Origin of the sequence: Pimelobacter simplex (genome assembly GCF_900114845.1) — a bacterium.
GTDB lineage: Bacteria > Actinomycetota > Actinomycetes > Propionibacteriales > Nocardioidaceae > Nocardioides > Nocardioides simplex.
The window spans coordinates 953,300-1,010,970 of the sequence record NZ_FOUK01000002.1; the positions used below are offsets into that span (position 1 = coordinate 953,300).

The 57,671-nt window shown below is 71.2% G+C and carries 51 protein-coding genes (2 of these 51 running past the window's edge); 15 read left to right on the forward strand and 36 right to left on the reverse strand.

The window, feature by feature from the left end:
• Window positions 1-91, reverse strand: partial view of a cell division ATP-binding protein FtsE gene (gene ftsE / locus BM223_RS12175; RefSeq protein WP_038677592.1) — the beginning only. Its footprint begins 599 nt before the window's first position; only the first 91 of its 690 coding nucleotides appear in the window; its start codon is at window positions 89-91; the stop codon falls past the left edge of the window.
• Between the two features lie 90 nt (window positions 92-181).
• Here ftsE and BM223_RS28375 point away from each other — a divergent pair, with 90 nt between their 5' ends.
• Complete coding sequence (locus BM223_RS28375; protein ID WP_141267461.1) at window positions 182-826, forward strand: hypothetical protein; 645 nt, start codon at window positions 182-184, stop codon at window positions 824-826.
• 93 nt (window positions 827-919) lie between these two features.
• Entirely contained in the window at window positions 920-2,713 is a 1,794-nt protein-coding gene (locus BM223_RS12185) for a fibronectin type III domain-containing protein (protein WP_052138352.1), read from the forward strand.
• 42 nt (window positions 2,714-2,755) lie between these two features.
• Here BM223_RS12185 and prfB read toward each other — a convergent pair whose 3' ends face one another.
• Window positions 2,756-3,874 (reverse strand): peptide chain release factor 2, encoded by a 1,119-nt coding sequence (prfB, locus tag BM223_RS12190; RefSeq protein ID WP_038677589.1) that lies wholly within the window; start codon window positions 3,872-3,874, stop codon window positions 2,756-2,758.
• Between the two features lie 195 nt (window positions 3,875-4,069).
• On the opposite strand from prfB, the gene BM223_RS30060 reads away from it, so the two are divergent.
• Together BM223_RS30060 and BM223_RS12200 are read left to right on the forward strand one after the other, a co-directional pair.
• Window positions 4,070-7,948, forward strand: coding sequence for a beta strand repeat-containing protein (locus BM223_RS30060; RefSeq protein WP_038677587.1), 3,879 nt, complete (start codon window positions 4,070-4,072; stop codon window positions 7,946-7,948).
• A 14-nt stretch (window positions 7,949-7,962) separates the two neighbouring features.
• The gene (locus tag BM223_RS12200; RefSeq protein ID WP_052138351.1) at window positions 7,963-11,331 is read left to right on the forward strand and encodes an Ig-like domain-containing protein; all 3,369 of its coding nucleotides are present in this window, start codon (window positions 7,963-7,965) and stop codon (window positions 11,329-11,331) included.
• A 92-nt stretch (window positions 11,332-11,423) separates the two neighbouring features.
• Here BM223_RS12200 and BM223_RS12205 read toward each other — a convergent pair whose 3' ends face one another.
• From BM223_RS12205 to BM223_RS12245, 10 genes are all read right to left on the reverse strand, one after another.
• The gene (locus BM223_RS12205; protein WP_052138350.1) at window positions 11,424-14,852 is read right to left on the reverse strand and encodes a lamin tail domain-containing protein; all 3,429 of its coding nucleotides are present in this window, start codon (window positions 14,850-14,852) and stop codon (window positions 11,424-11,426) included.
• Between the two features lie 110 nt (window positions 14,853-14,962).
• A complete protein-coding gene (locus BM223_RS12210; RefSeq protein ID WP_038677585.1) occupies window positions 14,963-18,025 on the reverse strand; it encodes a hypothetical protein in 3,063 nt (1,020 codons plus the stop codon).
• A 132-nt stretch (window positions 18,026-18,157) separates the two neighbouring features.
• Window positions 18,158-18,766, reverse strand: coding sequence for a hypothetical protein (locus BM223_RS12215; protein ID WP_141267460.1), 609 nt, complete (start codon window positions 18,764-18,766; stop codon window positions 18,158-18,160).
• Window positions 18,767-18,774: 8 nt separating this feature from the next.
• Window positions 18,775-19,221, reverse strand: a complete 447-nt coding sequence (locus tag BM223_RS12220) for a hypothetical protein (protein ID WP_038677582.1) — start codon at window positions 19,219-19,221, stop codon at window positions 18,775-18,777.
• The gene (locus BM223_RS12225; protein WP_038677581.1) at window positions 19,218-19,676 is read right to left on the reverse strand and encodes a hypothetical protein; all 459 of its coding nucleotides are present in this window, start codon (window positions 19,674-19,676) and stop codon (window positions 19,218-19,220) included. Before BM223_RS12225 ends, BM223_RS12220 begins: the two co-directional genes overlap by 4 nt.
• Window positions 19,673-20,053 carry a TadE/TadG family type IV pilus assembly protein gene (locus tag BM223_RS12230; protein ID WP_038677579.1) on the reverse strand — a complete coding sequence of 127 codons (381 nt, stop codon included), beginning with the start codon at window positions 20,051-20,053 and terminating at the stop codon, window positions 19,673-19,675. Before BM223_RS12230 ends, BM223_RS12225 begins: the two co-directional genes overlap by 4 nt.
• Window positions 20,050-20,217 (reverse strand): hypothetical protein, encoded by a 168-nt coding sequence (locus tag BM223_RS28975; RefSeq protein WP_038677578.1) that lies wholly within the window; start codon window positions 20,215-20,217, stop codon window positions 20,050-20,052. The genes BM223_RS12230 and BM223_RS28975 overlap by 4 nt, the downstream gene beginning before the upstream one ends.
• An 11-nt stretch (window positions 20,218-20,228) precedes the next feature.
• Window positions 20,229-21,137, reverse strand: a complete 909-nt coding sequence (locus tag BM223_RS12235; RefSeq protein ID WP_038677577.1) for a type II secretion system F family protein — start codon at window positions 21,135-21,137, stop codon at window positions 20,229-20,231.
• Window positions 21,134-21,955 carry a type II secretion system F family protein gene (locus BM223_RS12240; RefSeq protein ID WP_038677575.1) on the reverse strand — a complete coding sequence of 274 codons (822 nt, stop codon included), beginning with the start codon at window positions 21,953-21,955 and terminating at the stop codon, window positions 21,134-21,136. The genes BM223_RS12235 and BM223_RS12240 overlap by 4 nt, the downstream gene beginning before the upstream one ends.
• 4 nt (window positions 21,956-21,959) lie before the next feature.
• On the reverse strand, window positions 21,960-22,544 hold the full coding sequence (locus tag BM223_RS12245) for an ATPase, T2SS/T4P/T4SS family (RefSeq protein WP_235319198.1): 585 nt from the start codon (window positions 22,542-22,544) through the stop codon (window positions 21,960-21,962).
• A gap of 66 nt (window positions 22,545-22,610) precedes the next feature.
• On the opposite strand from BM223_RS12245, the gene BM223_RS12250 reads away from it, so the two are divergent.
• On the forward strand, window positions 22,611-24,251 hold the full coding sequence (locus BM223_RS12250; protein WP_038677574.1) for a DUF262 domain-containing protein: 1,641 nt from the start codon (window positions 22,611-22,613) through the stop codon (window positions 24,249-24,251).
• A gap of 77 nt (window positions 24,252-24,328) precedes the next feature.
• On the opposite strand, the gene BM223_RS30225 is transcribed toward BM223_RS12250, so the two are convergent.
• Window positions 24,329-24,472, reverse strand: coding sequence for a helix-turn-helix domain-containing protein (locus tag BM223_RS30225; RefSeq protein WP_075018604.1), 144 nt, complete (start codon window positions 24,470-24,472; stop codon window positions 24,329-24,331).
• A 23-nt stretch (window positions 24,473-24,495) separates the two neighbouring features.
• Between BM223_RS30225 and BM223_RS12260 the strand changes: the two genes are divergently transcribed.
• The gene (locus tag BM223_RS12260) at window positions 24,496-25,695 is read left to right on the forward strand and encodes a pentapeptide repeat-containing protein (protein WP_141267459.1); all 1,200 of its coding nucleotides are present in this window, start codon (window positions 24,496-24,498) and stop codon (window positions 25,693-25,695) included.
• Window positions 25,696-25,843: 148 nt separating this feature from the next.
• Here the strand turns inward: BM223_RS12260 and BM223_RS12265 are convergent, their stop codons facing one another.
• From BM223_RS12265 to BM223_RS12285, 5 genes are all read right to left on the reverse strand, one after another.
• On the reverse strand, window positions 25,844-26,404 hold the full coding sequence (locus BM223_RS12265; protein WP_038677572.1) for a recombinase family protein: 561 nt from the start codon (window positions 26,402-26,404) through the stop codon (window positions 25,844-25,846).
• A complete protein-coding gene (locus BM223_RS12270; protein WP_038677571.1) occupies window positions 26,401-26,778 on the reverse strand; it encodes a hypothetical protein in 378 nt (125 codons plus the stop codon). Before BM223_RS12270 ends, BM223_RS12265 begins: the two co-directional genes overlap by 4 nt.
• 236 nt (window positions 26,779-27,014) lie before the next feature.
• Window positions 27,015-27,626, reverse strand: coding sequence for a hypothetical protein (locus BM223_RS12275; RefSeq protein WP_038677570.1), 612 nt, complete (start codon window positions 27,624-27,626; stop codon window positions 27,015-27,017).
• Window positions 27,623-28,768 (reverse strand): AAA family ATPase, encoded by a 1,146-nt coding sequence (locus BM223_RS12280; RefSeq protein ID WP_200887090.1) that lies wholly within the window; start codon window positions 28,766-28,768, stop codon window positions 27,623-27,625. Before BM223_RS12280 ends, BM223_RS12275 begins: the two co-directional genes overlap by 4 nt.
• Before the next feature lie 120 nt (window positions 28,769-28,888).
• Window positions 28,889-29,116: a helix-turn-helix domain-containing protein gene (locus tag BM223_RS12285; RefSeq protein ID WP_038677567.1), complete on the reverse strand. Its 228-nt coding sequence runs from the start codon at window positions 29,114-29,116 to the stop codon at window positions 28,889-28,891.
• Between the two features lie 85 nt (window positions 29,117-29,201).
• Here BM223_RS12285 and BM223_RS12290 point away from each other — a divergent pair, with 85 nt between their 5' ends.
• Window positions 29,202-29,666 (forward strand): hypothetical protein, encoded by a 465-nt coding sequence (locus tag BM223_RS12290; RefSeq protein WP_038677566.1) that lies wholly within the window; start codon window positions 29,202-29,204, stop codon window positions 29,664-29,666.
• Window positions 29,667-30,315: 649 nt separating this feature from the next.
• Here BM223_RS12290 and BM223_RS12300 read toward each other — a convergent pair.
• From BM223_RS12300 to BM223_RS12375, 16 genes are all read right to left on the reverse strand, one after another.
• The gene (locus BM223_RS12300; protein WP_038677562.1) at window positions 30,316-30,756 is read right to left on the reverse strand and encodes a hypothetical protein; all 441 of its coding nucleotides are present in this window, start codon (window positions 30,754-30,756) and stop codon (window positions 30,316-30,318) included.
• Entirely contained in the window at window positions 30,753-31,001 is a 249-nt protein-coding gene (locus BM223_RS12305; protein ID WP_038677561.1) for a hypothetical protein, read from the reverse strand. Before BM223_RS12305 ends, BM223_RS12300 begins: the two co-directional genes overlap by 4 nt.
• Complete coding sequence (locus BM223_RS12310) at window positions 30,998-31,441, reverse strand: hypothetical protein (protein ID WP_141267458.1); 444 nt, start codon at window positions 31,439-31,441, stop codon at window positions 30,998-31,000. Before BM223_RS12310 ends, BM223_RS12305 begins: the two co-directional genes overlap by 4 nt.
• A 247-nt stretch (window positions 31,442-31,688) precedes the next feature.
• Complete coding sequence (locus BM223_RS28380) at window positions 31,689-32,261, reverse strand: hypothetical protein (RefSeq protein WP_141267457.1); 573 nt, start codon at window positions 32,259-32,261, stop codon at window positions 31,689-31,691.
• Window positions 32,262-32,482: 221 nt separating this feature from the next.
• Window positions 32,483-32,818 carry a hypothetical protein gene (locus BM223_RS12320; RefSeq protein ID WP_141267456.1) on the reverse strand — a complete coding sequence of 112 codons (336 nt, stop codon included), beginning with the start codon at window positions 32,816-32,818 and terminating at the stop codon, window positions 32,483-32,485.
• A 128-nt stretch (window positions 32,819-32,946) separates the two neighbouring features.
• Window positions 32,947-34,539, reverse strand: a complete 1,593-nt coding sequence (locus BM223_RS12325) for a recombinase family protein (RefSeq protein WP_075018569.1) — start codon at window positions 34,537-34,539, stop codon at window positions 32,947-32,949.
• A gap of 35 nt (window positions 34,540-34,574) precedes the next feature.
• Entirely contained in the window at window positions 34,575-35,333 is a 759-nt protein-coding gene (locus tag BM223_RS12330) for an ATPase, T2SS/T4P/T4SS family (RefSeq protein WP_082003582.1), read from the reverse strand.
• Between the two features lie 101 nt (window positions 35,334-35,434).
• The gene (locus BM223_RS12335) at window positions 35,435-36,472 is read right to left on the reverse strand and encodes a zinc-dependent alcohol dehydrogenase (protein ID WP_141267455.1); all 1,038 of its coding nucleotides are present in this window, start codon (window positions 36,470-36,472) and stop codon (window positions 35,435-35,437) included.
• Complete coding sequence (locus BM223_RS12340; protein ID WP_038677555.1) at window positions 36,469-37,446, reverse strand: alpha/beta fold hydrolase; 978 nt, start codon at window positions 37,444-37,446, stop codon at window positions 36,469-36,471. The genes BM223_RS12335 and BM223_RS12340 overlap by 4 nt, the downstream gene beginning before the upstream one ends.
• Complete coding sequence (locus BM223_RS12345) at window positions 37,443-38,198, reverse strand: DUF1275 family protein (protein WP_038677553.1); 756 nt, start codon at window positions 38,196-38,198, stop codon at window positions 37,443-37,445. The genes BM223_RS12340 and BM223_RS12345 overlap by 4 nt, the downstream gene beginning before the upstream one ends.
• Window positions 38,195-39,139, reverse strand: a complete 945-nt coding sequence (locus BM223_RS12350) for a zinc-binding dehydrogenase (protein WP_218030679.1) — start codon at window positions 39,137-39,139, stop codon at window positions 38,195-38,197. The genes BM223_RS12345 and BM223_RS12350 overlap by 4 nt, the downstream gene beginning before the upstream one ends.
• Window positions 39,132-40,001, reverse strand: a complete 870-nt coding sequence (locus BM223_RS12355; protein ID WP_038677550.1) for a mycofactocin-coupled SDR family oxidoreductase — start codon at window positions 39,999-40,001, stop codon at window positions 39,132-39,134. The genes BM223_RS12350 and BM223_RS12355 overlap by 8 nt, the downstream gene beginning before the upstream one ends.
• Before the next feature lie 33 nt (window positions 40,002-40,034).
• Window positions 40,035-41,105, reverse strand: a complete 1,071-nt coding sequence (locus tag BM223_RS12360; RefSeq protein ID WP_052138348.1) for an alpha/beta hydrolase — start codon at window positions 41,103-41,105, stop codon at window positions 40,035-40,037.
• Between the two features lie 33 nt (window positions 41,106-41,138).
• Window positions 41,139-42,182: an ABC transporter permease gene (locus tag BM223_RS12365; RefSeq protein WP_052138347.1), complete on the reverse strand. Its 1,044-nt coding sequence runs from the start codon at window positions 42,180-42,182 to the stop codon at window positions 41,139-41,141.
• Complete coding sequence (locus BM223_RS12370; protein ID WP_038677549.1) at window positions 42,179-43,726, reverse strand: sugar ABC transporter ATP-binding protein; 1,548 nt, start codon at window positions 43,724-43,726, stop codon at window positions 42,179-42,181. The genes BM223_RS12365 and BM223_RS12370 overlap by 4 nt, the downstream gene beginning before the upstream one ends.
• Window positions 43,727-43,769: 43 nt before the next feature.
• Complete coding sequence (locus tag BM223_RS12375; RefSeq protein WP_038677547.1) at window positions 43,770-44,849, reverse strand: sugar ABC transporter substrate-binding protein; 1,080 nt, start codon at window positions 44,847-44,849, stop codon at window positions 43,770-43,772.
• A gap of 234 nt (window positions 44,850-45,083) precedes the next feature.
• Here BM223_RS12375 and BM223_RS12380 point away from each other — a divergent pair, with 234 nt between their 5' ends.
• Both BM223_RS12380 and BM223_RS12385 read left to right on the forward strand, forming a co-directional pair.
• On the forward strand, window positions 45,084-46,868 hold the full coding sequence (locus BM223_RS12380; protein ID WP_038677545.1) for a gamma-glutamyltransferase family protein: 1,785 nt from the start codon (window positions 45,084-45,086) through the stop codon (window positions 46,866-46,868).
• 83 nt (window positions 46,869-46,951) lie between these two features.
• A complete protein-coding gene (locus tag BM223_RS12385) occupies window positions 46,952-47,626 on the forward strand; it encodes a GntR family transcriptional regulator (RefSeq protein WP_200887089.1) in 675 nt (224 codons plus the stop codon).
• Here BM223_RS12385 and BM223_RS12390 read toward each other — a convergent pair.
• Entirely contained in the window at window positions 47,623-48,519 is an 897-nt protein-coding gene (locus BM223_RS12390) for an alpha/beta fold hydrolase (protein ID WP_158510181.1), read from the reverse strand. The two genes, BM223_RS12385 and BM223_RS12390, sit on opposite strands and share 4 nt — an antisense overlap.
• Complete coding sequence (locus BM223_RS28980) at window positions 48,516-48,908, reverse strand: cupin domain-containing protein (RefSeq protein WP_075018605.1); 393 nt, start codon at window positions 48,906-48,908, stop codon at window positions 48,516-48,518. The genes BM223_RS12390 and BM223_RS28980 overlap by 4 nt, the downstream gene beginning before the upstream one ends.
• Before the next feature lie 92 nt (window positions 48,909-49,000).
• Between BM223_RS28980 and BM223_RS12400 the strand changes: the two genes are divergently transcribed.
• The 6 genes from BM223_RS12400 to BM223_RS12425 form a co-directional block, all read left to right on the forward strand.
• On the forward strand, window positions 49,001-49,867 hold the full coding sequence (locus tag BM223_RS12400) for a dihydrodipicolinate synthase family protein (protein ID WP_075018571.1): 867 nt from the start codon (window positions 49,001-49,003) through the stop codon (window positions 49,865-49,867).
• 158 nt (window positions 49,868-50,025) lie between these two features.
• Window positions 50,026-51,795 (forward strand): flavin-containing monooxygenase, encoded by a 1,770-nt coding sequence (locus tag BM223_RS12405; protein WP_038677544.1) that lies wholly within the window; start codon window positions 50,026-50,028, stop codon window positions 51,793-51,795.
• Window positions 51,796-51,965: 170 nt separating this feature from the next.
• Window positions 51,966-53,111 carry an ABC transporter substrate-binding protein gene (locus tag BM223_RS12410; RefSeq protein WP_038677542.1) on the forward strand — a complete coding sequence of 382 codons (1,146 nt, stop codon included), beginning with the start codon at window positions 51,966-51,968 and terminating at the stop codon, window positions 53,109-53,111.
• Window positions 53,112-53,207: 96 nt separating this feature from the next.
• Window positions 53,208-53,987: an ATP-binding cassette domain-containing protein gene (locus BM223_RS12415; protein ID WP_038677540.1), complete on the forward strand. Its 780-nt coding sequence runs from the start codon at window positions 53,208-53,210 to the stop codon at window positions 53,985-53,987.
• Entirely contained in the window at window positions 53,984-55,201 is a 1,218-nt protein-coding gene (locus tag BM223_RS12420; RefSeq protein ID WP_052138345.1) for a sugar ABC transporter permease, read from the forward strand. The genes BM223_RS12415 and BM223_RS12420 overlap by 4 nt, the downstream gene beginning before the upstream one ends.
• 44 nt (window positions 55,202-55,245) lie before the next feature.
• On the forward strand, window positions 55,246-57,671 hold the 5' portion of the coding sequence (locus tag BM223_RS12425; protein ID WP_075018572.1) for an acetoacetate--CoA ligase. The gene runs 199 nt beyond the window's last position; 2,426 of the gene's 2,625 nt are visible here — the first part of the coding sequence; its start codon is at window positions 55,246-55,248; its stop codon lies beyond the right edge, outside the window.

Below are 57,671 nucleotides of genomic sequence, written 5' to 3' on the forward strand. Positions count from 1 at the left end.
ACTCTCCCTTGTCGATGTCGAGGGTGACCTGGTCGAGCGCCGGCTTCCCGGGTCCGGGGTAGCGCTTGGTGACCTTCTCGAAGCGAATCACTGGCAAGACGGTACGCCACGGACAAGGCGTGCCGGTGGACGCGTGCGCCGGTGCGTCGCCCTCTCAGGTGCGTCCTCTAGGGTGACCTGCGTGCCGACGGTCCTGCGTGCGCTGCTGCTCTCCGCGCTGCTCACGCTCATCCCCGTCGCGATCGGCGTCGCCGTCTCCGACGACACCGCGCCGCCCCCGGCCCGCAAGCCCGCCGCCTACACGGGCACGCCGCTGAGCGAGTTCGACAGCACGAAGGCCGTCGTCCGACGGGCGCCGTTCTGCGAGCTGGTACCCGCCGAGGCGGTCGCGGCCGCCTTGGGCGCCGAGGGCACGGCCACCGGCTACGACAACGGCGAGCAGACCGACGCGATCCCCGGGGGTGACGTCGCTCACGAGTACGGCTGCCGGGCCGCCGCCACCGCCGCCGGGACCCCCGGCGCGGCCGAGGCCTGGGTGTTCGCTCCCCCCGTGACCGCCGACTGGGCCCAGCGCCTGGTCGCCGAGGCCGGCCGCACGAAGGGCTGCGCCCCGCTGCCCGGAGCCCCGGCGTACGGCACCCCGTCGGTGGGCCTGCTGTGCACCACCGGCGACCAGCGCAGCGTCACCTTCCGCGGCCTGTACGGCGACGCGTGGCTCGCGTGCAGCCTGAGCCTGCCCGCGGGTCTCCCCCAGGACCAGCTCGTCGACCGCGCCGGGCGCTGGTGCGTGGCGGTCGCGCAGGCCGCCGCCGTCCCCGTCGGCTGACCTCGCCACGGCGCCTGGGACCCGGTCCCGCAAATCCCGGGACGACGTCCCGGAGCGCTCAGGCGCGCCGCGGGACGACCGAACGGTGTCGTCATGCTGCATCTCGTGCGTGCGGGCGGTCTCGGCGTGGCCGGGCTCGCCCTCGCGGTGGCAGGCCTTGCGATCCCCGCCTCCGCCACCGAGCCGTCCCGGGCCGACGGGGACGACCGGCCGGGCCTGAGCGCGGCCGAGGCCCGGATGCTGGCCACGGACCCCGCGGTCGACGTGGCGCCCGACGGCACCCTCTTCGCGGTCGACGAGTGGACCGCGCCGGCCACGGCCGGCGCCGACGCCCCACCGAGCGCCGCCGACGACGGCACCCGGCTCGCGCGCGGGGAGGCACTGCCCTCGGCCACGCTGGCCGACACCTTCACGCTGCACAGCCGGCCCGGTGCGAACCGCACGATCTACCTCGACTTCAACGGCGGCACGCTGCTGTCGAGCAACTCGTGGCTGCTCAACGGGCTGAGCACGCTCCTCTTCCCGGGCTGGTCGCTCGACGGGTCGGCGTCCTTCTCCGACGCCGAGCGCACCGTCGTCCAGGAGGTCTGGGCCCGGGTCGCCGAGGACTACTCCCCCTTCGACATCGACGTCACCACCCAGGAGCCGCCGGCGGGTGCGCTGTGGCGCAGCTCGTCGAGCGACCCGACGTACGGGACCCGGGTGGCGTTCGCCTCGGGCGGCTCGATCCAGACCCAGCTCTGCGGCGGCGCGTGCGGCGGCATCGCCTGGATCGGCACCTTCGACTCCGTCACCAACGGCGAGACCCGCAGCCCGGCCTGGGTGTTCCCGTCGTCGCTGGGCAACAAGGCCAAGAACATGGCCGAGGCGGCCTCGCACGAGGCCGGGCACACCCTCGGCCTCGGGCACGACGGCACCAGCAGCAGCGGCTACTACGCCGGCAACACCCTGTGGGGCCCGCTCATGGGCAGCCCCTACTCCGCCGGCGTGACCCAGTGGTCGCGCGGGGACTACCCGTCGGCCAACAACCGCGAGGACGACTTCGCGGTGCTCGGCGCGAACGGCGCGAGCCTGCGGCCCGACGAGGCGGGCAGCACGCCGGCCACCGCGCTCCCCCTCGCCGCCCTGCCCGGTGGCAGCGGCGTGATCACCGGCCGCGACGACCGCGACTGGTACGCCGTCACCGACTGCACCGGCACCGTCACCGCGAGCGCCTCCCCCGCACCCGTCGGCCCGAACCTCGACCTCCGCGTCGAGCTGCGCGACAGCGCCGGCACCCTGCTCCACGCCGCCGCACCCGCCACCACCCGGACCTCCGCCGCCGTCACCGGCCTCGGGGCGACCGTCACCGGCACCCTGCGCGGCGGCCCCTACTACGTCGCCGTCTCCGGCGCCGGCTCGCTCTCCGGCGGTGGCAGCGGCTGGAGCAGCGGCGGGTACGACTCCTACGGCAGCGCCGGGACCTACCGCCTCAGCGTCAGCGGGTGCTCCGGCACCCCGGGCAACGGCACCACCGACCCGCCGACCGACCCGCCGCCCCCGGTGAGCTCCGGCAAGCCGCCGTCCGCGGCACCGGCCACCCGTCCGGGGACGCCGCGCGCGGCCGTCGTCCGGCCCGGGACGCGGGGCGGCCGTCTCTCGGTCGGCGTCCGCTGGACGCCGCCCGCCACCGGCGGCGCCGCGATCACCGGCTACGTCGTCAAGGCGTTCAAGCTCACGGCCGGCGGCCGGGTGATCGCGACCCGCAGCACCGCGGTGCTCGCGGCGGGGACGACGTCGGTCCAGCTGCTGCTGCCGAAGGGCCGCTGGGCCGTCCGGGTCAAGGCGCGCAACAAGCTCGGGTGGAGCGGGTTCAGCCCGCGCTCGGCGGCGGCCAGGGCCCGCTGACCCCGCCGTCCCGGCCCGGGTCCCGGAGCCGGGAGCGGAGACCTAGGCGTCCGCCGACTTCTCGGCACCCCGCCGCCAGCGGATGCCCGCCTCGAGGAAGCCGTCGATGTCGCCGTCGAAGACCGCCTGCGGGTTGCCGGTCTCGTAGCCGGTGCGCAGGTCCTTGACGATCTGGTACGGGTTGAGCACGTAGTTGCGCATCTGGTCGCCCCAGCTCGCGGCGACGTCGCCCTTGAGGTCCTTCTTGAGCGCAGCCTCCTCGGCCTTCTTCTTCGCGAGGAGCTTGGCCTTGAGGACGATCATCGCGGCCGCCTTGTTCTGCAGCTGCGACTTCTCGTTCTGGCAGGAGACCACGATGCCGGTGGGGATGTGGGTGAGCCGGACGGCGGAGTCGGTGGTGTTGACCGACTGGCCGCCGGGGCCGCCCGAGCGGAAGACGTCGGTGCGGATGTCGTTCTCGTCGACCTCGATCTCGTCGGTCTGCTCGAGCTGGGGGACGACCTCGACCGCGGCGAACGAGGTCTGCCGGCGGCCCTGGTTGTCGAAGGGGCTGATCCGGACGAGGCGGTGGGTGCCGGCGTCGACGGAGAGGGTGCCGTAGGCGTAGGGCGCGTGGATCGCGAACTCGGCCGACTTGATGCCGGCCTCCTCGGCGTAGGAGATGTCGTAGACCTCGACGGGGTACTTGTTGCGCTCGGCCCAGCGCGTGTACATCCGCATGAGGGTCTCGGCGAAGTCGGCCGCGTCGACGCCGCCGGCGCCGGAGCGGATGGTGACGATGGCCTCGCGCTCGTCGTACTCGCCGGAGAGGAGGGTGCGGACCTCGAGGCCCTCGACGGCCTTCTTGACCTTGGCCAGCTCGGACTCGGCCTCGGCGAGGGTGTCGTCGTCGGCCTCCTCGGCGGCGAGCTCGGCGAGCACCGCGAGGTCGTCGATGCGCTGCTGGAGGCTGCGGAAGCGCTCCACCTGGCCCTGGAGGGCGGAGAGGCGGCCGGTGACCCGGGTCGCGTTGGCCTGGTCGTCCCACAGGTCCGGTGCGGCGACCTGGACGCCGAGGTCCGCGATCTCGCGCTCCATCGCGGGCAGGTCGAGGACCTGCTCGATGGTGTGCATCGTCGACGTCAGCTGCTTGATCTCGGAGTCGTAATCGGGGCCGGCCACAAGGCCCAAGGTTACGGCGCGCAGGCGGCTGGCGGCGAACCGCGGTCGTTCGGGCGAAGAAAACGTGAACCCTTTTCAGAAAACACTGTGCGCGGGGTCACAAACCTGCTTGAATCCGGCCACTCCCTCCGCCACATGGGCTCCCGTGCCCGTTCCTCTCGGGTGGCATCCCCCCGACCTACGGGACGGTGACGCATGCTCCCTGCGCCGATCGACAGCACCCTGCCCACGCCCGGCCGCCATCGCGCGGCCCGGGCCTTCCGACGACGCCTGGCCTGGCTCAGCGTCCTGGCGACCGTGGTCGCCACGATGGTGGCCACCGCCGGCACGGCGCCGGCCGGCGCCGCCCAGGCCCCCGGGGACGACGTCCCGGCCTGGTCGACCGGCTGGTCGTGGACCTACCAGTCGAACTTCCGCTACCTCGCCGACGGGACCGACGTGTCCCTCAACGAGAACGTCACCTACACCGTCGCCGGCGTGGAGACCTTCCAGGGCCAGCCGGCGTACAAGCTCAACATCACCGGCACGATCACCGGCGGCAGCGGCAGCGCCGCGGTCGACGGCGTCGGCAACGCCGAGCTGAGCAACTTCGCCGGCTCGGTCTCGGGCACCAAGTTCGTCCGGCGCTCCGACCTGGCCCTCCTGCAGGAGACCCAGCACCAGAACCTCACCGGCCGGGCCAAGGTCAGCATCATCACCCAGAACATCACCGCGACCATCGACCTGGTGATGACGCCGACGCGCGGCTGGCGCGCGCTGGCCTTCCCGCTCGACGCGGGCCAGTCCTGGAGCAACGACGTGGACGTCGCCTACAACGGCGGGTTCAGCTACAACGCGGGCTCCCTGGCGAGCGGCACGTCGACCTTCGACGGCATCTTCTCCTTCAAGGACCCCTCGTCGGTGACCAACGCGACCAGCGCGGTCCCGATCGGCTCGGTGAGCACCCGCCGGGTCCACGCGCAGAGCGCCGACGGCCAGACCGTCAACACGCACTGGTGGTCGGCGACCCACCGCAACGACGCCCAGGAGCTGCTCCGGCTGCCCCTGGACGGCGGCTCGCTGACCCTCGACCGCAAGCTCTCCGCGGCCTCGACCCCGGCCCCCGGCACCACGCTGACCGGCACGGTCACGCCGTCGCTCTCGTGCGCCGGCGGCGACGTCACCGTCAGCGGCCGGCTGAGCACCGGCGCGGCCGGCGTCCCGGTGAGCATCGCGCTCGACAAGTCCCCGGTCGACCCGGGCGGCGCGGTCACCGCGACCACGACGACCACCGCCGGCGGCAACTACTCCGCGACGATCGCCGCGCCCGCCGAGGCCGACGGCCTGAGCAAGACCGGCGCCCGCGCGAGCTGGGGTGTCGTCGTGACGTCCGCCGGCGCGTCCGCGGCCGGCACCCTCGTCGTCACCCCGCGCAGCTGCAGCACGCTGACCTACACCGGCGACACCTCCGCCGCGCAGGGCAGCACCGCCACCCTCCGCGCGGTCCTCGCCGACCGCACCGGTGGCGACGTCTCCGGGCGCACGGTCACCTTCGCCCTCTCCGGCGGCGCGAGCGCCACCGCGACCACCAACGGCGCCGGGGTGGCCGAGACGACGATCTCGGTCGCCGGTCCCCCGCGGTCCGCCACCGTCACCGCCACGTACGCCGGCGCGCCCGGCCTCGAGCCGGCCAGCACCTCGTCGGCCTTCACGGTCGGCACCATCGCGACCACGACGACCGTCTCCGCCGACCCGGCCGTCGTGCCGCTCGGCGAGCCGGTCCGGTTCACCGCCACCGTCGCGCCCGCGCACGGCGGCACCCCGTCGGGCACGGTGCAGTTCCGGGTCGACGGCGCCGACTTCGGTGCCGCCGTCGCGCTCTCCGGCGGCTCCGCCACCAGCCCCGCGCTGTCGACGCTGACCCTCGGCGACCACACGGTCACCGCGGTCTACAGCGGCAGCACGGACCACACCGGCAGCACCTCCGCCGCGGTCACCTTCCGCGTGCGCGAGCCGCTCAAGGCGACCACGACCACCTCGACCGTCGACCCGTCCACCGCCGTGTACGGCGAGCCGGTCACCCTCGGCGCGACGGTCAGCACCGCCACCGGCACCCCGACCGGTGAGGTCGTCTTCACCGTCGAGGGCCACGAGGTCGGCCGGGCCGGCGTCTCCCCCGACGGCACCGCCGGCACGACGGTCGCCGACCTCCCGGTCGGCAGCAACCCCGTCGTGGCGACCTACCGCGGGGACGACGTCTTCGGCGCCAGCGCCGCGTCGCCGCGCACCGTCACCGTCGGCAAGGCCGCCGTCGACGTCACTCTCGACGCCTCGGACTCCTCGACCGTGACCGGTGAGGCCGTCGGCCTCACCGCGACCGTCGCGGTCCGGGCCCCGGGTGGCGGCGCCCCCGACGGCACCGTCCAGCTGCTCGTCGACGGCAACCCCGTCGGCGCGCCGGTCGACGTCGTCAACGGTGCCGCGGCCTTCCCGCCGCTGACCACGCTGACCGCCGGCACCCACACCCTGCGGGCGGCCTACTCCGGCAGCAGCCGGTACGCCGCGGGCGCCGACCAGCGCACGCAGGACGTCTCCCCCGCCGACACCACGGTCGCGCTCGTGGCGAACCCGTCGCCGTCGGTGCAGGACGAGAACGTCCGGCTCACCGCCAGCGTCGTCGCCGCCGCCCCCGGCTCGGGGGCACCGACCGGCACGGTCACCTTCCTCTCCGGCGGTGACCCGATCGGCTCGGCTCCGCTGGAGGCCTCGGCGTCCGGCAGCACCGCCGTCCTCGATCTGGACGACCTGCCGCCGGGCACCCACCAGCTCGTCGCGACCTACGACGGCGACGCGGACTACCGCGGCGCCGCGTCGGCCCCGACCAGCCACACGGTGATCGCCGGGACCGCCGTCGCGGCCACCGCGACCGAGCTCTCCTCGAGCGCCAACCCGGCCACCTACGGTGACGCGGTCCGCTTCCGGGCCGAGGTCACCACGGCCGACGGCGTGCCGTCCGGCACGGTGCAGTTCTCGCTCGACGGCACCGACCTCGGTGCTCCGGTCGCCGTGGACGGCGACGGTGTCGCGCTCAGCGAGGCGGTCACCTCCGCCGAGCCGGGCGACCACACCGTCATCGCCAGCTTCGTGGGCGCACCGGGCTTCTCCGGCAGCGGCGCGATCCTGACCCAGACGGTCGAGATCGGCAGCGTCGACCTCGACCTGACGTCGTCCGACACCGACGCGGGCGTCGGCGACGACGTCACGTTCACCGTCGCGGTCACCGCGCCGGGCGCGGGGGCCACCCCGACCGGGTCGGTCCAGATCGTCATCGACGGGCGCCCGTCCGGTCCCGCCCTCACCCTCGAGGACGGCACCGCGACCAGCCCGGCGCTGGCGACCCTGACCCCGGGCGAGCACACCGTCACGGCCGTCTACTCCGGCGACCTGCGCTACGGCGCGGCCACCGCGGAGCTCACCCAGCGCGTCCTGCGCCTGGGGACGACGACCGCCCTGGCCCTCGACCGCAGCCAGACCACGTACGGCGACCCGGTCACGGCCACCGCGACCGTCACGGCGTCCGACGACCACCTGGGCGCGCCGACCGGCACGGTCACCTTCACGGTCGACGGGCAGCCGGTCGCGACCGGCACGCTGGTCGCGGGTGCGGGCGGCGTCTCGACGGCGACGGTCACCCTGGCCTCGCCAGGGGCCGGCAACCACACGGTCCGTGCGGTGTTCGCGGGCGGCGCGAAGTTCGAGGGCAGCACGTCCGGCAACAAGCCGGTGGCGGTGGCCAAGCGCGCGACCAGCGTGAGTACCGCCCCCGCCGTCCTGTCGCTGACCCCGCTGGCGGTCCCGCTCGGGGTCCTCCGGGCGACCGTCACCGCGGGCTCGACGCCGCTGGCCGGAGTCCCGGTGGAGTTCAAGGTGGGCGCGAAGGTCGTGTGCACCTCGACCACCAACGAGTCGGGCCTGGCCGTGTGCAGCGCGGCGGCGTACCTGCTCCAGCTCACCCTCAACGGCGGCTACGTCGCGACCTTCCAGGGCGACGCCAACCACCTGTCCTCGACGGCGCGCGGCGCCATCCTCAAGTGAAAGGAAGACCCGCTGTGCGCCGATCCATCGCCGCTCTCGCGGCCTTCGCCCTGACCCTCGGCACGCCCGTCCTGCTCGCCACCTCGGCGTCCGCGGACATCACCGGGCCTGCCGACGGGGCCGTCCTCCGGGGCAATGCGACCTTGTCCAACAGCGGTGCCTCCGACGGCACCGGCTGCCTCAACGCCAGTGGCCCGCAGACCACGCTGCAGCTGATCAACAGCTCCGGCGGGGTCGTGTTCGAGAGCGTCCAGGGAGGCACCGGCGGCAAGAGCGCCGGCATCGACACCCACAACTACCCCAACGGGGCCTACACGGCGCGGGCCGTCGAGCGGAACCGCTCGGGCTTCCTCTACTGCTCCAACAACACCAAGACCACCAACCGGTCGGTGACGATCGACAACATCACCCAGCTCGCCTACTCCGGCGCCACCGAGGGGCCGCAGAACACCTCGGTGACCGTGAAGGCGACGCTGACCGACCCGAACCTCGGCGCCTCGGTGCTGCCGGGCCGGACGGTCACCTTCGCGCTGACCGGCGGCACGTCGGTCAGCGCGACCACCGACGGCAACGGCGTCGCGACCGCGACGCTGCCCGTCTCGGGTCCGCCGCGCAGTGCCGTCGTGTCGGCATCGTTCGCGCAGACCGCCTACTACAAGGGATCGACGGCCACGAGCGCCTTCGGGGTCGGCAAGAACCCGTCGACCACGACGCTCGTGCCGCCGGCCTCGGTGGTGCACGGTGAGGCGGTCTCGTTCACCGCGCAGGTGGCCCGGGTCAACGGCACCAGCGAGCCCACCGGCACCGTGCAGTTCACGGTCGACGGCACCGACCTCGGGGCACCCGTCCCGGTCGGCGCCGGCACCGCGACGTCGCCGCCGACGGACTCGCTGAGCACCGGCTCGCACACCATCGGCGCCTCCTACAGCGGCGACGGCAACCTGATCGGCAGCAGCGCCACCACGCGGGAGCTCACGGTCGGCAAGGCGCCCACCTCGACGGTGCTCACCAGCACCGGCTCCCCCACGGTCAGCGGTGAGGCGGTGACGTTCACCGCCGAGGTCGACGTGGTCGCGCCCGGCGTCGGCCAGCCCGGCGGCGCCGTCCAGTTCAACATCGACGGCGACCCCTACGGCACGGCGATCCCGCTCACCGGCGACACCGCGACGCTGACCGTCAGCAACCTGCGTCCCGGCAACCACGCCGTGCAGGCGACGTACAACGGCAACGGGGACTTCGCGAGCAGCAGCTCGGCCGAGCTCACCCACGGCGTCAACCGGGCCGACACCACGGTCGACCTGACGACGTCCAACGCCGACGCCGTGGCCGGTGAGCCGCTGCGGTTCACCGCCGACGTCGCCGTCGCGGGCCCGGGTGCGGGCGAGCCGACCGGCACCGTGCAGTTCGCCGCGGACGGCGAGCCGATCGGCGCCCCGGTCGCCCTCAACGGCGGGACGGCGGTCTCCCCGCCGGTCGGCCTCGACGCGGGCAACCACGTGATCACCGCGAACTACGAGGGCGACGACCGCTTCGCGGGCGGCTCGGACACGCTGACCCAGAAGGTCGTCGCGGCCACCACCACGACGACGGTCAGCTCCTCGCCGAACCCTTCGGTGGTCGGCCAGCAGGTCACCGTCACCGCCACGGTCACGCCGGACGCTCCCGCGACCGGCGACCCGCAGGGCGCCGTCCAGTTCGAGATCGACGGCCAGCCCGGCCCGTACGTGACCCTCGAGGACGGCACCGCCACGATGAGCACGAGCACGCTCGCCCGCGGCACCCACCAGGTGAAGGCCCGCTACCTCAGCGCGGACCCGAACTTCATCACCAGCGTCTCCTCGACCGCGACCCACACGGTCAACAAGGCCGCGACGAAGACCACCGTCGTCAGCTCGTCCCCGACGGCCGTCTCCGGTCAGCCGGTGACGATCACCGCCACCGTCGGCGTCGTCGCCCCCGGTGCCGGCTCGCCCTCGGGCACGGTGACCTTCACCGACGGCAGCACCGTGCTGGGCACCGTCCCGGTCTCGTCCGCGACCGGCGGCATCGCCTCGGTCACGCTCGACGACCTCGGCGTCGGCCAGCACGCGATCGTCGCGACGTACGACGGCGACGACAGCTTCTCCGGCAGCAACGGCTCGGTGGCGCAGAAGGTGCAGCGGGCGCAGACCTCGACGCTGCTGACCTCGTCGGCCAACCCGACGCCGTCGGGTGGCTCGGTGACCTTCACCGCCACCGTCAGCCCGGTCGCCCCCGGCGCCGGCGCCCCCACGGGCACGGTGCAGCTCAAGGTCAACGGCGCCAACCTCGGCGCTCCGGTGGCGATCGTCGACGGCGTCGCCGTCAGCACCGGGTTCAGCTCGGCGGCTCCCGGCACCTACCGGATCTCCGCGGTCTACAGCGGCGAACCGCGCTTCGTCGGGAGCACCGGCCTGCTCGACCAGGGCAACGGCCAGACCGTCGGCAAGGGCGGCACCGCGCTCGACCTCGTCGCGGACGCCGAGACCGCCGACCAGGGCCAGCCGGTGACGTTCACCGCGACGGTCCAGGTCGTCTCCCCCGCCACCGGCCGGGCCACCGGTCCGGTCCAGTTCTGGGACGGCGACACGCTGCTCGGGGCGGCCAACCTGACCCCGGCCTCCGCCGAGCGGACCAGCACCGCGTCGTACACGACGACGGGGCTGACGCCCGGCGCCCACCAGGTCCGCGCGGTCTACGGCGGCAGCTTCAACTACACCGGCAGCGAGTCGGCGACCGGGGTGAGCGTCGGTGCGGTCGAGACCGTCACCGGGATCACCTCGAGCGCCAACCCGGCGACGTACGGCGGCCGGGTGACGCTCACCGCGATCGTCTCGGACGCCGTCCCGACCCCGGGCAAGCCCACCGGCTCGGTCACCTTCCGCTCCGGCAACGCGGTGCTCGGCACCGCGCCGCTGGCGACGGTCGAGGGCCAGCAGCGGGCCACGCTGCAGGTCGACGGGTTCGCCGCGGGCAGCCACCGGCTGACCGCGACGTACTCCGGTGACCTGAGCCGGGCGGGGAGCGCCTCGCCCGAGCTCGTCCAGGTCGTCGACCGGGCACCGGCCACGATCACCGACATGGCAGTGGTCAACTCGCAGCTCTGGACGGTCCGCACCGTCAAGGCCACGCTGCGCGGCGTCGGAGGGGCCCCGCTCCCGGGGCAGCGGCTGGTGTTCTCGACGACCAGCTCGCTGGCCGGCGGCTACCTGTTCATCTGCGACGCGGTCACCGACAGCACCGGCTCGGCGTCGTGCCGGGTGCCCGGCGGCATCCCGGCCTACGTCAACGCCGAGGGCTTCGACGTGACGTTCGCCGGCAACGCCAGCTACCTGCCGACCACCGACCACGGCGGCGGGCGCTAACCCTCGACGAAGTGCGGGGGTTGCGGGGTCGAGATCGTGATCTCGACCCCGCAACCCCCTAACTTCGGCCCCGCAACCGGGCTACTTCGTGGTCAGCGGCGGCGGACCTTCACGGCGGGTGAGGTGAGGGTGAGCGGGGCGTAGCCGGCGGCGGTGTAGGTCACCTTGACCGTGATCCGGTGCCCGGCCCACTTCCGCTCCAGGCGGAGCTTCGCGGCCTCGGCGCCGGCGATCCGGCGGCCGTCGACGTACCAGGCGTAGCCGGCCTTCGCGGACGGCGTGACCCGGCCGAGCCGGACCGCGACCTTGGTGCCGACCCGCGCCTTGCCGGTGATCCTCGGCCGTCCGGCCGGCGCCAGCGTGCCCACCGCGACGGGCGTGGTGGCGCTCGACGTCGTCGCCGCGTCGAGGAAGCCGTCGGCGGTGACCGTGACCCGCAGGCTGATCCGCCGGCCGGCCAGGGCCGGGGTGAGGAGCAGCTTCGCGGTGGTGGCGCCGGCGATCGGCGTCCCGCCCGCCAGCCACTGGTACGACGTCGTGCCCGGCGCCGGCGTCCAGGTGCCGGCGGTTCCGGTCAGCGTGGCGCCGACCTTCGCCGTCCCCTTCACGACCGGGGCCGCCGTGTTGACGACCGGCGTCGGGGGCGTCGACACCTCGGTGCACGGGAACGTGCCCTCGCGCAGCGAGAAGCCGTCGGTGTCGCCGTCGTCGGACCACAGCACCGCCTTCTGCCCGGCGACGCAGGTCGACTGCGGCGCGAGCGCGAAGCCCTCGTTGTTGAGGTTCGGCATCCCGACCGGGCGCTGGTAGGCCGCGCTGATCGCGAACTTCCCGCTCTGCTGCAGCTTCATCGTGACCGTGGTGCCGTCGCAGCTGTCGTCGCAGACCGCCCAGAGCCGCTCGGCCTCGGGGTCCCAGACGACGTCCATGACGCCCGGCAGGCCGGCGTTGGTCGTGAGCCTCGGGTCGATCGTGGCGACCAGGTGCACGCTCTCCTGGACGGCGGCCGTCTGGTCGAGCGCGAGCACGTAGAGCTTCCCGGTCCCCTCGACCGCGATGACGTAGAGGCCGGTGCCGTGCGCCGGGTAGGTGCTCGGCGTGTAGGCCTGGCCGGTGCTCTCGTCGACGAAGCCGCCGGCGGTGAGGGCGGCGTCCGGGATCCAGGTGATGCCCTCGAGGCCGAGGTTGGCACCGACGGCCGGGACCACGGAGGTGGGGATCGCCCACTCGTCGGTCGCGTTCATCGACGTGCCGGGCTCGTAGCGCAGCACGACGTTCTTGCTGACGCCGCTGACCTCGTTGTTGCGCTCGGCGGCCAGGTAGATCGCGCGGTCGGGGCCGATGGTGATGCCCTCGGTGTCGGGAGCGCCGGTGCCGTCGGCGTAGCGCGGGTTCCTGCCGGGCGCCCAGCCGGCGGCGGGGACGTAGCCGTCGCCGTCCTTGACCAGCTTGGTCAGCGTGCCCGCCTTGTTCTGCGCGACCCACAGCGTGCTCGGGTCCTCCGGGTCGAGGACCAGGCCGCTGGCGTCCTGGTTGAACGTGCCCGCCTGGTCGACGGTGCGGATCGTCTGCGAGCCAGGCCAGGCCTGGGTGTCGAGACCCGGGCAGCTGTTGACCGCGCCCGGTGTGGGGGCGACGTTGTCGACGAACGCGCCGACGCCGTCCTTGCACCGGCCGTAGGTCTGGGTCGCGTGGGCGGCCCAGGCGTGGGAGTCGATCAGCTTCGCGCTCGGGTCGTAGAGCCGCACCGCGTCCGCACCACCGAGACCCGCGAGCGGGTTCACGACGAGGTGCCCGTGCGCCGGGACGACGCTCGGCGCGGGCAGCGTGGTCGGGTCGGTCTCGCCGCTGTCCTTAAGCACCCAGCCGGCCAGGTCGACCGGCGCGTCGGAGAGGTTGACCAGCTCGACCCAGTCGGGGCCGGCGGCCGCGTCGCTCGACTCGATCTCGTTGATCCGGATCGGGCTGCACGCGTTGGCCCCGCCCCGGGTCGGGACCGTGGTCACCTCCCAGTCGCCGGTGCCGTCGGGGCAGCGGCCGTACGTCGTCGCGGCGTGCCCGCCGGACCACGCGTAGCTGTCGACGACGGAGGTGCCGTCGGCCTGGTAGAGCGTGACCGCGTCGTCGACGCCGAGGCCGAAGCCCGGCGGCGGGAACTCCGTGTAGAGCGCGAAGAAGGCGCCGGGCGCGAGCGTCGTGCCACCGGGGACGACGGCGAACGGGTGGCCGGTGTCGGCGTCGCGGACCTTCCAGCCCGAGACGTCGATCGGCGCGGTGCCGGTGTTGGTGATCTCGACCCAGTCGCCCACGGTGTCGCCGTTGGACTCGACCTCGTTGAGCCTGACGGTGCTCGGGTCGGGGCCGGTGCCGCCACCGCCGGGCTTGCCCGGCGGGTTGTTGCCGAGCGTGCTGGTGCCCGGCGAGGCGACGAACGCGCCGGCCGCGGTCGACGTCCAGGAGCCCTCGGCGTCGCCTGCGGTCGCGCGGGTCCAGGCGCTGGCGGTGTTCGCGCCGAGTGCGGCCTCCGGCACCCACGCGCTGGCGGTGTCGGTGCGCGGGCCAGCGACGGCGCCGGTGCCCTGGTCGTTGTAGGTGAGCCGGTCGACGAGCGCGCCCGAGCCGTCGTGGACGTTGATCTCGTCGCTGCGCCCGAGGCCGACCGGGTTGCTGCCGAGGACCTTGACCGTCGCGGGCAGGTCCCACTCGGTCCGGAAGGCGTCGGCGGTGGCCTCGCTGACCACGCCGGACTCACCGCGGGCCAGCGTGCCCAGCGGGCTCAGGCTGACCGCGTTCGGCGTCCGGGCGCTGTCGTTGTACGACCACCCGGTCAGGTCGGCCGGGCCGGCGCCGAGGTTGGTCAGCTCGAAGAACTCCGAGCCGTTGTACTCCCACTCGGTGATCCGCACGGTGCTCGCGCCGCCGTGGGACGACGTGCCGGGCGAGCCGAGGAAGCCGCCCGCCGACGTCCACGAGCCCTCGGCGTCGCCGGCGGTCGAGAGCGTCCAGCCGGTGGCGTCCTGGTTCGGGAGCGCGGCTGCGCTCGGCACCCAGGCGCTCGCGAGGTCGGTGCGCGGGCCGAGGCCGGTCTGGTCGTTGTAGGCGAGCCGGTCGACGAGCGCGCCCTCGGCGTCGTAGATGTTCATCTCGTCGGAGCGGCTGAGGTTCTGGTCGTTGTCACCGACCACCTTCACGGCGACCGGGAGGTCCCACTCGGTGCGGAAGGCGGCGGCGCTGGCCTCGCTGACGATCGCCGACTCCCCCGCCCGCAGCGTGCCGAGGCCGCCGATCGGGAAGGCACCCGCGGTCCGGCTGCTGTCGTCGAACGACCAGCCGGTCAGGTCGACGGCGTCGGAGCCGGTGTTGGTGATCTCCACGAACTCCGAGCCGTTGTAGGCCCACTCGGTGATCTGGACGTCGGAGGCGGCCGCCTGGGCGGGCGCCGTGGTGGACAGGACGAGCGGGACGGGCGCCAGGAGGGTCGCCGCCGCGAGCAGGCCGGTGAGCCGGGGGGATGTTCGCACGGTCGCACGATCACGGCGACGGGCGAACTCCCGGTGAACCTGCGGTCAACCGGGACCGACCGCGAGACGAGGCTTTCCCGCCGGCGTCGCGGAGGACGCCGGCGGGAGGCTCACGAGCAGCTCTGGGTGACGCCCGCCTGGGCCTTGGTCACCGCGGCCGTGGCCCGGGCCAGCCCGGTGGTCGCGGCGGCCTTGGCGGTCTTGGCCTTCTTGAGCTTGGCGGTGAGCCGCTTGACCTTGGCCTTCTGCTGGGCCTTCTTGGCCTTGGTGACCTTCGCCTTGAGCTGGGTGACCTTGTTCTTGGCGGCCGCCAGCGTGCTCGCGGCCCGGCTCTTCGCCGCCTGGGCGCTCGCGAGCGCCCCCTTGGCCAGCGTGCAGTCCGCGCTCGGGCCGGACGGTGCCGCCACGACGACCGCGGACGCGACCGAGCTCACCGTGCTGCCGGCGTACGCGGTCTTGGTGGCGGTCACCTCGACCCGCAGCTTCTTGCCCGCGGCGCTGGCCGGGACGACGAGCTGCTTGCCGGTCCCGATCGGCGTCGCGGTGCCGTCGAGGTACCAGGCGTAGGTGTAGCTGTCGGGTCCGGCGGGCCACACGCCCTCCCACGCCTCGACGGTGCCGCCGACCACGAGCGGGCCGAACACCATCGGCGGGAGGTAGTTCGCGAGCGTGCCCTCCCCGATCGGCGCGGTCGGCTCGGAGCTCGCGACGCCGTCGCCGAAGCCGGGCTTCTTGACCGTCACCCGGGCGGTGACCTGCTGGCCGAGGGCAGAGGCCGGGACGACGAGCGTCCAGCCGGTGCCGATCGCCTGGTTCGAGCCGGAGCGGAACCAGCTGACCTCGGTCTGGGCCGGGTCGGGCTGCGGGTTCCACAGGCCCGGGTGGACGGCGAGCATCTCGCCCACCTTCGCCTTGCCGGCGACGGCGGGCAGGACGACGTTCTCGACCTCGGCGCCCGCAGCGGGGATCACCGCCACCGGCGCGGAGATGGCCACGCCGTCGGAGCTGCCGGCCTTCTTCGCCGTCACCCGGATCGCGAGCGTGCCGCCCTCGGCGGCGGCCGGCACCACGAGCTCGGGGCCGGTGCCGATCGGCGTCGTGGAGCCGGAGCGGAACCACTCGATGACCACGGTGTCCGGCGTCGGGTTCCAGGTGCCGCTCTGCGCGGTCACCGTCGTGCCGACCTTCGGCGTGCCCGTGATAGCCGGCGCGGTCACGTTCTGGACCGGGCTGGCGGCCGGGGGCTGGACCGCCACCGGAGCCGAGGTCGCGACGCCGTCGAGCCGGTCGGCCCGCTTCGCCGTGACCTCGACGGTGAGGTCCTTGCCGGCCGCGGCGGCCGGCACGACGAGCGTCTTGCCGGTGCCGATCGGGTCGGTGCTGCCGCTCTGGAACCAGCGGTAGGTGTAGCTCTCGGGCGCGGCCGACCAGATGCCCTCCCACACCTCGAGCGTGCCGCCGGCGACCGGGACGCCGAAGACGGCCGGCTTGCGCAGGTTCTTCAGCGTGGTCTTCTCGACGGGGGCCGAGGCCTCGGAGGTCACCGTGGTGTCGTCGAAGCCCGGCTTGGTCACGGTCACCTTGACGCTCAGCGTCTCGCCCAGCGCGGCCGGCGGCACCACGATCGCGGTGCCCGTGCCGATCGACTGCGTGGAGCCCGAGCGGTACCAGCTGACCTGCACGTTCTCGGGCTGCGGGTACCAGACGCCCACGTGGGCGAAGGCGAGCTCGCCGACCTTCGGCGGGTCGCTGACGACGGCGGGCGGCACCAGGTTCTCGATCGGCGCGGTCGTCGGGGCCACCGCGAGCGCGGCGTTGATCCCCGACGTCGTGCCCGTGCCGACGATGGTCACGTCGGTGCCGTCGGCGAGGTCGGTCTTGTTGTCGTAGACCTCGGAGGCGTACTCGACCGTGCAGTCGTCGTCCCAGCAGAGGTGGTGGAACTCGAGGCGGTAGGTGCCCGCACCGGCGCGCAGCGTGTAGTGGCCCGCGGCGTCGGTGAGCGCGAAGGCGACCGGGTCCCAGCCCGTGCCGCCGGAGATCGCCCGGTAGCCGACGACCACGACGTCCGCGATCGGCGTACCGCCGGACTGTGCGGTCACCGTGCCGCCGATCGCGCCGTTGCGCGCCAGGGCGGCGTTCTTGCCGCTGACCGTGCCGGCGTTGGCGACGACGACGTCGTCAGCGGACTCGATGCTCGTGGCGTCGTTCCAGAACTCCGCCTGGTAGTCGTCGGCGCAGGTCTCCTGGCAGGGGTCGTCGAAGGAGACGCGGTAGGTGCCGTTGGGCACCCGCAGCTCGTAGGCACCCTGCTCGTCGGCCGTCGCCCAGGCGACGTCCTCCCACTCGCCGTCGTCCTTCGCCCAGGCCGCCACCTCGGCGAAGGGCAGCACGGCGTTCGTCGCGGCGTCCCTCACGGTGCCGGTGATGAGGCCGTTGCGCGGCATCGTGATGTTGATCCCGCCCTGGTGGCCGGTCTCGCCGAAGGTCACGTTCGTGCCGCCCTCGGGGGTGGCCGACGACGCGTAGTAGGTGGCGCGCCACTTGCCGCTCGCCGCCTCGGCGCCGACCCGGTGGACGCCGGCCGGAGCGCCGAGCGTGTAGGAGCCGTCGGCCTTCGTGAAGGTCAGCGCCGAGCAGTACCAGCCGGTCCGCTGCGCGCCGTCCTCGACATAGGTGTAGGAGTCCATCAGGCACACGCTCGCGAGGTTGAGCGCACCCGTGCCCTCACCGGACACGGTGCCGCCGACCGTCGCGTAGCGCTTCATGGCGATGTTCACGTTGCCGACCGGGGCGGTGACCGTCGTGGCGTCGTACACGCTCGCGCCACCGCCGTGGTAGGCCGCGCCGTACTCGTTGGTGCCGCTCAGCGCGCCCACGCGGTACTTGCCGTTGGGCAGGTTGAAGCCGTAGGTGCCGTCGGCGCCGGTCGTCGTCCGGGCGCAGGCGAACCAGTCGTCGAAGTCCGGGTCCGCGCAGAACGCCACCACGTAGACGCCCACGACCGGGCTGCTCGTCGCGGTGTCGGTGACCTTGCCGGTCAGGTTGCCGGCAGCCGCCTGCGCACCCGGCGCCGACGCCGTCGCCAGCGCGACCAGCCCCAGCATCGCCAGTGCGGTCGCCAGGACCACCGAGATCAGGCGACGGGTCGCCGAAGGTACCTTCGTCTGCATCTGTCGACTCCCCATAGCCGTCGCACAAGTGGGCCCGGAGCAGGGCCTGGGGGGACGGTACCGACGACCGGTCGTTCTCGGGCCGGAACCCGGGAACTCACCGGAACTTTTTCGCAAACCGTCTGAAAACCGTCACCACAGGCGGCGCGGCAGCTCCACTCCCCGGCACTCGACGTCGGATCCCTCGCGCCCGTCGACCAGCCACCGCCCCGTCTCGCGCACCAGGTGCAGGGCGATCGCGTCGACCTGCGTGCTCCACGTCGTCCGGTCGTCCTCGGAAGCCCACGACCACCCCGACGTCATCACGCACGCATCCACCACGTGGTGGTCCTCGTCGATCTCGCGCACCCCCACCGGCGCCACCGGCAACGGCCCCGGCAGGTAGCGCCCCCAGTCGCCCGCCGTGTAGCGGCTCATCCGCTGCAGGCCCTCCGTCGTCATCGTGCCGGCGGCCGCGGCGAACGTCCGGTCGCCGTCGTTGACGGACGTCGCGAACGCCTCGGCCCAGCGTCGTACGGTCTTGATCTCGGCGCGGTCGCGGTCGGCGGGGTCGAGGGAGGGTGGGGCGGCGTCGGGGGTGGCGGTCGAGCCGGTGCTCGACTCCGCGGTGTCGGACGGCGCCTGGTCGGTCGATCCGCTGGTCGAGCGGCCGCCGGGGTCGCCGTCGTCCCCCGAGCAGGCGGAGAGCAGCAGGAGGAGGGCACCGGCGAGGGCAGCGGCGGCGCGTCGGGGGGCGGGCATGACGGGCATTATCGACTGCCCGGCCGCACCACCGCCGAACCCACCGCCCGCACCGTCGCGGACGACGGCCCGCCCGGCACCCGCAGCGGCAGCCGCACCCCCGCCACCAGGACGACGACCACCCGCTCCCCCTCGACCCGGACCGTCGCCCGCAGCCCTGGGTGCTGCCGCAGCGCCCCGGTGTCGCGGAGGTAGGCCCGGACCGCCCGCTCGGCCTCGATCCGGCTGAGTGCGAGGTCGTGCCCGGCGATCCCGCCCTCGTAGGCGGCGGCCCCTTGGGCGGCGAGGTCGGCGCCCTGGAGGGCGGCGCCGTCGGCGAGGGCGGCGAGGCGCTGGCGGGTGAGCTGGGCGGCGCTCGCGTCGACGACGACCGCGACGAGGAGCAGGACCACGGCGGCGAGGCCGACGACGAGCGGGATCGAGCTGCCGCGGGTGCTCGTCGGGCGGCGGGTCATGGGAGGGATGCCTCGCGGTAGCGGCCGATCGGGACGGTCTCGGAGGCGCGGAGCCGGAAGGTCGGGGCACCGGAGCCGAGGACGTCGGGCAGCAGCGGGAGGGTGACGGCAGTGTCGATCCGGACGGTGATGACCGACGTGCCGTGGTGACAGCTCCGTGGGTACGGCGAGCAGGTCACCGTCACCCGGACCGGGACGTCCGTGAGGCCCTGGTCGGCGAGGGCGCGGCGGGCGACCGCCTCGGCACGGTGCTGGCCGGAGCGGTCGTCGGGCGCGAGCGCGTAGGCCCGGGCGGCCGCGCGGGCCGCGCCGCTGACGCCGAACGAGCCGCGCTGGACGTCGAGCACCGCGACCACCAGCCACAGCAGCGGGAGCAGCAGCACCAGGCTCAGCCACACCATCTCGACCAGCCCGCTGCCGCGCTGGTCCCGCTGCTGCGCCGGACGGCGGCTCACGGCGGCGCCACCTCGGACACGGCGCGTCCGGTCACGGTGAGCTCGACGCCGGGCCCGCCCAGCCCGAGCGCCGGCACGACAGCACGGATGGTGACCTCCACGCCGGGCGCCCCGTCGACGAGGACGCGGTGGACGGTGACGTCGCGGGCGTAGCGGTCCGACAGGGAGGCGGCGACCTGGGCGCGAGCGCGGGCGATCCCGGCGGCCGGGTCGGCGTCCGCGGTCGCCGCGAGACGGGCGCCCTCGGACGCGGCGGCGGCGAGCGTCGTCCGCACGTGGAGGACCAGGGCGACCTGGATGATCCCCAGCACGACCGGCACCAGGACCAGCGTGACCAGGGTCAGGTCGACCAGCGCCGTGCCGCGCTGGCTCCTCACTTCACCGCGTCGAGCGCGGACTCGAGCAGGCCGACCAGCCGCGGCTCGGCGATCCCCCACAGCGCCACCCCGATCGACACGGTCATCAAGGTGACCAGGACCCAGCCGGGGACGTCGCCGCGCTGGTCGGGTGGCCGGCGCCGGCGCGGGAGGTGTCGGAGCATGGTGAGTCCTTTCAGTAGCTGAGCGTGAGGCCGACGAAGCCCGGCCAGAAGGCGAAGACGACCGTGGTGGGGAGGACGAGCAGCACGACCGGCACGAGCATCGCGATCTCCTTGCGGGCGGCCTGCTCGATGAGCGCCCGGCGTCCGGCCTCGCGGACGTCGGCGGCCTGCGCGTGGAGGACGTCGGCCAGGGGCGTCCCGCGCTCGACGGCCACGGCCACGCCGTGGGCGAACCGGGCGACCACGCCGAGCCCCGTCGTCGCGGCCAGCCGGTCGAAGGCGTCGGCGACGGGCTCGCCCGTGCGGATCCGGCCCAGCACCTCGGCGAGCTCGCGGGACAGCTCGCCTCGGCTGCGCCGCACCACCCGGTCGAGGGCCGCGACCGGCGACTCGCCCGCGGCGACGCTGAGCGCCAGGAGCTCGGCCACGGTGGGGAACTCCGCGAGCATCGCGGCCTCGCGCCGTCGCACGTGGGCGCTCAGCCGCTGGTCGCGGAGCAGCACCCCGCACCCGAACGCCCCCACACAGGCCAGCAGCAGCGGGAGCGGCGCGGTCGGGCGCTCCCACGAGCGGAGCAGCGCCAGTGCCGCCGCGGCGGCGAACCCGGCCAGGCCCCACAGCACCTGCTGGGTGCGGAAGTCGCGCACCGTGAGGTCGAGCCCCGCGCGGTCGAGCCGCCGGCGTACCGAGGCCGCCCCGCCGACGAGCCGGTCGACCAGGTCACCGAGGCCGACGACGAGACCGGCCGCGCGGCCGGTCCGCCCGGTGCGCTGCGGCGTGGCCGGGATGACGTCGCGGACGTAGGGCAGCACCCGTGCCGCGAGCGGTGGACGCCGGATCGCAGCCACCCGGACGACGACCAGCAGCACGCCGAGCGCCGTACCGAGCCCGGCGAGACCGCCCGCGAGCACCGGGCTCACCGCAGGATCCGCCGCTCGACGGGCAGCCGGCCGAGCCGGACCATCAGCCGGTAGGCGGCCACGCACAGCACCGCGCCGGTCACCAGGACGACGACCCCGCCGGCCGACTGGTAGCGCGCGACGACGCTCGGCTGCGTCGACATCACCACCAGCACCACCCAGGGCGCGGCGACCGCGACCCGCGCGCCGTTGACCGCCCAGGCCTGGCGGGCCTCGAGCTCGGCGCGCGTGCGCAGGTCGTCGCGGAGGTAGCCGGACAGGTTGCGCAGCAGCCGCCCGAGCTCGCCGCCGCCGACCTCACGAGCGATCCGCAGCCCCTCGACCACCCGGTCGCCGACCGGGTCGGCGAGCCGCTCCCCCAGCCGGTCGAGGCAGTCACCGAACCGGCCCGAGACCTGGTAGTCGAGCGCGAACGCCGCGAAGGCCGGGCGCAGCGCCGCCGGGCCGCGCACCTCGAGCGCGGCGACCGCGTCGGGCAGCGACATCCCCGCACGGACGGCGGAAGCGAGGTCGTCGACCGCCTCGGGCCAGACCTCGGCGAGCTCGCGGCGCCGGCGCCGGACCCGCCCCTGGGCCAGCGCCAGCGGGAGGTAGCCGGCCAGCACGCCCAGCACCACCGCGATGGCTGTCACCTGGGTGACAGCCAGCGCCAGGACGGCCCCCACCACCCCGGACGTCAAGCAGAGCGCGACCAGGCTGCGGTCGACCCGGTGCCGGGCCGGTGGCACCGCGACGACGGGCGCGCGCCCGGCTCCCGTGAGCGCCCGCCCGACCAGCAGGCAGCCGAGCCCGAAGCCCAACCCGACGAGCGCGCCCACGTCGTCACCCGGCCTCGCGCAGCAGCCGGACGACGTCGACCCCGGCCCGCTCGTACCGCTCGATCCGCGGCGGCAGCCCGATCCCCCGCCGCAGTGCGCCCTCACGCCACTCGAAGACGGTCTCGGTCTCGATGACGTCGCCCTCCATGCGGCCCGGGACGGCGACGACCTCGCTGACCCGACGCGCCCCCGACGCGTCGAGCGCGAGGTGGACGACGAGGTCGACCGACGCCGCCACGGTCGGGACGACGAACCGCGCCGAGATGTTCTCGCCCGCCAGCAGCGGCAGCGTGCAGGCCTTCGTCAGCGCCTCGCGGGCACTGTTGGCGTGGAGCGTGCACATGCCGGGAACCCCGGCGTTGAGCGCGATCAGCAGGTCCAGGCACTCCTCGGCGCGGACCTCGCCGACGATGATCCGGCTCGGCCGCATGCGCAGCGACTCCTTGACGAGGTCGCGCAGCCGGACCTCGCCGTTGCCCTCGAGCCCCTCCTGCCGGGTCTGCAGCGCGACCCAGTCGGGGTGCCTTGATTTGTTTGTAAGACATGTCAGCCATGGAAGGTAGACACCACAGCAGAAACTTCGTGTCAACGACCGGGAATCCGTGTTTTGCGAAGGACTCTCGCGATAAGTTGCGGGCCACAGGAAGGCGGAGGCATGGCGGAGACCACGGAGTTCAATCACGATCAGCTCGGGCGAGTCCTGACCGAGCATCTTGTCGCAGTGCCGCGATTCCAGCGCAGCTATGCATGGGACCGCACGAATGTCGAGGAGTACATCAGCGATCTCGATGCGGCGAGGAAGAAGAAGGTCTCCTACTTCATGGGGACCCTGGTCTTCGCCCAGCCTAGCGATGGCAGTGACCGCCGTCAGATCGTTGACGGACAGCAGCGCCTCGCGACGACGGCTGTCATGTTCATTGCGATTCGCGACATGCTTGCCCAGTACGGGAAGCGAGAGACCTCCGATCAGACCGAGCAGCGGTACCTGCGACGCTACGTCCTGTCCGAGGAATCCGAGGTCGTCACCCTCACGCTGAGCCCTAAAGACCAGGACTCCTACGATGCGCTCCTGGAGGAACGGCACGAGGATCTCGATGAGAAGGATCGCCTTCGGATCTGCTACGAGGTCTGCCGGGACTACCTGCGTGAGACTGCGCCGACCGGCAAGCAGTATCGCCGCCTGATCGAGGTCGCGGATCACCTTGAGAAGAGCGTGCAGGTTCTCGTCGCGGTCGCGACCGATCTGCCCGAGGCGTATGTCATCTTCGAGACGTTGAACGACCGCGGAGCGGACCTCACAACGGCCGATCTTCTGAAGAACTACCTATTCAGTCAGGCGAGGGGCACTGAGTTCGCATACGTCGAGAATGCCTGGACGGTTTTGGAGGAGCGTCTCGGCAAGCCCGAGGACTTGGTGAAGTTCGTGCGATACGACTACGTGTCCCGGAACGGTCCAGTCACAACTCGAAAGTTGTACAGGGCGATCCAGCAGTGGTTGGCAGACAGCAAGATCGGCGTCAAGAAGTACCTGCAGGAATTGAAGGAGTCGTCGTCGGTCTATCAAGCTCTGCGCGATACTGACGACGCCTTCTGGAATACAGTTAACGTCGATGTCAAGGACGCCATCCTTGCCTACCGACGATTCGGCTTCGAGAGCAGCATGCCAGTTCTGCTCGCCGCCTTTAGGACGTGGGGGAAGCCGAAGGGAGCACGACTCTTCGTGAAGCTTGCGAGATGGTCGGTCCGCGCGCAGTTCGTCGGTCGAATCGGAGCGAGCCTGTCGGAGGACGCGTTCGGAGCAGCCAGCGCAGCGATCAGCAACGGATCCGCGGTCAATCAGCCGGACGTACGGAGACTGATCAAGAAGCTCATTCCCACCGATGGCGAGTTCAAGGCAGCCTTTGCCGCGACGACGGACCCACCGACCGCTAGGGCGAAGTACCTCCTTGCGATGCTTGAGCGCGCTCAGGACGACGCCGATGGCCTCCCATCCCGTGCCCTGGAGTGGTCGAGCGTCGGCGTGACGATCGAGCACGTCATGCCTAAGTCCGCCCACGGGAACGATGACGAGAAGCGCGCGCTGATCGGACAGCTCGGGAACCTTGCGCTGCTGGAGAAGCGGATCAATAAGGACATGGGCAGCAAGAGCTTCGCCACGAAGAGCCACCTTTACAGCGGCTCGGACTTCCACCTCACGCAGGCGCTAGCCAACGAATCGGAGTGGACGGCAAAACAGATCCAGGCTCGCACAGCAAGGTTTGCCGAGCTCGCATGCATCGCGTGGCCCGCGACTTAGCCACCTGAAAGACCACCCACTCGACGATCTCGAGTCGGCTGGCGGGTTTTGCGTCAATACGCGCGTGAGGGGTCGGCTCAGACGGCGCCCTCCATCCACCTGTAGATCGTGGCTCGGCTGGTCCCGATGATCCGGGCGATAGCTGCGACCGACTCACCCGCCGCGCGAAGCTTCCGAGCCAGATCGACCTGCTCGGCATCGAGGACCGGAGGGGTGAGAATCTCCGGCGCGCAGCACCCGACTCATGTTGGATGAGGTCGTGTTGCTTCTTCACATGCTTGAGCTTCTTGGGTCGATACCTGACCCGTCCCCGTCGCCTGGGACGCCGGCCGTTCCTGCGCCATCAAGCCCTGGCAGCGCCGGAGGGCCCTCTTCGGGCTTCGCCCCCTATGCCACCCTGATCGCAGCCGTCATTGCTGCAGCAGCTGTCGGAGTCAACACCTGGATCTCCCGACGCACGGCAACGCAGACACTGCAACACAGCAAGGACGTCGCCGACGCCGCTGCCAGTCGCGCACATGCAGATGCGCTTGCCAAGAGGTACCAGGACGCGGCTGCCCAACTGGGACACGAGCAGCCGGCTGTTCGACTAGCCGGTGCATATGCGATGGCTCGGCTAGCCGATGATTGGCCCGAGCAGCGTCAGACTTGTGTCGATGTGCTGTGCGCCTACCTACGCATGACAGTCAGGATGAAGGACTATGAGACGGACGGCTACCCGTTAACCCTCCCTGACGACGGAGACGTAGAGGTCCGTCGGGCGATCTGCGAGTCGATCAGTTCCAGGTGTGCGTCAGCCGATCAGAGCGGCGGCTCCTGGTCACCTTGCGACTTCAACCTCCGCAACGCCTATCTTCCGGACTTCTCCTTGCGGCGCGCACGGCTCGACGGCAACGTCATTCTCGTAGGAGCGCAGCTAGTAGGCAGGTGCGACTTCACGGACGTGTATCTCGGCAACGGCATGGACTGTCGGGACGTGATCATCGAGGGCAACACTAGGTTTCGCCGCATCACCCTTGGCGCGGGCAAGGCCATTGTCCTACTGAACGCATCGGTCCGACCAGACGCTTCTCTCGTCCTTGCCGTGCAAACTCCTCGTGTGGGAGAGCAGTCACAGTTCACTCTGGGAGAGAACCGGTGCCAAGGCAGTCTTGAGATTCAACTGGCGGGTGTGGACTACGAGCCTGGCACTATGTCCATCTCCAGGCTGCGTCTACCGGCAGAAGGTGAGTTCCGAATCGGCCAGCCGACCATGGGAGGAGGGCGACAGTTCCCGAAGATTCGGGCCGTCGAGTGGATGACCGAGCATGGTGCGGCAGTGGTCATCCCGCCACCACTACTCAAGGCCAAGCGCTTTGAGGGAATAGGCTGGACGGGGGACATGCTGCCCGACATGCACGGTTTGTACGGCGACGACCTACACGTGCTGGGCTCCCAGCCGTGACGGGCCCAGCTGGCGATCCAGCAATCGCCGAGGTCCCGAACCAGCGCACCAGAGCGTCACCTTCGTGGTCCTCCCGCAACGGGAGCCAACATGCAGAGCTGACTCCCGTTGCCGGGTGGATTTTGCGTCAATAGACACGAGGGTCGGGTTAGGGGGCCTCCTCTGTCCACCTGTAGATCGTGGCTCGGCTGGTCCCGATGATCCGGGCGATAGCTGCGACCGACTCACCCGCCGCGCGAAGCTTCCGAGCCAGGTCGACCTGCTCGGCATCGAGGACCGGAGGTCTGCCGACCTGACGGCCTCGTGCCTTGGCCGCAGCACGTCCAGCTGCTGCGCGCTCACGAATCAGCTCGCGCTCCAGCTCGGCCATGGCCGCGAACACGGTGGCAGCCAACCGTCCAGCCGGGGTCGAGAAGTCGAGACCCTCGCGGAGGGACCTGACCGCAACTCCTCGATGGTCGAGATCCGTCAGGGTGTTGAGGACCTGGATCACCGACCGCCCCAGTCTGTCGAGTGCAGCCACCACGAGTGTGTCACCCGGTCGCAGGCGGTCTAGCGCCTCGGCGAGTCCGGGGCGGTCAGAGCGCACTCCGCTCATCTTGTCGCAGTAGATGCGCTCCGCACCCGCCGCCCGCAACTGGTCAACCTGAGGATCTGTGGACTGACCCTGAGTGCTGACACGGGCGTAGCCGATTGTCTCGGTGGTCATTTGACCGCCTTCTTCTCAGCCGCAGGGGCGGCCTCACGGGCCATCCGCCTGCTGCCCCCAGCGCTCGATCCAGCAGCCGCCGGAGCTGCCCCGGAAGGCTTCTTCGCGACCTGCGGTGCTCTCGGCCCCGCTGACTCGGCCTTGCGCTCGTCGGCGTACTTGGCCGTGAAGGTTCGGCCCGTGATCCCGGGGATGCGGTCAGCAATCTTGGCCTCATCGGCCGCCTGAATGAACGCAAGCCAGGACTGCTGTGCGGTGCGCTCCGTGTCGTCGTCGTTCTTGGCGTGGGCTTCGGCGTTCCAGAGCTTCAACAGCTCGTCGTCTCCGGCCATGCGCTCGACGTTGGTCAGGATGTGCTTGGTTGATGCCGCCACGATTGTCTCCTTGGTCTCTGGCCCGGTCGGTCCGAACCGAGACCCAGGAATCACCGGATACCGAGGGTGTGTACCGAAGTCGTCAACGCTCCCGAATTGCGGACGGTTTCGATCTCAGCCGAAGTGGACGGCCTTGTGGACGCCCCGGGGAGGTCGAGCGATCCCGAGCAGCTCTACCGACCGGGGAACGGAGCACCCGTCCTGAACTCCTGCCTTTGGACGCGCACGTCGTAGCGTCAGCAGGCGGCAACGATGACTTTGAAGCGCTCGAAGGACGGACTCTTGGCCTTGCCTACAGGGGCGAAGTTCGCAGCTCTCATTGCGGCAGCGACGGCCACCGAATCTGCCTCCTGGTAGGGCCGCTTCGGCTGCTTCCGCTTGGTAAGCCGGATCAAATCCGCTTTCGGAGTGGGAGAACTATCCGTGTTGAACGCGGTTCGACTGAGCGCCCCTTTCCACGACGGCACCACGCTTTCTGTGGCGTCGGGGTACAGGAACCACCAAGACTCGATCGCGTGAACGGGTACCACAGCGACCGCGCCGGTCAACCCTGCCCTCTGCAGGTCCGCCGAGCGCTGTTCCGCGAATGTGCCGTCGTCGGGCGCGTCCGCATCTGTATGCGCAAGAACGGTGCCGACATCACCTTTGATGGCTACCAGCGCCTCGACTGAGGCGGCTGCTCGCTCTGCCCAACCCTTGACCGCCGCGGCCCCAGCATTGCGTGTCAAGGTCGGGGGGTTCCGGACGACCTCGATGTCGCCTTCCGACAGGTCCGACCGAAGACCGAGAATCAATTCCTTGATTGCTTTGGAATCGTTGAGGTTCTCGGCGAAGATGACAACTTTCACTTCGGCACCCCACCGAGAACACCTGCGAACCATAGTTCGCCTAGACCAAGGTTGCTTGCTCTAGTCGCCTTGGAGATCTCATAAGAGGAAACAGCAGGAATCTTGGAGGCACCCGTCTTCGAGTCACGGTCACATACGACGAGTTCACTCGGGCGGAGCCGATTTACCAGAGTCGGTGAATGCGTGGCCACCAGGATTTGCGTGCGCTCACTCGCTGCCCTCAGGGCATCAACAACGACGTCGAGCGCGTACGGGTGGAGGCCATGATCGATCTCTTCGATCGCTGTCAGGTGCGCCGGGCTCGGGTCGTGCAGCGCAGTCAATAGCGCAAGCAGGCGAACAGTCCCGAAAGAGGCTTCCGTCAGATCGATCTCGCGCTCCAGTCCGCGCTCGACCAACTGGACGACGACGGACCGAGTGCCCGGCAAGGTGGTGAAGTTCAGGCGATCGAGTCCGGGCAAGCACGCCCGCATGTCTCTTTCGATGTCCGAAAACGATTGAGGCGCCGTTTCCCGCAGAGTAAGTAGCGCATCGGCCAGGTTGCTGGCGTCCTCGACAAGCGAGGCCCGATAAAGCCGACTCGGCGATCTAGCCGCTGCTACATCGGGCTCAAGAACTCGCATACCCGACAAGAACGATGCGAAGTCGTCGATGCCCTCGCCGCCAGCGTCAGCGGCGAGCTTGGGTAGTGTCGAAAGGCCCGTGGTCTGCTCATCTGCCAGCTTGAGGTCGCGCCCCCTGCTATCAGCGCGAGTCGTGCCGATGTTGGCCGTGACGCCGTTCACCGTGATTCGACGGCCCGGCCCGCTCTTTCGCTTGAAGGTGAATTCTTCGTACCGCGTACGACCTTCACGCGAGATGGATAGCTTGTACCGGTCTGGCGCGTTTGCATGAGCATTCGCCGTGACCTCGGCCTCAACGACGATGCGAACCGCTTTGGTCTTCCCGTCCTGCCTCGCGAGGCGCGACCATCCCCCAAACTCCTCGATGGCAGTCGGCAGGTCGAAGCGAATGGTGGCGACCAGAAAGCGCAGAACGTTGAGGACATTCGACTTACCGGAGCCGTTTGGTCCTACGAGGACCGTCAACGGACCCATCGGAACGCTGACATCTGCCAGAGAGCGAAAGCCCTGGACGCTCAACGACCGAATCCGAGGATGGTCCTGCATCGCTCCGCCCCTTCGTTCGTCAACAGTCCACCGCAGAGTAGCCAATCTGGACCCACCACTGGAGAAGTTCCCGGTGGATCACTCGACCTACTTCTAGACGCGGTCAGTGAGAACGGACAACGGAACGTCGAGTGCTTGGGCGATCTGGGCGTAGAGGGTGAGCGCCGAGTTGGTCTCGCCTCGTTCGATGCGGGCGTACTGGGCTAGAGCCATGCCAGCCCGCTCGGCGACCTCGATCTGCTTGAGGTTGGCGCGCGCCCTCTCAGCCCTGATGTTCGCGCCCACGATCTGCAGAATGCGGGCCAGCTCGTCCTTGTCCATGCCGGGACAAGTCCATCGGGAAAGAGCGTCGATCTGAAGTCCAATCTGAGTCTCACCACAGCCTCTTGGGAGCTAATCTGCACACATGATGAGACACCTGAGGCCAGTCCTTGCCCCGCTGACGCTCGCGGCGGTCGCCGTTGTCGGCCTCACGTCGTGCTCGGACGGCGATGAGGAGCCGACCTCGAAGCCGACCGAGAAGGAGACGAGCTACGTGATCGTCTCCCTGACCTCGAAGGGACGCGGCTTCCTGTACAACCAAGACGACGAGACCTGTTCGACCTACAGCTTCACTGACGAGATGCGCGGCGTGCCCTCCGAGCCGCTGACGGTCGAGCTTGAAGACGCAGGCGGGACCGCGCTCGGATCGAAGACGATCGAGGGGCCTGGCGGTGGCTGGATCGAGGGCGAAGGCTGCTCATGGAACGTGGAGTTTCGCGATGTTCCTGTCGAGGATCACTACCGAGTGACGGTCCGGAACTCCCACGGACGGGTCACCGGTATCGGAGAACGACCACTCTTCACGCTGGATGTCTCGAACCCGAGCTAGTAGGAACGCCGCCCCTGGCGGCTTCCGTGGGTCTCTGCCCAGTGCTCCCCCAGCCCGCCGTCCCAAGGGTCTGGAGCGGGCCAGGACGATGCCGAGGTGGGCAGCGATCACACGGTGCCGGTCGGTTCCGCGCTATCTAGTCGATGGAATCGAGTGTGCGACCGCTGCCCAGCTGGAGTGAGGCCGATGCCTCCACGGCTCGCGCTCTCCGAGAGGAGTCCTGACCAACGCTGATCTCATTGGCGATGGTAGTTCGGAGAGCGCGAGGCGTGCAGACACCGACGGGCGCGGCGCTAGTCGTCTTCCGGTACGTGGTGAAGGAGCTTGCCAAAGGTGGCGAGGTCCATCACCACATACGACTGAGCGACGCTCGCACCCCTGCGGGAGAGCACTGCGGCGTACCAGGGTCGGCCCAGATACTTCGCAGTGCACGCGGCCTCATTGAGCGATGTCGAAAGGTCAAGGCGCTCCGATGCACAAACCGCCAGCACTGCTGGGACTCCGCTGATGTCGCCCGGTGACCGCAGGTGCTGACTGATCGTCACCGGGAGATCCGGACGAGCGTTGATGTGCCCAGCCTCGCGAAGCGCCTCCGCCACGGCCACCTTGAACTCCCTGCCTCGGGCCTTGTTCCGGTTACCGATCGCTGTCATCGGGAGTAGCGCGCGTTCGTCCGGGAGGTCGGCCGGGACGGCCCGTAGGCCTCCTCGACCTTGCGAAGGGCCGCCTTGCGATCTGCCTTGTCCATGATCTTGTTCGCCTCACGGACGGCCGCACGCCGGTCCTCGTCGTGCTCCAGCTCGCCCGGCCGCGTGGTGAGCAGACCACTGGGGAAGGGACCAGGCGCGACGACCACCCGATCCCATCGACGCTGCTGGGCTTCGGGGTCGTGAAGCAACCCCAGCCAAGGCGCGAGCATGCCGCCCCGATCGGTATTGGCCTCGATCAGGTCCGGAGTGACGGCCAGCTCGTCGCCACGCTTGGAGACGAACGACGTGTGCAGGCCGTTGACCTTCGAGTGGTAGGTCAGACCGGTCCAGAGGAAGTGGATCGTTTCGCCTGCCTGGGGCAGCTTCGGCGTAGTGGTCATTCGATGTCCTCCTGAGTTTGGATGGGTCCGTCGAGCACGGATGCAGAGCCGTACTCGACATGGGCAGTCAGCTCTTCGGGAGTCGAGCCGGCCAGCGCAAGCAAGTCGTCCTGGCTGGAGCCCGTCAGAATGACCAGTTCGTCGGGCGGTTCGAGAAGGCCGAACTTGGCGCAGGTCAGTGCGGCCACCACCTCCTGAAGGAGGTCGACGGCGTCGAGGGTCTGGGGGCGATGCTGGTGGGTCATTGGGCCCCCTGGTGGAGTCGATTCGCTTCGGGAGATGGGAGCTGACGGAGGCCCCCTACAGAGCTGGCAATCGCGTCGGCGAGTTGGTGCTGTCCTTGGTCGCGGATGGCGGCCAGGAACTCGATCAGGACGTCAGGGTGTCGAGGAAGCACTCCGCGACAGGTACCGATCAGGACCCACGCCTCACGCACGGTCTCAACAGCCTCGGTGGACTCGACGCCGAGCTGATTCATCAGCGTCACGAGAGTGTCACGCTTGTTCTGCACCGCCCGCAGCAGAAGATCCGGGTTGTTCGCGGTGCGGGCGAACTGCCGGACGCTGTTGGCGTCGTCCGCCAGCTCCGCGAGTTGGTCGGCGTAGTCGCTGACGTGGGTGGCCGTCCGGGTTGAGAGCTGGGCGCGCAGCTCTGGTCGGAGGTGGTTACGACGATGGCGGTTCACGGCCGAGGTCGAGACACCACAGTCAGCCGCTATGAGCACGATTGGCTCATTGCGGAGGATCCGAGCCTCCAGCTCAGATCTCTTGGGGTGGGCGCAGAGCCCGCAGTGTCGCGGCACACGATGCCTATCGGCTGCCTGGGTACGTGACCCTCGTACCTGCTCCGCGAACTCCCGCGAGTGTGCTCGTTAGGGCAACTCGCCACTCACGTGGACACGGGAATATGCGTCAATACACGATGCGGTGGCCTCAGTACGAAGAAAAGTAGTCGCGGACCAACTCCGCGCACGGGCACTCGATGGGTTCAAGCCACGCGGACTCACAGCTTGGCATGTGCCTGATCCGTCGTGCGACCGAGCCGAGGAGGTGGGAGCCGTCTGGCAGTTCGTGGATGTCTGCTTCGGAGAGGAGGTCAGCAATGGCCTCTTGCGCTTCGAGACTCACGATCTGACGACGGCGCTCTTCCCGGACGTTGCGTGGACGGCGGAGCCACATCACGTTTCCAGGCCCCACGGGCCTGCGGGGATCCCGCGGCCAGATCAGGTCATACCTGTGAGGACGGATACCGATCTCTTCTGTCAGTTCGTAGGTGAAGGCAGCGATGTCGTCCTTCCAGCGCTGCGCGAGCTGGAAATGGCCCGGTTCACCATGGCGTCCGGCGTAGGGGTGCTCGTCGCCGACCGGGTCGAGTGCGTTTCGCTGGAAGTTCTTGCACACCGGATAGTTCGGGGCGTCCCGGAGTGCTCGGCTCTCACCTGTCTCGGGGTCAACCCACGGCGGGTGGACTCGAGGGCGGCCACGTCGCCTGGGGAGCTCAGTCACGTCGCTCATTTTGCGTCAATACAGGCCACCAGGACCAGGAGCAGGAGCAAGCCCTTCGGGCTTGAATAGACCCCCCCGACCCCCCGACCAGACCTCGGTGAGTGGAGGAGGCTCGATGCTTGAATGAGCCCCGGGCCAGAAGCCCACCCCGACGCCTCTCGGCGCACTCTCCGCATCGGTCGCACCACCCCCAAGACCCTGGTACGCCTCCTTGGAACGAACTACTGGTCGCCGAAAGGCGACGAGTACGGGCGCCACGCCACGTTGCTCGGCGCGAAAGGAGCTTCCTCATCCTTGACCACGATCTTGTGGAGCCGACTCCCATCAACCGGCGCGCAGACGGTCATGTCTCTGATGAACTGGAGGAAATCCGACCACCCGAACGCTCGCTGCCGTGCCTTGGCATCCGCCCAGGCTTCCCGACACTCCTCGAACCACAGCCACTGGTCGAGCCGGTCGACCTGACCACCGGGATTCGGCACCCGGAGGTCCGCGAGGGTGTCAACTTCGCGTAGTGCCTTGCCATATCGGTAAGGGTTCCGCTTCGGACTATTCACCCGTGAATCGTGGCACGGACCGGCCTGAGGCGGCTGGAGAGCCTCTCTACCCAGTGCCCCCAGCCAGCCCGCCAGAAACGGCCGGAGCAGGCCAGAAGCAGCCTGGAACGGCCTGCTCCCGTCTCTGCCTACTCGGTTGCGACATCAGACCACAGATCCTCGATCGGCCGACCGTTGGCGGGGTCGAGGTCGGTGATTTGGATTCGCTCGACGGACAGCTCCCTGTTGCCTCGATACTGCTTTCCCGAGACGGCAGGCAGGATTGTGACCGTCATGAGCGCGGTGACGATCTGACGCTGGGTAGAAAGCCCAAGGCCGTCAAAGCGCTCCCGAGCCGAGGTGCGGGCCTTCTTCAGGTCTCGGGTGAGCTTCAGGACATCCACCGCATACTCGGTAGTCGAACTGTCCTCGGGCACCAGGGAGTCCTCGATCTTGGCGAACCCGCGCATAGTCTCTGCGAGGGCTCCACGCTGAGCCAGACGCTCGTACTCCTCGGCCAGGGCATCTAGCTCGATCTTCACCCGAGCGAGCATCGGAAGCTTGTCCAAGTCGTCGATCGGAGCGCTGGTGATCTGCTGGCGCCGCTTCTCGACTTGGGCTCTTGCTTCGTGGTTTCGAGTGAAGGCCTCACGATCGTCGTCGGTGGCACGGAGCAGCGCAGGATCGGGGAATGCGAGTCGCTTTGCGACATGGTCTCTGACCGCGTCGTCCACGGTTTCGTACATGATGCCGAGGCGGCAGTTTCCTCCCCGGCTGTTCTTACGAAGCCCACCGCATACGTAGGTCATGTACTTCTTGCCGGTCCGGCTGGTGGTGTGTCCGGCACGCATGAAGTCGCCGCACTCGCCACAGACGAGAAAGAACGAGAGCAGGTGCTTCCGAGCCCACGCACCGGAGTTGCGGCGACGCTTCGGGTCGAACAGCAGGTTCCGCACGGCCTCGATCTGCTCGCGAGTAACCAGAGGCTCCCAGGTCCCGGGGTACAGCTCCGTCTTGACGAGCCGTTGCTGATCGTCCCGGATGTTCCGCTCCCGGAGCCCGGCGTTCCTCCACCTCGTGAGCACGAGACGCACGGTCTCGTGGTTCCAGTCCCGGCCTGCGCGGGCAGTCTTGTAGGGCGTGTTGTTCCAGCGACGGATTATCTCCGCGAGCGAGGTCCCTGCAAGCACGTCTGTGGTGGCCTGCTGGATCATCTCTGCCTCGGGCTGTCGCCAGGCCTTACCGTCGTTCTCGAACCCGAAGGCTCGGACACTGGTTCTGGGCTCGCCGGCCTCGGCGAGCTCCCGCTCTTTGCGGCGCTGGCGTTCCGCCTTCAGCTCGGCCTCGTGCTGTGCGATCTGGGCGTAAATGCCCGCGTTTAGCCGTCCGCTGGCTGTACTGAGATCCAGTGCTCCGGACATCACGGTGTTAACAGACACATCGTGAACCTTGAGCGCATCGATGAGGAGCTGTAGATCCGCTGGGCGCCGGTACAGGCGGTCTGTGTGCCAGGCGAGAATGGCCTGAAATCGACCAGCTCTTGTGTCTTCGAGGAGCCTCACAAACTCAGGTCGAGGCTTCTTGCGCGTTGCACTCTGGTCGTTGTCGTCATAGACCGCTAGGACGTCGTATCCCAGCTTCTCGGCCAGCTCACGGCAGTCCTGCTCCTGACGCGCGACCCCTAGACCTTTGCCCTCCCGATCCTGGGAGATTCGCACGTAGATTGCAGCCAGAGGACCCACAGTCGGCACGCTACCGGTCTGCAACGTATTAGTGGTCAGTTCTGCTGCGGGAACCTGATCTCGAAGACCTCCTCGGCCGAGATCACCCGCTCCCCACCGGGGATCGCGGCGGCCAGGCAGTTGAGCATGGTCGTCTTGCCGGCCTGCGTGCCGCCGGTGACCAGGATGTTGAGCCCGGCCCGCACCGACGCCTCGAGGAACCGTGCCGCCTCCGGCGTCAGCGTGCCGAGCCCGACCAGCTCGTCGAGGCGGGTCGCGCGGACCACGAACTTGCGCACGTTGACCGCCGAGAACCCCCGCGCGATCCCCTGCAGGACGACGTGCAGCCGGTGCCCGGCCGGCAGCATCGCGTCGACGAACGGCCGGCTCAGGTCGACGCGCCGGCCCGTCGACTTGAGCATCCGCTCGACCAGCTCGCCCACCTGGCCCTCGGTGAGCACCAGGTTGGTCAGCTCGTGGCGACCGCGCCGGGCCACGAACACCCGGTCGGGGCTGTTGATCCAGACCTCCTCGACCGTCGGGTCGTCGAGGTAGGGCTGCAGCGGCCCGAACCCCGCCACCCGCGCCACCAGCTCGGCGACCACCGCCGCGACGTCGCCCACCGGCGTGACCACGCCGGTCAGGCTGCGCTCGTCGTGCTCGCGGACGAGCGCCACCGCGAGACGTCGTACGGACTCGGGGTCGCGCTGGGGGTCGATCGCCTCGCGCCGCACCGCGGTCCGCAGCTGCTCGTCGAGGCGCGCGACGACGTCGTCGGGCACGACCGGTGAACGGAGTGGCTGGAGCAGCGCCATGACGACTCCCCGAGAAAGGACGGCTGGGCTGCCAGCAACCTAGGCGCGCCGCAGAACCCCGGGAAGGGCCGTTCGCAAACTGCGGATAACTCGCCCGTTCTCTACGAAGGGGGCAGGGGCACCTCGCCCGGCAGCTGCGGGTCGATCACGTACTTCAACCCGTCAGCGGTGCGCGAGGAGTCGAAGGCACGGCGCCAGTCGCGGAGCGGCACGACCTCCGTGATCAGGGCGTCCAGCTCCACCTCTCCGCTCGCCACCAGTGCGAGCGCGCGCTGCCATGCCGACGCGGGCGCCGCGATGTCCGAGGAGCAGGAGAGGCCCTTCGAGCAGAGGAGATCGAGCGGCACGCTGACCGGCCTGCCGAAGAGGCCGATCTGGACGAGGTGCCCTCCGGGAAGCAGGCGCTCCAGGCACAGGGTGAGGCCGGCGGCACTCCCGGAGCACTCGATCGCGCGCTCGACGTCGCCGATGCTCTCCTCCACCGTCCTCGCCTCGAAGCCCAGGTCCCGTGCGACGGCCAGGCGTGCGCCGTCTCGCGACGTCCCGACGACGGTGACCTGGCCTCCGCAGCTGCGCGCGACCTGCGCGGCGAGCAGGCCCAGGGTGCCCGGCCCGGTCACGAGCACGCGATCACCGGCGTTGATCCGCGGCGGATCGAGCAGGCAGTTCACCACGCAGCCCAACGGCTCCAGGAGCGCGGCGGCGTGGAGATCCAGCGCGTCGGGCAACCGGTGGAGGTTCCGGACGGGCACCAGGACCTCCGGCGCGAACCCCCCGTCCTCGAAGCTGCCGATGGACCGGCGCTCGGGGCACAGGTTGCGGCGGCCCGCACGGCACATCGGGCAGGTGTCGTCGGTCGAGAAGAACGACTCGACCCCGACCCGCGCGCCGACCCAGGGAGAGTCGGCGGTGCCGGCACGCACCACCACGCCGGCGACCTCGTGGCCGAGGGTCACCGGGGGCTCGCTGGGGTACTCCCCCTCCATGATGTGGAGATCCGTCCCGCAGATCCCCGCACCGTGCACCTGGACGACGACCTGCCCCGGGCTCGGCTCGGGTCTCGCGACCTCCTGCAGCGCCAGCTCGCCCGGCTCCGGACCCGGCTTCCGCAGCGCGAGCATCGACGGCCGGCTCGTCACAGCGCCGACAGGAACTTCAGCAGCAGGGCGCTGACGTCGTCGGGCCGCTCCTGCTGCGTCCAGTGCCCGCAACCCGGGAGGAGGACGGCGTCGTGCAGCAGGGGCGCACTGGCCTCGAGGTTCGCCACGTTGTCCCTGTCGCCGGGGAAGCCCAGGACCAGGTCGCGCTCACCGGCGACGTACAGAGCGGGCACCTGGACCTTCACCTCGGCGAAGGCACGCAGCAGCTCCCAGTTGCGGTCCTCGTTGCGGTACCAGTTCAACCCGCCGCGGAAGCCGGCCTTCGCGAACGAGGAGGCGTAGTGGTCCAGGTCCGCCTCGCTGAGCCACGGCGGGAGCTCCGTCCCGGCGTGCTCGGCCATCCGCCCCGCCAGGCCGCCGTCATCGGGCACCATGGCGAAGCCGCCGTCCAGGTCCGGCGTGACGGGCACGTCACCGGAGAGCCGGAGGAGGATGTCGCGGACGCTCGCGCGCGGGTCGGCGTCCAGCTCCGCCTCGGCCACGCCCGGAGCCTGGAAGTACAGCTTGTAGAAGGTGGCTCCCTCCGAACGCCGCATCAGGCTGGTCGGGCGCTCGGGCCCACGCGGACGGAACGGCACGCTCAGGGCGGCGACGGCGCGGAAGCGGTCCGGCCGCAGCCGCGCCGCGTGCCAGGCGACCGAGGCACCCCAGTCGTGGCCCACGATCACCGCGGTCTCCTCGCCGAGGGCGTCCAGCAGACCGACCACGTCACCGACGAGGTGCAGCAGGGTGTACTGGTCGATCGCCTCGGGAGCGTCGGTGTCTCCGTAGCCGCGCATGTCAGGCGCGACGACGTGGTAGCCGGCGGCAGCGAGCGCGGAGATCTGGTGGCGCCAGGAGTACCACCCCTCGGGGAAGCCGTGGCACAGCAGGACCAGGGGGCCGGATCCTTGTTCGGCGATCCGCATGCGGATGCCGTTCGTCTCGACGGATCGGTGGGTGAGAGCGCTCATGCCTGTTCTCCTCGCGCAGTGGCAGTGGCAGTGGCAGTGGCAGTGGCAGTGACGGTGGCAGTGGTCAGTCGTCCGGCCTCGTGCAGCGCGGCGACCAGGGTGGTCACCAGGACGATCCCCGCGACGACCACGAGCGACCACCCGAGTCCGGCGCGCAGCAGCAGCGCGCCCGCGAGCGCGCCGACCCCGATCGCCAGGACGGCCAGCACGCGGCGCCCGGAGCCGGACCCGGTGCCCAGGCCGAACCGCGAGTCGGCCGCGAGACCGGTGAGCGTCGAGGTCACGACGACCGTCGTCACGTCCTTGACCGCCAGGAACCGCGCGGTCGCGGCCTGCAGCCCCATGGCCGCGCCGAGTGCGGTCGTGACGGCGAGGGCGACCGGCTCGTGCTCGGTGCCGACGACCGCCGTCGCGATGCCCAGGACGAGGACGATCGTCCCCACGGCCGTGAACAGCAGGGTCGTCACGCGGGTCCAGCCCGGCTCGGCGCGGCGCAGCGCGCGCCCACCGATGGCGGCGCCCCCCATGAACCCGGCCAGGGCGAGGAGCGGGCCCGCGATCGGCAGGTCACCGGCGCCCGTCACCGCCATCCCGAGGATGACCACGTTGCCGGTCATGTTGCCGGTGAAGACCCGGTCGAGGCCGAGGTAACCGATCGCGTCGACCATGCCGGTCGTGAAGGTGAGCGCGAGCATCGCCGCCAGCCGAGAGCGCTCGGCGACGGCGACCGCGCCCGGGCTCAGCCCGCTCATCCGACCTCGAGGACGGCCTTGCCGCGCAGGCCTCGCTGGCGCAGCAGGGAGAACGGCGTCTCGTGGTCGTCCCACGGCCCGCGCCAGGTGACCTCGGCGTCCAGCCGGCCCTCGGCGACCTCCGTCGCCAGCAGGGTGAGGTCCTCGCCCACCGGGGCACCGCCGTGCAGGTGGAAGGTCACGAGCCGGCGGTCGTGGAGGCCGCCGTGGGCGTGGAAGGCGCCGACCGGGAAGACGGTCTCCGTCACGGTGGCGTGCCCGATCGCCACCAGCACGCCTCCGGGGCGCAGCGCTAGGTAGCCCGCGACGAGCTGGTCACCGGCGACCAGGTCGATGACGCCGTCGAGGCGACCGTCGACCTCCCGCGGGTGGCTGACGACCTCGGTCGCGCCGAGCTCGCGGAGTCGCGGTCCGAGCTCCGCCGGGCTCGTGGTCGACGCGACGACGTGCGCGCCCCCACGGCGCGCCAGCTGGACGGCGAACCGGCCCACCCCGCCGCTGGCCCCGGTGACCAGGATCCGCTTGCCGAGGGTCCCGGTGAGCTGGAGCGCCCGCAGCGCGGTCGTCGCGGCCACGGGGAGAGTCGCCAGCGCGACCGGGTCGGCACCGGATGGCGCCGTCCCGAGCCACGCGGTCGGGACGGCGCGGAGCTCGGCCCAGCCGCCGAGCCCGCCGTGCGTCACGACAACAGCACCCTCGGGAGGCCCGGAGCCGTCGGCAGCCGCACGTTCGACGACCCCCGCCGAGTCCCAGCCCGGCACGGTGCCGTCGGGAAGGTCGAAGACGCCGGCGTTCACCTCGCCGAAGTTCAGGCCGATCGCGGTCGTGCGCACCAGCGCCTCGTCCGGCTGCGGCACCGGGACCGGCACTCCGGAGGCGAGGCGCACCCCCGCCTCCGCGGACGCGTCGCGGACCAGGGCCCGCATGGTCGGCTCAGGCATCCCGCACCGGCCACGGGTTCATGCCGGGGAGCAGGAGGTGCCCGGCGTCGACGGGCAGCTGGATCCCGTGCACGAACGCGGCGTCGTCGGAGCAGAGCCAGATCGCGGCGAGTGCCGCCGCCCGGGCCGGCAGGACTCCGACGTTGCGCATCGCCGTCCACTGGTGGACCGCGTCGAGGTAGTCCTCGCGCGTCCCGTCAGGCTTGCCGCTGGCGCGCCGCCACCCGGTCGGGTGGTCGTTGATCAGCGTGTCCGTCGTCGAGGGCAGCAGCGCGTTGACCCGCACGTTGTGGTTGCCGAGCTCCAACGCGGCCACGCGCATCAGCCCGATCACCCCGTGCTTCGCGGCGACGTACGGCGCGCTGCAGGCTGCGCCCTCGACACCGACGTTCGAGGAGGTGAAGACGACGGCCCCGCTCTGCTGCTCGACCAGCACCGGCGCGACCGCCTTGGCGGTGCGCCACGCCCCTTCGAGGCAGACGCCGATCTGGTCGGCCCAGGCCGCCTCGGGGGTCTCCCAGAGCGGCTTGTCGGACCAGTCGTAGATGCCCGCGTTGACGAGCAGCGCGTCGATGCGACCGAACCGGTCGACCGTCGCGGCCACTGCGTCGTCGAGGGCCGACTGGTCGCGCACGTCCGCGACCTGGGCCAGGCACGCGCGCCCCTCCGCCTCGACCAGCGCCCGGGTCTCCTCCAGGTCCTCCTTCGAGGCGAGCGGGTAGGGCACGCTGGCGATGTCGGCCGCGATGTCGACCACGACGACGTCAGCGCCGCGCCGCGCGAACTCGACGGCCGCCTCGCGGCCCTGCCCTCGGGCGCCGCCGGTGATGAAGGCGACCTTCCCTTCGAACGAGCTGTTCATCGATTCCTCCTGTGTCGGATGGGGGGTACGGGTTCAGGCCGGGACGGCACTGATGACGGGCGCGCCGAGCTGCTGCGCGAGCCAGTCCGCGGCGGCCGGGAGCCAGCGTCCGCGGGCGTTCGCGATGTTGTGGTCGCCGCCGGAGACGACCCGGCGCTCCGCGCCCGGGACGTGCTCGGCGAGCCACCGGCCGGTGAAGTCGCCGTGGACGAGGGGGTCGGCATCGCCGTCGACGACCAGGAGCGGGACGTCGATGGCGAGAGCGGCATCGGCGACGTCGAGGGAGCCGGCGAAGCGACGGGCGCCCTCCTCGTCGCCCGCGCGCACCGTCAGGAGCCCCTGGATCAGCGGCGGAAGATCGTCGTAGGCGGGGACCCGCACCAGCCCGCTGACGATGACGCCGGCACGCAGCCGCGGCTCCTCGGCGAGGGTGGCCGTCGCGTAGAGACCGCCGAGGCTGCAGGCGAGGATCCCGGCGCGGACGTGCCGTCCCTCCTCCGCGAAGCGCGCGCCCACGACGTCGAGCGCCTCGCGCACGACCGCCGGGTAGTCGGTCGTCGGTGGCTGCACGCCGACGAGCTCACCCTGTCCGGGGCCGTCCAGGACGAAGGTCGCGCAACCGCGGGCCAGCAGCGCCTCGGCCAACGACCACAGCTCCTCCTTCGCGCCGTCGAGGCCGGGGACGAGCACCACCAGGGCTGCGGACTCCCGCGCCGGACGGCGGAGCACACCCCGGAACAGCTCGCCCTCGAGCCGCTCGGCCCCCGGGTCGAGGACGGCGAGCGCGGCGGACTGCGCCTGCGCCGCCTCCTGGTAGGTGCCGGTGCGGGGACTCGGCCACGACCCGGCGAAGTAGTACCAGGCGGATGCGGCCAGGAAGGCCTCGCCGCTCGTGACCGCGAGCCCCTTCTCGCGGGCCGCCACGGCGGTCCGCACGTAGCCCGCCGCGACGTGGCGGAAGCTGTCGCTCCAGCGGTCGAGCGTGGTCAGGGCGCCGGTGACGGCGTCGTACTCGTGGACGTCGATCCCGGCCGCGACCGCGCGGGAGCGGGTCGCTGCCGCCATCTCGGCGACGCCCGCATCGGGCGTCTGGGTGGAGCTCACTGATTCTGCCTCTCTCATCGGTGGAGTCGGGGGTCAGGCCCGGCGGGCCAGGAGTCGCTGCCGCACCCGGTCGAGGTACACGGCCACCAGCAGGATCGCGCCGGTGACGACCATTTGCCAGGAGTTGTTGAACCCGCGGAGAGCGAGCGCATTGGCCAGCACCTGGAGGAATGCCGTGCCGATCAGCGCCGCGAACACGGACCCGCTGCCGCCGGTGATCGAGACCCCCGCCAGCAGGGTCGCCGCCACGACGTAGAGCACGATCGTGTTGTTGCCGGCCGTCGGATCGGCGATCGTCTGGCGGCCGATCATCATCACGCCGGCCAGGCCGGCGCAGGCGCCGCTGACGCCGTACACGGCCGGCACCACCCACTGCGACCGGATGCCGGAGAGCTGCGCGGCCTCCGGGTTCCCCCCGATCGCGTACACCGAGCGGCCGAACACCGTGTAGGTCAGCACCACGCCGGCGACGACGACGGCCAGCACCGCGATCAGGGCGCCGTAGGGCAGCACGCCGCCGAGCGCGTCGTTGCCGAGGGTCCGGGCGAGGGCGTCCCAGGAAAGGTCGTACTGGCGGTTGCCCGACCAGAGCAGCGCGAACCCGCTCAGCAGCGAGGCGCTCGCCAGCGTGACGACGAAGAACGAGAGCCCGACCCTGCCGATCAGCAGACCGTTGACGAGGAAGCCGATGGCGGCTCCCAGCAGCACCGTGAGCACGAGGGCCACCTCGGGAGAGAGGCCGTCCATCACCAGCTTGGCGTAGGCGATCCCGCAGACACTGAGGATCGCGCCCATGGACAGGTCGATCCCGCCGGTGAGGATGACCATCGTCATCCCGACGCACAGCAGCATCGGCACCGCGCCGGTGCGCAGCAGGTTGGTGACGTTGGACGAGGAGGAGAAGTTCGGCTCGGTGAGGAGCTCGAACACGACCACGAGCACGAGCAGGCCTGCGACGGCGTACGCGGGCGCGCTGCTCCCGGCCAGGCGATGCCGCCAGCCCGTGCCGGTGGCCGGCCGGCCGGCCGTGGGCGACGCGGCGTCCGTCCGCACCGTGGTGTCCTCGCTCGAGCTCATCCTGCTGCCTTCCTGTGGTGTTCCGGTTCCGGCGCGGTGAACGCCAACCGGGTGATCGACTCTTCTGTTGCCACCGCGCCGGGCTCCTCGCCGACGACGCGGCCCTTGGCCATCACGACCACGCGGTGGGCGAGCCGGAGCACCTCGAGGAGCTCCGACGAGACCACCACGACCGCGAGACCTCGGCGGGCGAGCTCCTCGACCAGGGCGTAGATCTCCGCCTTGGCCCCGACGTCGACGCCGCGCGTCGGCTCGTCGAGGACCAGCACCCGCGGGTCGTTGAGGAGCCACTTGCCGATGGCGATCTTCTGCTGGTTGCCGCCGCTGAGGGTCCCGGCGGCGACGTCGAGGCTCGCTGCCTTGACGGAGAGCTCCCGCGCGATCCGTGCCGTGGCGGCACTCTCCGGCGCCGGGCGCCGGATCCCCCACCGGGCACGCCGGGACAGCGACGCCATCGCCAGGTTCTCCTGGACGGACATCGACAGCACCAGGCCCGCTCGCTTGCGGTCCTCGGGCACGAGCGCGATGCCGGCGTCCATCGCCGTCCGGGGCGAGGTCAGCGAGACCTGGCGGCCGGCGACCCGAACGGTGCCGGTGTGCGGCCAGCGCCCGAAGAGCGTCTCCGCGAGGCTGGTGCGCCCCGCTCCGGCCTGTCCGGCGATCCCCAGGATCTCGCCGGCCCGCACCCGGAGGTCGACGTCGACCAGCCGAGCGCTGCTCAGACCGGAGACCTCGAGCACCGGCGGCGCCTCGGTCAGGTCCTCGGTGTCCTTGGCCGCGGGGCGCTCGAAGATCGCCACCTGCTGCCGGCCGACCATCATCCGGACCAGCTCGCCCTCGTCGACCGAGGCCGTCTCGCGGACGCCGACGTCGCGTCCGTCCCGCAGCACCGTCACGCGGTCGGTGAGGTCGAAGTACTCGCGCAACCGGTGCGTGATGTAGACGACGCCCGCACCGCGCTCCGCGAGACCCCGGATCATCGCGTACACGTGCTCGGTCTCCTCGCCGGTCAGCGAGCTGGTCGGCTCGTCGAACAGGACCAGGCGCGGCTGCCGGCGCACGACGCGCGCGATGGCGAGCATCTGCTGCTGGTGCAGGGGCAGCTCCCCCACGAGGGCGGTGGGGCTCAGCGGCAGGTCGAGCTCGGCGAGCTCCCGCTCCGCGGCCCGGTTCGCCCGCCGCCAGTCGATCAGCCCCAGACGCCGGGGCGGGCGCCCGTCGAGCAGGTTCTCGGCGACGGTGAGCCGCGGCTGCACCTGCACCTCCTGAGCGATCAGGGCGATGCCGAGGTCGAGCGCCGTCGCCGGCGAGAGGGCGGAGCGGGGGCGTCCGTCGAACCACAGCTCGCCGGCGTCGGCCGCGTGGCGGCCGGCGGCGATCTTGAGCAGCGTCGACTTCCCGGAGCCGTTCTCCCCCACCAGCCCGACGACCTCGCCCCGTCGTACGTCGAGGTGGACGCCGTCCAGCGCCTGGACCCCGGGGAAGCGCTTGCTCACCGCGGTCATCCTCAGCAGGAGGTCGCTCCCGCCGTCCGTGCTGGTCATCGCGCTTCCGCTCCCTTCTCGGTCCGGTCCCGGCCGTGGCCGGTCAGTCGAGCGGACACGCGACCGCTTCGCGCTGCTCGGCGCTCGCCTCGAGCAGCGGCTCGTCGCTCTCGACGAGCGGCTGGATGCCGGTCGGCTCGAGGTCACGGCCCTCGGCGATGCCCGCGGTCCGCACCGCGATCGACGGCATCTCCTCGACGGTCGCCTTGCTGAGGCACTTGGGGTAGACGGTGACGTAGCGGGGGGCGGGCTCGCCCTTGGCGAGAGCGATCATGACCTCCACCGCCTTCTGCTGCTGCTCGGGCAGGCCCCAGGCGAAGGTGTAGTCGATGGTGCCCTTCGCCAGGGCGTCGAGGCCGATCGCGTCGGCGTTGTAGCCCACGATGGTCAACTGGTCCCGCATGCCGAGGTTGTCGGCCGCGCGGGACGCGGCCACGGCGTTGGTGTCGCTGTAGGCGACCACGCCGACCGCATCGGGGTGCTGCTGCAGGACGGCCTGTGCCGTGCTCAGCCCGCCGGCGATGTCGTCGGTCTTGTTGGAGTAGGTGCCCGCGACGCTCAACCCGCCGTCACTGCAGGCGTCCAGCTCCTCCTCGAAGCGGTCCTGCATGTCGATCAGGTCCTGCTGAGGGTTGCCGTAGGCGCCGTAGATCAGCTCGCCGCCGTCGGGGAACTTCTCGCAGAACAGCCGCGCCGCGTTCACGGAGGCCGTGAGCCGGTCCTGGTGGAACGTCGTGGCGGCGCCGTCGAAGTTCGTGATCTCGCCCGCGACGACCGGGATGCCGGCCTTGACCGCTCGCTGGCTGGGAGCGGTCATCACGTCGGCGCTCAGCGGGAAGAACGACACGGCGTCGGCCTGCTGCGCCACGATCTGGTCCATCGCCGTGATCATGGTGTTGAGCGGGTCGTCGGCCTTCGCCTCGACGATCAGCGGCGTCGCACCGCAGGCCTCGGCGGCCGCCCTGAAGGCGTCGTTGCCGGCCTTGCCGCCCGCGTTGGAGCTCCACACGGCGGCGTACCCGAGCGTCAGCCCCTCTCCGCTGGTGCACTTCTCGGCGGGACCGGCACCGAGCTCGTCGAGGACGGCATCGGCCTCGTCGGCGGAGACGGTCTCGTTCAGCACCTTGTCGGTGCCCCCGCCGCGCGGACTGTCGCTGCAGCCTGATGAGACAGAGACGACGGCCAGTGCAGCGACGGCCAGGGCGCCCTGGCGGATCCTCGATCGAGTCATTGTTCCTCGGCTCTCGTGCGCGGCCCCGGATCTCCGCGAATGGGTGTTGCACTACACTCTAAGCAGATTGCATCCTATCTGTCACTACTCGGATTCTATTTGAGTCCCTCGCCCAAGGAGCCGCTCATGCACCCACCCGCCTTCCTGGCCAGGCCTGAGCTCGAGGGCACCTTCGGCATGTGCGCCTCGACGCACTGGGTGGCGTCCGCCGTCGGGCAGGCCGTCCTCGAGCGCGGCGGCAACGCCTTCGACGCCGCGGTCGCCGCCGGCTTCGTGCTCCAGGTGGTGGAGCCGCACCTCAACGGCCCGGGCGGCGATCTCGTCGCACTGGTCGCCCGGCCCGGGCAGGAGCCGCGGGTGCTGTGCGGGCAGGGACCGGCACCGCGGGGAGCGAGCATCCGGCACCTCCGCTCGGAGGGCTTCTCCTCGGTGCCCGGCTCCGGAGCGCTCGCCGCCGCCGTCCCGGGCGCGGTCGACGCCTGGCTGCTGCTGCTGCGCGACCACGGGACGTGGCGGCTGGGCGACGTGCTGGAGTTCGCCGTCCACTACGCCGAGCACGGGCACCCGGTGCTGGCCTCGGCCGCACGGGTCATCGGCGAGGTCGAGGACCTCTTCCGCACCTCGTGGCCCACCTCGGCGCAGCAGTGGCTCCCCGGCGGGCACGCCCCGCGCGCCGGCGACGTGATCCGGAACGAGGTCTGGGCCGCGACGCTCCGGCGGCTGCGCGACGAGGCGACAGGCTCGGCCGCGAGCCGGGAGGAGCAGATCGACGCGGCCCGGGCGCGGTGGCGCTCGGGGTTCGTCGCCGAGAGCATCACGGCCTTCGTGGCCGCCTCCGCGCACGCCCACTCGGACGGCCGGGAGCACCGCGGCGTCCTCGACGCGGCCGACCTGGCGGCGTACGCCGCGCACTGGGAGCCGAGCGTGAGCCGCACGTTCCGCGGCCACCGGGTGCACAAGGCCGGGGCCTGGACGCAGGGGCCGGTGCTGCTCCAGGCCCTCGCCATCCTCGAGCAGTACGACGACCACGAGCTCGACCTCGACACCGCCGACGGCGTGCACCGCACCCTCGAGGCACTCAAGCTGGCGCTGGCCGATCGCGACGCCCACTACGGCGAGGGACTCGGTGCCGAGGGACTGCGGACCCTGCTCTCAGCCGAGTACGCCCAGCGCCGCCGGGAGCTGGTGCAGGCCACCGCGTCGCACGCGTTCCGACCAGGAGCCGGGCCCGGGCTCGGCACGTACCGCCCGCCCCTGGTCGTCGCCGAGGCCGACGAGCTGACCCTCCCCACGACCGGCGAGCCGACGGTGCAGTGGAACGGCGAGACCCGGGGCGACACGTGCCACGTCGACGTCGTCGACCGCTGGGGCAACGCCGTCTCGGCCACCCCGTCGGGCGGCTGGCTGCAGTCGTCTCCGACGATCCCCGGGCTGGGCTTCGCGCTCGGGACCCGGCTGCAGATGACCCACCTCGACCCGGACAGCCCCTCGGCACTGCGCCCGGGCGCGCGACCGCGCACCACCTTGACGCCGACCATCGTGACGGCCCCCGGGCGGGTGATCGCCCTGGGCAGTCCCGGCGGCGACCAGCAGGACCAGTGGCAGCTGGTGCTGCTGCTCCGCCTCCTCGTGGCGGGCCAGTCCCCCCAGGCGGCGATCGAGGCGCCGATGTTCCACACCACCAGTGCGCCAGGGAGCTTCTGGCCCCGCACGTGGACCCCGGGAGGCGCCGTGATCGAGGACCGCTTCGCCCCGGGCGTCATCGAGGAGCTCCGGTCGCGAGGTCACGTGGTGACGACGTCCGCGGGATGGTCGCTGGGCCGGCTCTCGCTGGCCGCTCACGACGACACCGGCAGGGTGTCCGCGGCCGCCAACCCGCGCGGCGCCCAGGGCTACGCGGTCGGCCGGTGAGCAGCGTGGCGCGCGGCGGGTCCGTGCAGTCCCGGCCCGGTGGGATGCAATCATCGGACCCCCAGAGGATCGAGGAGCGACCGGTGAGCAGCAGCAGCGAGTCGATGAGCGAGCGCGTCGCCGCCGAGCTCCAGCACCGCATCATCGTCGGGACCATCCCGGTGGGCACCTGGCTCCGTCACGACGCGATCGCCCGGGAGTTCGGCATCAGTCGCACCCCGGTGCGCGAGGCCCTGCGCATCATGGCCGCCCAGGACCTGGTGACCATCGAGCCCCACCGCGGCGCGCGGGTCAACGGCCAGTCGAGCCAGGACGTCCGCGAGATCGGCGTCGTCCGCGCCGAGCTCGAGGGCCTGGCGGCCTCGCTCGCCGCCGTCCACATCGACGACGCCCAGGCGGAGCGGATGACGGTGGCCTGGCAGGACTTCGAAGCGGCGTTCGAGGTGACCGGACCGGGCGAGGAGCTCGCCGAGCGGTGGATGGAGTCGAACGAGGCGTTCCACTCGACGATCCTCGAGGCGTCGGGGAACCGCTACCTGCAGCAGGCGATCGCCGACCTGCGACGCAAGCTCCCGCACAACATCTCGTTCGGGGCCTACGCCGGGAGCTCGCGCCTCATCGCCCGCAACATGGCGGAGCACCAGGCCATCGCCGACGCGATCCTCGCCCAGGACGCCGAGCGGGCCCGCACCCTGATGAGCGACCACATCCGCAGCTCGGTGGAGGCCGCGGCGCACTGGATCGAGCGGAGCTCCTAGGTCCCGGCCAGCTCGTCCGCGCGGCGCAGGTGCTCGAGCAGCTCCGCGCCCACACGGACGGGCGCCTGCTGGTGCACCCAGTGCCCGGCGCCCTCGACGACGACCACCCGCAGGTCGGCGAACAGGCTGTCGTCGACGCGCATGAAGGCGGCGACCGGGTCCGCGCTGCCGGTCAGGAACAGCGACGGCGCCTCGATGAGGTGCGGCTCGCGGGCGGACGCCGCGCGCCAGTTGTCGTTGATATTGCGGTAGTACGACAGCCCGCCCGCGAACCCCGTCCGCCGGAACACGTCGACGAGGTGGGCGAACCGGTCCGCACTCATCCACGCCGGACGATCGCGCGGCCCGGCCGGCCGGCCGACCGCCTCGAAGTCGTCGGCGAACGCGGCGGCGAGCGTCGCCGCGGTGTCGCGCTCCAGTGCCTGCTCGGCGGCACCCTCGGCCTGGAAGCGGACCTGGTAGAACTCCTCCCCCAGCCGGCGCCGGAGGATCTCGATCGGAGGCGCGGGCGCGGGACGCGTGTGCGGCACGCTCAGCCCGGTCAGCGAGAGCAGCCGCTCCGGGTGGTCCAGCCCCAGCGACCAGACGCACTGCGCGCCCCAGTCGTGACCGACGACGTGCGCCCGGTCGACGCCCTCGTGGTCGAGCAGTCCGATCAGGTCCCGGCCGATCTCGCGCACCGCGTAGGCCGACCGGGCCGCGGGGCGCGCGCTGTCGCCGTAGCCGCGCATGTCGGGAACGAGCACGCGGTAGCCGGCGTCGAGGAGGAGGGGCACCTGCAGGTGCCAGGTGACCCCGAGGTCCGGGAAGCCGTGCGCGAGCAGCACCACGGGGCCGTCGCCCGCCGCGGCGACCGCGAGCTCGATCCCGTTGACCTGCCAGGACTCGCTCACCAGTCGGTCTCGAGGCCGGGGATCACCCGGCCGTTGTGCACGGGGGCCTGAGCGACCTCGCTGCGGCTCGGCCCGAGCATCTCGACGATGTAGTGCGTGCTCTCGGTGTCGCCGACGTTGGTGATCCAGTGGTCGGCAGGAAGGCCCTCGACGCCGACCTCGCGGTAGAGGACGAAGCCCTCGTCCGAGGGCTGGCGGATGACGCCGTCGCTGCCCTCCTCGCGCGCCTCCATCTTCGACGGGTTCGCGTACACCAGGACGTGGTCGTTGGCGTGCATGTGCGGCGAGCACGACTCGCCCGGCGCGAGACGCATGCGCCACACCCGGACGACGTGGTTCTCGAACAACAGCTCGGTCCCGACACTTCGGCTTCGGTCGTTCTCGGTCATGGCGGCCTCCTCGGTCTCCCACTCCATCACACCAGATTGGATGCAGTATTGTCTTGATTGCATCTAATCACACGACGCCGAGGAGAGACCAGATGCCCGAGCTGCCCGTGTGGGGAATGGTCCTGACCCCGTTCGCTCCCGACCTGACCGTCGACCACGCGTCACTGGCCGCGCACGTGCACTCCCTGCTCGACCAGGGCGTGCACGGCGTCGTCGCGCTGGCAGTCATCGCCGAGCCCGGCGCCCTGACGCGCGCGGAGCGCGCCGCCGTCCTCGACACGGTGCTGGACAGCGCGGGCGACCGCCCGGTCGTGGCCACCGTCATGGCACTGGACGACGACGGCCACCTCGACGACCTCCGGACGCTGATCCGCCCTCGCGCCGACCGTCTCGCCGCCGTCATGCTGCCCGTCCACTCGCCCGACCCCGAGCTCGTGGCAGCGCGGCTGCAGGCCGCCCACCGTGCGTGCGGGCTCCCGGTGTGGGTGCAGGACTATCCCGGACCGACCGGCGTCTCGATCGCGTTCGACGACCTGGTCGGCGCCCTGCGCGCGGCCCCCGCCGTCGTCGCGGTCAAGTGCGAGGCGCCGCCGACGTTCCGCCGCATCCACGCCCTGGCCGCGGCGCTCCCGCACCTGCAGCTGCTCAGCGGCCTCGGCGGGGCCAACCTCGTCGAGGACCTCGTCGCCGGCGCGAGCGCCGTCGCGTGCGGCATCTCCCGGCCCGCCGACCTCGTGGCCGCCACCCGCGCCTGGACGTCCGGCGGCATGCCCGCGGCCTTGGCGGAGGTCGCCCGGTTCTCGGCGCGCGTGGGGGTGGAGACCCAGCCGGGGACCAGCATCGCCGTCCGCAAGGAGCACTGGCGGCGCGCCGGCACCATCGCCGCAGCGCAGGTCCGCCCTCCCCAGCTGCCCTACCCGGCCTTCCTGTCCGGCCTGAGCGACGCGCTGGTGAGGTAGCCCGCCCTCCCCTCTCGCGACCCGCGAACCGCGCTCTCCGGACGCGATCTCACCCGAACCCCTTCCCCCGGCGTGTGACGTGTGCAACACTTCCGTCCACCGAGCGATCGCTCGGTCGGCGGATCTGGGCCTAGGAAGGCCCGCAAGGAGGGACTCACGTGAAGGTGGACACCGGCTCGTCTCCTGACGAGGTGAAGGCAGCCTTCGAGGCATGGCTCGCGGACTTCGCGGACGCCCTGGCGACGGCGGACACCGGCGCGACCACGGACCTGCTCGACGCGGGCTGCTGGTGGCGCGATCTCCTCGCGCTCAGCTGGGACCTCGGCACCTACCACGGCACGGACCGCATCGCCGGGCTGCTCGACGAGCACCTCAAGCCCGCGCAGGTCTCCGGCGTGCGGGTGGTGACCGAGTTCGGTCCGCGCTTCGTCGCCGAGGAGGGCGGGAGCGGGACGATCGAGGGGTTCTTCACCTTCGAGACCGCCGGGGCCTGGTGCCGCGGCGTGGCCCGGCTCCGGCAGGGCGACGACGGGTGGCGGGCCTGGACCGTGATGACCGGGGTCGAGGACCTCAAGGGTCACGAGCGGGCGCTCGGCGAGCGCCGGCCCACGGGGCCGCGGCACGAGGTGGGCGCGACGACCCAGCGCAACTGGAAGGACAAGCGCGAGGCCGCCCAGGCGTACGACGACCACGAGCCCGAGGTCGTCATCCTCGGGGCCGGTCAGGGTGGGCTCGCCCTCGCGGCGAACCTGCGGCTGATGGGCGTCGACGCGCTGATCCTCGAGAAGAGCGCGCGGATCGGCGACGGCTGGCGCCGGCGCTACCACTCGCTGGTGCTGCACGACCCGGTCTGGGCCGACCACCTCCCCTACCTGCCGTTCCCGCAGTCGTGGCCGATCTACTCCCCCAAGGACAAGATCGCCGACTGGTTCGAGTTCTACGCCCAGGCGATGGAGCTCAACGTCTGGTGCTCGGCCGAGATGACCGACGCCGCGTACGACGAGCAGGCCGGCGCCTGGACCCTGACGGTGCGCACCGAGCAGGGTGAGCGCACCCTGCGCCCGCGCAACGTGGTCCTCGCGACCGGCGCGGCGGGCGAGCCCAACATCCCCGACTTCCCGGGGCGCGACGAGTTCGCGGGCACCGTCTACCACTCCAGCCAGCACGGCGCCGGCGGCAGCTGGGCCGGCAAGAAGGCGATCGTGGTCGGCGCGTGCAACAGCGGGCACGACATCGCGCAGGACCTGCACGAGGCGGGTGCCGAGGTCACGCTGGTGCAGCGCTCCTCGACCCACATCATCAGCCAGCAGCACGGCATCCCGGCGATCTTCGGGGCCAACTTCACCGAGTCCGGCCCGCCCACCGAGTACGCCGACCTGTTGGCGAGCGCCTTCCCCTGGCCCCTCGTGCTCGAGGCCGCCAAGGAGGGCGTGAAACAGACGGCCGAGAAGGACGCCGAGCTGCTGGCCTCCCTCGAGGCGGTGGGCTTCCAGCTCAACGACGGCCCCGACGGCACCGGCTTGATGGGCTTCGCGCTGGCCAAGGGCGGCGGCTACTACATCGACGTCGGCGCCTCCGGCCTGATCGCCTCGGGCAGGATCGCCCTCGCCCAGGGCTCCGGCCTCGCTGAGTTCACCCCGTCGGGCATCCGGCTCGCGGACGGCCGCGAGCTCGACGCCGACCTCGTCGTCCTGGCGACCGGCTACTCCAACATGCGCGAGACCGCACGCCGCCTGTTCGGCGACGGCGTGGCCGACCGGCTCCCCTCCGTCCTCGGCATCGGCGAGGACGGCGAGATCGGCGGCCTCTACCGCCGGACCGGCCAGCCGGGCTTCTGGTTCATGGGCGGCCCGCTCGCGTGGGTGCGCGTCTACTCCAAGCACCTCGCGCTCCAGATCACCGCCGACCTGCACGGCGTGCGCTCCTGACCGTTCCGGTTCCCCTCATCCCATGAGTCGACTCGGGGGCTCTGGGCGATATCGACGGGGCGAGGAGGGCTCGGCCTTCCCCTCGCCCCGTCACCCGACGAGCTGCTGCGACCCCAGCGCTCGTGACATCCCTGCCAGCAGGCCGGGTGCGTCCCTCGAAGGAGAAAATGATGCAAGGCAGTAGAAAGGCACGGGCCAAGGTCGGCCTCGTCGCGATCGTGGCCGGGCTCAGCCTGGTGACGGCCGCCTGCGGTGGCGACGGCGGCTCCGGGGACGACTCGTCCTCGGGCAAGAAGCTCGTCTACTTCATGGCGCCCAACACCACCCCGACCCGGTACATCCAGCAGGACGGCCCGGACTTCGAGAAGGCCATGAAGGAGCTCGACCCCGACATCGAGGTGAAGTTCGTCAACGGCGGCGGCGACTCGGCCACGCAGCTCTCGCAGGCGAACTCGGCGATCGCGGCCGGCGCGAAGGCGCTGGTCGTCGTGGCGGCGGACCCCAACACGAGCGCCGGTCTGCTGCAGGCGGCCGCGACGGCCAAGATCCCGGTGATCGGCTACGAGAACCCGCCGCTCAACGGACCGATGTACGCGCAGGTCATCTTCGACCCCTACAAGGTGGGCCTCCAGCAGGCCGAGTACTTCAAGAGCCAGGTCGAGGCCGGCGCCTTCGGCAGCGGCCCGGTCGACCTCGCCCGCCAGTACGGCAACAAGGGCGACGTCTACACGACCGAGATGCTCAAGGGCCAGGACGAGATCCTGAAGCCGCTCATCGACGACGGCACCCTGAACGTCGTCTGCGAGGACTACATCAAGGACTGGGCGCCCGACAACGCCCAGAAGGCCGCCGAGCAGTGCCTGACCAAGACCCAGAACAAGGTCGACGCCTTCCTCGGCTTCTACGACGGCAACGCGTCCGGCATCATCGCCGCGCTCAAGGGCCAGAAGGTCGAGATCCCCGTCTACGGCGGGCAGAACCCCGAGCTCACCGGCCTGCAGTACATGCTGACCGGCGACCAGGAGGACACCGTCCTCAAGGCGTTCTCGGTCGAGGCCGAGGCGGCCGCGAAGATCACGCTCGCCGCGATCAACGGCGAGGACCCGCCGTCCGACCTGGTCAAGGACGAGGTGAACAACGGGACCGACGACATCCCGACGGCCAAGCTCGACACGACGCTGATCCACCTCGAGGAGGGCAAGGACCCGGGCGAGATCGTGCAGCAGGCGGTCGACCTCGGCATCTTCACCTGGGAGCAGATCTGCGACGGCGGTCCCGCCGCGAGCACCCCCACCTGCAAGGCGAAGGTCGGCTGACCGACCGTCCCCGCACGAGGTGCGGCCGCCGGCGAGCCACCGGCGGACCGGCGGCCGCACCCCACCCACCCAGCCCCACTCACGGAGGGAATCCCCATGCCTGAAGCAGGTGAGCTGCTGCTGCAGCTGAGCCAGGTCTCCAAGTACTTCGGTGGCGTGCGCGCACTCCACGAGGTGGACCTCGAGCTCCACCGCGGCGAGGTCGTCGCGCTCGTCGGCGACAACGGTGCCGGCAAGTCCACGCTCATCAAGGTCATCTCCGGGGTGGAGCACCCCGACTCGGGGACGATCCAGGTCCGCGGCGAGAGCGTGCGGCTGGAGACGCCACGGGCGGCGCAGAGCGCCGGCATCCACACCGTCCACCAGGACCTGTCGCTGTGCGACAACCTCGACGCGGTGCGCAACCTCTTCCTCGGCCAGGAGATCACCGGTGGTCTCCTGCGCGGCCGGCCGGTCAGCCGGCACCGCATGGAGGTCGAGGCGCGCCAGGTGCTCGACAGCCTCGCCGTGAAGCTCCGCTCGCTGACCACGCCCGTCGGCGGGCTCTCCGGCGGCCAGCGCCAGGGCATCGCCATCTGCCGGGCCCTCATCTCGGACCCGAGCCTCGTCCTCCTCGACGAGCCCACCGCCGCGCTCGGCGTCACGCAGCGCGCCGAGGTGCTCGACCTGATCCTGCGGCTGAAGGCCCAGGACCGCGGTGTCCTGGTGATCTCCCACGACCTCAAGGACGTGCAGGAGGTCGCCGACCGGGTCGTCGTCATGCGCCTCGGCAGCAAGGTCGCCGAGTTCGGACGCGGCGACTACTCCTCGAGCGACCTGATCGCCGCCATCACCGGAGCCCACGAGGCTCCTCGAACCCCTGAGGGCATCCGATGAGCACGCAGCAGATCCAGCCCCCTACCGCGGCGCCCGCGGCCGCGCCGGCCGAGGCCGGCACGCCCATGCTGTCGCGGATGGTCGAGGGGCTCAGCGGCCGGTACCGCAGCATCCCGGTGCTGCTCGTCCTCGCGCTGATCTGGGTGTACTTCTACTCCCAGAACTCGGCCTTCCTGACCTCCGGCAACATCACCACCCTCACCCTCCAGATCGTGACGACGGCGATCCTCGCGCTGGGCGTCGTCTTCGTTCTGCTGGTCGGCGAGATCGACCTGTCGTCCGCGATGCTCTCCGGCGTCTGCGCGACGGTCACGGCGCAGCTCGCGATCAAGAGCGAGTGGCCGCTGTGGGTCGCGATCCTCGGCGGCGTCGCCGTCGGCGTGGCCTTCGTGGGAGCCGAGGTGCTCGCGATCATCTTCGGCGTCCCGTCGCTCATCGTGACGCTCGGCGGCATGGTGATCCTGCAGGGTCTCCTGCTCGTCGTGCTGCCGCCGGAGTTCGCCATCAACGTCGCCGGCACCGACTACGCCAAGATCTCCTCGACGTACATCCCGTCGGGCTGGAGCCTCGCGCTCGGCGCGGCCGGCTGGCTGATCTTCTGCGCGACGCGCTACCGCACCCACCGCGAGCGCGAGAGCGGCACCTCGCCGCTCGTGCCCGTCGGCGTCCCGGCGCTGGTCAGCGGGGTCGTCATCTTCGGGTCGATCGCCGTCCTCAGCGAGGGCCCGGGACTCCCCCTGCCCGTGCTGATCCTCGTCGGCATGCTGCTGATCGCCGCCTACTTCACCGGCCGGACCCGCTACGGCACGCACCTGTACGCGGTCGGCGGCAACCGGGAGGCGGCGCAGCGCGCGGGCATCCCCGTGTCCCGCATGGTCATCTACTCGTTCCTCGTGCTCGGCGTGTGCGCCGCGGTGGCGGGCATGGTCGAGGCCTCGCGCCTGCTCGCGGTCTCCAACTCGTCCGGCGGCGGGCCGCTCATGCTCAACGCCATCGCGGCTGCCGTCGTGGGCGGCGTGAGCCTCTTCGGCGGCCGGGGCACCGTGTGGGCCGCCCTCCTGGGGGCACTGGTGATCGGGTCGATCAACAACGGCGTCCAGCTCCTCGGGCTGTCGACCGAAGTCCAGAGCTTCGCGACCGGCGGGGTCCTTATCCTTGCTGTTGCGATCGACGTCGTGATCACCCGTGGGTCACTGCTGCCGAACCGCCGATGAGCAGCGCACGAGCAGGTGAGGCAATCGAAAGGGGATGTGCGGACGTGACTGTCGAGGCAGCGTGGCTGCCCACAGACGACCAGATCGACAGCTCGCGGGTGGTCGACTTCGCCCGCTGGCTCGGTACCGAGGGGATCGTCACGCTCGCCGACCCGCGCGACTTCCGCGAGCTGCAGGCCTGGTCCGCCGCCGAGCCGGCACTGTTCTGGCAGTCGGTCGCCGCCTACTTCGGGGTCGACTTCGCCACCGAGGCCACCGAGGTGCTGTCGTCGCACGAGATGCCGGGCGCGCGCTGGTTCCACGGAGCCACGCTGAACTTCGCCCGGGAGATGCTCAAGCACGGCGCCCCCGAGCGCGAGGCGATCGTCCTGGTCCGCGACGACGGCCACCGCGAGTCGATCACGTTCGGCCAGCTGCGTGAGCAGGTCGCCGCGGTCGCCGGCGCACTCGCCGACCGCGGCGTCGGCCAGGGCGACCGGATCGTCGCCTACCTGCCCAACTGCATCGAGGGCGTGGTCGCCTTCCTGGCGTCCGCGACGCTGGGCGCCGTCTGGTCGCAGACGGGCATGGACTACGCGCCCACCGCGGCGATGGACCGCCTCGGCCAGCTCGACCCGACCGTCTTCATCGCCGGGACGGGCTACCTCTTCAAGGGCGAGCAGCAGGACCGCCGCGACGCCGTGGCCGAGCTGCGGGTGTTGCTGCCTGTCGACGCCCTCGTGGTCTCGATCGAGACGGGTGGCGTCCACCGCGACGACACGACGCCGTGCGACGTCCCGTGGGAGCAGCTCCAGCGGTTCAGCAGGCCGGTGACCACCCCGGTCGACGTGCCCTTCGACCACCCGCTGTGGGTGCTCTTCACGTCGGGCACCACCGGCCGCCCGAAGGGCATCGTGCACGGGCACGGCGGCGCGCTGCTCGAGCAGCTCGTCTCCCCCGGCTTCCACATGGGCGTCGACGAGGACGACGTCTTCTTCTGGTTCACCACGCCCAACTGGATGATGTGGAACGCCCAGATCTGCGGGCTCCTCCACGGCGCGACCATCGTGCTGTTCGACGGGAGCCCGACCCATCCCGACACCGGCCTGCTGTGGCGCGTCGTCCAGGACCTCGGCGTCACCGTGTTCGGCACCAGCCCGGGCTACCTCCAGGCCAGCGCGCGCGACGGGCTCGAGCCCGGCCGCGACCTCGACCTCTCCGCGCTCGAGCTGATCGGCGTCACCGGGTCGGTGCTGCCGGCCAGCAGCAACCAGTGGGTCCGCGACCACGTGCGCAGCGACCTCCAGGTCGGCTCGATGAGCGGCGGCACCGACATCGTCGGCATCTTCGTCGCCAGCGCGCCGAACCTACCCGTCTACGACGGCGAGATCAGCGGCACCGCCCTGGGCGTGGCGCTGGAGGTGTGGGACGAGAAGGGCAACCGGCTGCCCCCGGGCGAGACCGGCGAGATGGTGATCACCCAGCCGATGCCGTCGATGCCGATCGCGTTCTGGGACGACCCCGAGGGCGAGCGCTACCGCGACGCCTACTTCGACGTCTTCCCCGGCGTGTGGCGCCACGGCGACTCGATCACGATCACCGACCGCGGCACGATCATGATCCACGGCCGCACCGACTCGACCCTCAACCGCAACGGCGTCCGGCTCGGCAGTGCCGAGATCTACGAGGCCCTCGAGTCGCTGCCCGAGGTGCTCGACAGCCTCGTCGTCGGGGTCGAGCTCGCCGAGGGCGGCTACTGGATGCCGCTCTTCGTCGTGACCGCGAGCGGGACCGACGAGGCCGGCCTGCGCTCGCGCATCGTCGAGACCATCGCGGGCCGCACGTCGCGCCGGCACGTCCCCGACGAGATCATCGTCGCCCCCGCGCTCCCCCGCACCCGCACGGGCAAGCGGCTGGAGGTGCCGGTCAAGCGCATCCTCCAGGGGACGTCGCCGCGGCGGGTGACGAGCATGGGCGCCGTCGACGACGTCGACGCGCTGCAGTGGCTCATCGACTTCGCCCGCAAGCGCAACGGCGACGGGGGCGCGTCGACGACGGTGCTGCCGACCGACACGTACGAGGACTGGCGGATCTACCACGACCAGGACCTCCCGCGCGTGCTGAGCGCGGCGCTCGACGTCTTCACTGAGAAGGGCTACCACGGGACGACGACCCGCCAGCTCGCCGACCGCTCGGGCCTGTCCGTGCCGGGGATCTACCACCACTACAAGTCGAAGCAGGAGATCCTCTTCGACCTCATGATGGTGATCGTCGACGAGCTCGTCGAGCGCAGCCGGTTCGCCGTCGCCCAGGCGGACGACGACCCACGCGCGCAGTTCGACGCCCTGGTGTCGAGCATGCTGCTCTTCCACGTCTACCGGCGCAAGGGCGCCATCGTGTCGACCAGCGAGCTGCGCAGCCTCGAGCCGGGCAACCGGCGCAAGTACCTCGACCGGCGCGACGAGCTGCAGGCCCTGCTCGACCAGATCAT

Bases quoted from the DNA above. Each gene is read 5' to 3' on its own strand.
- BM223_RS12185 (WP_052138352.1), top strand. From the start codon at position 920: ATGCTGCATCTCGTGCGTGCGGGCGGTCTCGGCGTGGCCGGGCTCGCC.
- BM223_RS30060 (WP_038677587.1), top strand. From the start codon at position 4,070: ATGCTCCCTGCGCCGATCGACAGCACCCTGCCCACGCCCGGCCGCCAT.
- BM223_RS12210 (WP_038677585.1), bottom strand. From the start codon at position 18,025: ATGCAGACGAAGGTACCTTCGGCGACCCGTCGCCTGATCTCGGTGGTC.
- BM223_RS12215 (WP_141267460.1), bottom strand. From the start codon at position 18,766: ATGCCCGCCCCCCGACGCGCCGCCGCTGCCCTCGCCGGTGCCCTCCTC.
- BM223_RS12220 (WP_038677582.1), bottom strand. From the start codon at position 19,221: ATGACCCGCCGCCCGACGAGCACCCGCGGCAGCTCGATCCCGCTCGTC.
- BM223_RS28975 (WP_038677578.1), bottom strand. From the start codon at position 20,217: ATGCTCCGACACCTCCCGCGCCGGCGCCGGCCACCCGACCAGCGCGGC.
- BM223_RS12250 (WP_038677574.1), top strand. From the start codon at position 22,611: ATGGCGGAGACCACGGAGTTCAATCACGATCAGCTCGGGCGAGTCCTG.
- BM223_RS12260 (WP_141267459.1), top strand. From the start codon at position 24,496: ATGTTGGATGAGGTCGTGTTGCTTCTTCACATGCTTGAGCTTCTTGGG.
- BM223_RS12265 (WP_038677572.1), bottom strand. From the start codon at position 26,404: ATGACCACCGAGACAATCGGCTACGCCCGTGTCAGCACTCAGGGTCAG.
- BM223_RS12285 (WP_038677567.1), bottom strand. From the start codon at position 29,116: ATGGACAAGGACGAGCTGGCCCGCATTCTGCAGATCGTGGGCGCGAAC.
- BM223_RS12290 (WP_038677566.1), top strand. From the start codon at position 29,202: ATGATGAGACACCTGAGGCCAGTCCTTGCCCCGCTGACGCTCGCGGCG.
- BM223_RS12300 (WP_038677562.1), bottom strand. From the start codon at position 30,756: ATGACCACTACGCCGAAGCTGCCCCAGGCAGGCGAAACGATCCACTTC.
- BM223_RS12305 (WP_038677561.1), bottom strand. From the start codon at position 31,001: ATGACCCACCAGCATCGCCCCCAGACCCTCGACGCCGTCGACCTCCTT.
- BM223_RS12330 (WP_082003582.1), bottom strand. From the start codon at position 35,333: ATGGCGCTGCTCCAGCCACTCCGTTCACCGGTCGTGCCCGACGACGTC.
- BM223_RS12340 (WP_038677555.1), bottom strand. From the start codon at position 37,446: ATGAGCGCTCTCACCCACCGATCCGTCGAGACGAACGGCATCCGCATG.
- BM223_RS12345 (WP_038677553.1), bottom strand. From the start codon at position 38,198: ATGAGCGGGCTGAGCCCGGGCGCGGTCGCCGTCGCCGAGCGCTCTCGG.
- BM223_RS12350 (WP_218030679.1), bottom strand. From the start codon at position 39,139: ATGCCTGAGCCGACCATGCGGGCCCTGGTCCGCGACGCGTCCGCGGAG.
- BM223_RS12355 (WP_038677550.1), bottom strand. From the start codon at position 40,001: ATGAACAGCTCGTTCGAAGGGAAGGTCGCCTTCATCACCGGCGGCGCC.
- BM223_RS12365 (WP_052138347.1), bottom strand. From the start codon at position 42,182: ATGAGCTCGAGCGAGGACACCACGGTGCGGACGGACGCCGCGTCGCCC.
- BM223_RS12370 (WP_038677549.1), bottom strand. From the start codon at position 43,726: ATGACCAGCACGGACGGCGGGAGCGACCTCCTGCTGAGGATGACCGCG.
- BM223_RS12380 (WP_038677545.1), top strand. From the start codon at position 45,084: ATGCACCCACCCGCCTTCCTGGCCAGGCCTGAGCTCGAGGGCACCTTC.
- BM223_RS28980 (WP_075018605.1), bottom strand. From the start codon at position 48,908: ATGACCGAGAACGACCGAAGCCGAAGTGTCGGGACCGAGCTGTTGTTC.
- BM223_RS12400 (WP_075018571.1), top strand. From the start codon at position 49,001: ATGCCCGAGCTGCCCGTGTGGGGAATGGTCCTGACCCCGTTCGCTCCC.
- BM223_RS12410 (WP_038677542.1), top strand. From the start codon at position 51,966: ATGCAAGGCAGTAGAAAGGCACGGGCCAAGGTCGGCCTCGTCGCGATC.
- BM223_RS12415 (WP_038677540.1), top strand. From the start codon at position 53,208: ATGCCTGAAGCAGGTGAGCTGCTGCTGCAGCTGAGCCAGGTCTCCAAG.
- BM223_RS12420 (WP_052138345.1), top strand. From the start codon at position 53,984: ATGAGCACGCAGCAGATCCAGCCCCCTACCGCGGCGCCCGCGGCCGCG.